62 protein-coding genes (2 of these 62 cut by a window edge) are annotated in these 57,671 nt (G+C 38.0%); 15 read left to right on the forward strand and 47 right to left on the reverse strand.

The annotated features are described in order from the left end of the window. The 7 genes in view from M3600_RS16380 to M3600_RS16410 are tightly spaced (at most 60 nt apart) and all read right to left on the reverse strand, a layout consistent with a single transcriptional unit that may run on beyond the window. Positions 1–305, reverse strand: partial view of a pectinesterase family protein gene (locus M3600_RS16380; RefSeq protein ID WP_251646736.1) — the beginning only. It extends 619 nt beyond the left edge of the window; 305 of the gene's 924 nt are visible here — the first part of the coding sequence; it begins with the start codon at positions 303–305; its stop codon lies off the left edge, out of view. After that, positions 275–1,174, reverse strand: coding sequence for a dienelactone hydrolase family protein (locus M3600_RS16385; protein ID WP_237943184.1), 900 nt, complete (start codon positions 1,172–1,174; stop codon positions 275–277). The genes M3600_RS16380 and M3600_RS16385 overlap by 31 nt, the downstream gene beginning before the upstream one ends. Next, positions 1,171–2,505, reverse strand: a complete 1,335-nt coding sequence (locus M3600_RS16390) for a glycoside hydrolase family 28 protein (protein ID WP_237943186.1) — start codon at positions 2,503–2,505, stop codon at positions 1,171–1,173. The genes M3600_RS16385 and M3600_RS16390 overlap by 4 nt, the downstream gene beginning before the upstream one ends. Before the next feature lie 2 nt (positions 2,506–2,507). Continuing rightward, a complete protein-coding gene (locus M3600_RS16395; RefSeq protein WP_233314874.1) occupies positions 2,508–3,629 on the reverse strand; it encodes a glycoside hydrolase family 88/105 protein in 1,122 nt (373 codons plus the stop codon). Positions 3,630–3,689: 60 nt separating this feature from the next. Continuing rightward, positions 3,690–5,216 (reverse strand): extracellular solute-binding protein, encoded by a 1,527-nt coding sequence (locus M3600_RS16400; RefSeq protein WP_233314873.1) that lies wholly within the window; start codon positions 5,214–5,216, stop codon positions 3,690–3,692. Further along, positions 5,167–5,829, reverse strand: a complete 663-nt coding sequence (locus M3600_RS16405) for a YesL family protein (RefSeq protein ID WP_233314872.1) — start codon at positions 5,827–5,829, stop codon at positions 5,167–5,169. The genes M3600_RS16400 and M3600_RS16405 overlap by 50 nt, the downstream gene beginning before the upstream one ends. A 24-nt stretch (positions 5,830–5,853) precedes the next feature. Then, positions 5,854–6,765 (reverse strand): ABC transporter permease, encoded by a 912-nt coding sequence (locus tag M3600_RS16410; RefSeq protein ID WP_282581473.1) that lies wholly within the window; start codon positions 6,763–6,765, stop codon positions 5,854–5,856. 367 nt (positions 6,766–7,132) lie between these two features. On the opposite strand from M3600_RS16410, the gene M3600_RS16415 reads away from it, so the two are divergent. Beyond that, positions 7,133–8,017, forward strand: a complete 885-nt coding sequence (locus M3600_RS16415; protein ID WP_233314870.1) for a carbohydrate ABC transporter permease — start codon at positions 7,133–7,135, stop codon at positions 8,015–8,017. Positions 8,018–8,073: 56 nt separating this feature from the next. Here the strand turns inward: M3600_RS16415 and M3600_RS16420 are convergent, their stop codons facing one another. Continuing rightward, entirely contained in the window at positions 8,074–10,305 is a 2,232-nt protein-coding gene (locus M3600_RS16420) for a helix-turn-helix transcriptional regulator (RefSeq protein ID WP_233314869.1), read from the reverse strand. 298 nt (positions 10,306–10,603) lie between these two features. Between M3600_RS16420 and M3600_RS16425 the strand changes: the two genes are divergently transcribed. After that, the gene (locus M3600_RS16425) at positions 10,604–11,335 is read left to right on the forward strand and encodes a rhamnogalacturonan acetylesterase (protein ID WP_251646739.1); all 732 of its coding nucleotides are present in this window, start codon (positions 10,604–10,606) and stop codon (positions 11,333–11,335) included. A 110-nt stretch (positions 11,336–11,445) separates the two neighbouring features. Next, positions 11,446–12,345 (forward strand): LysR family transcriptional regulator, encoded by a 900-nt coding sequence (locus tag M3600_RS16430; protein ID WP_251646741.1) that lies wholly within the window; start codon positions 11,446–11,448, stop codon positions 12,343–12,345. Positions 12,346–12,383: 38 nt separating this feature from the next. Here M3600_RS16430 and M3600_RS16435 read toward each other — a convergent pair whose 3' ends face one another. Both M3600_RS16435 and M3600_RS16440 read right to left on the reverse strand, forming a co-directional pair. Next, positions 12,384–13,283 (reverse strand): 3-hydroxyacyl-CoA dehydrogenase, encoded by a 900-nt coding sequence (locus M3600_RS16435; protein ID WP_233314866.1) that lies wholly within the window; start codon positions 13,281–13,283, stop codon positions 12,384–12,386. Between the two features lie 130 nt (positions 13,284–13,413). Then, positions 13,414–14,010 (reverse strand): TetR/AcrR family transcriptional regulator, encoded by a 597-nt coding sequence (locus M3600_RS16440; protein ID WP_251646743.1) that lies wholly within the window; start codon positions 14,008–14,010, stop codon positions 13,414–13,416. 156 nt (positions 14,011–14,166) lie between these two features. Here M3600_RS16440 and M3600_RS16445 point away from each other — a divergent pair, with 156 nt between their 5' ends. Both M3600_RS16445 and M3600_RS16450 read left to right on the forward strand, forming a co-directional pair. Beyond that, positions 14,167–14,844 carry an SDR family NAD(P)-dependent oxidoreductase gene (locus M3600_RS16445; RefSeq protein ID WP_251646745.1) on the forward strand — a complete coding sequence of 226 codons (678 nt, stop codon included), beginning with the start codon at positions 14,167–14,169 and terminating at the stop codon, positions 14,842–14,844. After that, the gene (locus M3600_RS16450; protein ID WP_251646747.1) at positions 14,768–14,938 is read left to right on the forward strand and encodes an SDR family oxidoreductase; all 171 of its coding nucleotides are present in this window, start codon (positions 14,768–14,770) and stop codon (positions 14,936–14,938) included. The genes M3600_RS16445 and M3600_RS16450 overlap by 77 nt, the downstream gene beginning before the upstream one ends. A 50-nt stretch (positions 14,939–14,988) precedes the next feature. On the opposite strand, the gene M3600_RS16455 is transcribed toward M3600_RS16450, so the two are convergent. The 6 genes from M3600_RS16455 to M3600_RS16480 form a co-directional block, all read right to left on the reverse strand. Next, entirely contained in the window at positions 14,989–16,848 is a 1,860-nt protein-coding gene (locus M3600_RS16455; protein ID WP_251646748.1) for an ABC transporter permease, read from the reverse strand. Beyond that, positions 16,823–17,587: an ABC transporter ATP-binding protein gene (locus M3600_RS16460; protein WP_233314862.1), complete on the reverse strand. Its 765-nt coding sequence runs from the start codon at positions 17,585–17,587 to the stop codon at positions 16,823–16,825. The genes M3600_RS16455 and M3600_RS16460 overlap by 26 nt, the downstream gene beginning before the upstream one ends. Before the next feature lie 86 nt (positions 17,588–17,673). Then, complete coding sequence (locus M3600_RS16465) at positions 17,674–18,675, reverse strand: sensor histidine kinase (RefSeq protein WP_237944185.1); 1,002 nt, start codon at positions 18,673–18,675, stop codon at positions 17,674–17,676. Continuing rightward, positions 18,672–19,376, reverse strand: a complete 705-nt coding sequence (locus tag M3600_RS16470) for a response regulator transcription factor (RefSeq protein ID WP_237943199.1) — start codon at positions 19,374–19,376, stop codon at positions 18,672–18,674. The genes M3600_RS16465 and M3600_RS16470 overlap by 4 nt, the downstream gene beginning before the upstream one ends. A gap of 324 nt (positions 19,377–19,700) precedes the next feature. Further along, positions 19,701–20,303 (reverse strand): NADPH-dependent FMN reductase, encoded by a 603-nt coding sequence (locus tag M3600_RS16475; RefSeq protein ID WP_233314859.1) that lies wholly within the window; start codon positions 20,301–20,303, stop codon positions 19,701–19,703. Positions 20,304–20,336: 33 nt separating this feature from the next. Next, entirely contained in the window at positions 20,337–21,203 is an 867-nt protein-coding gene (locus M3600_RS16480) for an SDR family oxidoreductase (protein ID WP_251646750.1), read from the reverse strand. Positions 21,204–21,407: 204 nt separating this feature from the next. On the opposite strand from M3600_RS16480, the gene M3600_RS16485 reads away from it, so the two are divergent. Further along, positions 21,408–21,854: an Rrf2 family transcriptional regulator gene (locus tag M3600_RS16485; protein ID WP_237943203.1), complete on the forward strand. Its 447-nt coding sequence runs from the start codon at positions 21,408–21,410 to the stop codon at positions 21,852–21,854. Between the two features lie 66 nt (positions 21,855–21,920). Here M3600_RS16485 and M3600_RS16490 read toward each other — a convergent pair whose 3' ends face one another. From M3600_RS16490 to M3600_RS16505, 4 genes are all read right to left on the reverse strand, one after another. Further along, the gene (locus M3600_RS16490) at positions 21,921–23,057 is read right to left on the reverse strand and encodes a zinc-dependent alcohol dehydrogenase (RefSeq protein WP_233314856.1); all 1,137 of its coding nucleotides are present in this window, start codon (positions 23,055–23,057) and stop codon (positions 21,921–21,923) included. Between the two features lie 15 nt (positions 23,058–23,072). Further along, on the reverse strand, positions 23,073–23,441 hold the full coding sequence (locus M3600_RS16495) for a spore coat protein (protein ID WP_233314855.1): 369 nt from the start codon (positions 23,439–23,441) through the stop codon (positions 23,073–23,075). Beyond that, positions 23,434–23,661 (reverse strand): spore coat protein, encoded by a 228-nt coding sequence (locus M3600_RS16500; RefSeq protein WP_233314854.1) that lies wholly within the window; start codon positions 23,659–23,661, stop codon positions 23,434–23,436. Before M3600_RS16500 ends, M3600_RS16495 begins: the two co-directional genes overlap by 8 nt. 100 nt (positions 23,662–23,761) lie before the next feature. Further along, entirely contained in the window at positions 23,762–23,908 is a 147-nt protein-coding gene (locus M3600_RS16505) for a hypothetical protein (RefSeq protein WP_251646752.1), read from the reverse strand. A gap of 171 nt (positions 23,909–24,079) precedes the next feature. Between M3600_RS16505 and M3600_RS16510 the strand changes: the two genes are divergently transcribed. Together M3600_RS16510 and M3600_RS16515 are read left to right on the forward strand one after the other, a co-directional pair. Continuing rightward, positions 24,080–24,289, forward strand: coding sequence for a hypothetical protein (locus M3600_RS16510; RefSeq protein ID WP_251646754.1), 210 nt, complete (start codon positions 24,080–24,082; stop codon positions 24,287–24,289). Then, positions 24,286–24,594: a spore coat protein gene (locus M3600_RS16515; protein ID WP_251646756.1), complete on the forward strand. Its 309-nt coding sequence runs from the start codon at positions 24,286–24,288 to the stop codon at positions 24,592–24,594. The genes M3600_RS16510 and M3600_RS16515 overlap by 4 nt, the downstream gene beginning before the upstream one ends. Before the next feature lie 61 nt (positions 24,595–24,655). Here the strand turns inward: M3600_RS16515 and M3600_RS16520 are convergent, their stop codons facing one another. Beyond that, positions 24,656–25,456 carry a carbonic anhydrase gene (locus M3600_RS16520; RefSeq protein WP_251646758.1) on the reverse strand — a complete coding sequence of 267 codons (801 nt, stop codon included), beginning with the start codon at positions 25,454–25,456 and terminating at the stop codon, positions 24,656–24,658. A gap of 969 nt (positions 25,457–26,425) precedes the next feature. Here M3600_RS16520 and M3600_RS16525 point away from each other — a divergent pair. Together M3600_RS16525 and M3600_RS16530 are read left to right on the forward strand one after the other, a co-directional pair. Beyond that, positions 26,426–28,132, forward strand: a complete 1,707-nt coding sequence (locus M3600_RS16525; protein ID WP_233314850.1) for a methyl-accepting chemotaxis protein — start codon at positions 26,426–26,428, stop codon at positions 28,130–28,132. 111 nt (positions 28,133–28,243) lie between these two features. Continuing rightward, positions 28,244–28,765, forward strand: a complete 522-nt coding sequence (locus tag M3600_RS16530; RefSeq protein ID WP_233314849.1) for a CBO0543 family protein — start codon at positions 28,244–28,246, stop codon at positions 28,763–28,765. Between the two features lie 47 nt (positions 28,766–28,812). On the opposite strand, the gene M3600_RS16535 is transcribed toward M3600_RS16530, so the two are convergent. From M3600_RS16535 to M3600_RS16590, 12 genes are all read right to left on the reverse strand, one after another. Beyond that, on the reverse strand, positions 28,813–29,457 hold the full coding sequence (locus tag M3600_RS16535; RefSeq protein WP_237944186.1) for a HupE/UreJ family protein: 645 nt from the start codon (positions 29,455–29,457) through the stop codon (positions 28,813–28,815). Between the two features lie 15 nt (positions 29,458–29,472). Further along, the gene (gene larC2, locus M3600_RS16540; protein WP_396953821.1) at positions 29,473–29,955 is read right to left on the reverse strand and encodes a nickel pincer cofactor biosynthesis protein LarC2; all 483 of its coding nucleotides are present in this window, start codon (positions 29,953–29,955) and stop codon (positions 29,473–29,475) included. After that, positions 29,952–30,857, reverse strand: a complete 906-nt coding sequence (gene larC, locus M3600_RS16545; protein WP_251646760.1) for a nickel pincer cofactor biosynthesis protein LarC — start codon at positions 30,855–30,857, stop codon at positions 29,952–29,954. The genes larC2 and larC overlap by 4 nt, the downstream gene beginning before the upstream one ends. After that, positions 30,838–31,617, reverse strand: coding sequence for a nickel pincer cofactor biosynthesis protein LarB (larB, locus tag M3600_RS16550; protein WP_237943209.1), 780 nt, complete (start codon positions 31,615–31,617; stop codon positions 30,838–30,840). Before larB ends, larC begins: the two co-directional genes overlap by 20 nt. Before the next feature lie 73 nt (positions 31,618–31,690). Continuing rightward, positions 31,691–32,518: an ATP-dependent sacrificial sulfur transferase LarE gene (larE, locus tag M3600_RS16555; protein ID WP_237943211.1), complete on the reverse strand. Its 828-nt coding sequence runs from the start codon at positions 32,516–32,518 to the stop codon at positions 31,691–31,693. Between the two features lie 57 nt (positions 32,519–32,575). Next, the gene (locus tag M3600_RS16560) at positions 32,576–33,346 is read right to left on the reverse strand and encodes an SDR family oxidoreductase (protein WP_233314845.1); all 771 of its coding nucleotides are present in this window, start codon (positions 33,344–33,346) and stop codon (positions 32,576–32,578) included. A gap of 19 nt (positions 33,347–33,365) precedes the next feature. Next, a complete protein-coding gene (locus tag M3600_RS16565) occupies positions 33,366–34,634 on the reverse strand; it encodes a nickel pincer cofactor-dependent isomerase, group 22 (RefSeq protein ID WP_251646762.1) in 1,269 nt (422 codons plus the stop codon). Between the two features lie 252 nt (positions 34,635–34,886). After that, positions 34,887–35,738, reverse strand: coding sequence for a sugar phosphate isomerase/epimerase family protein (locus M3600_RS16570; protein WP_237944187.1), 852 nt, complete (start codon positions 35,736–35,738; stop codon positions 34,887–34,889). Next, positions 35,738–36,748 (reverse strand): Gfo/Idh/MocA family protein, encoded by a 1,011-nt coding sequence (locus tag M3600_RS16575; RefSeq protein WP_237943215.1) that lies wholly within the window; start codon positions 36,746–36,748, stop codon positions 35,738–35,740. Before M3600_RS16575 ends, M3600_RS16570 begins: the two co-directional genes overlap by 1 nt. Positions 36,749–36,774: 26 nt before the next feature. Then, complete coding sequence (locus tag M3600_RS16580; RefSeq protein ID WP_237943217.1) at positions 36,775–37,938, reverse strand: Gfo/Idh/MocA family protein; 1,164 nt, start codon at positions 37,936–37,938, stop codon at positions 36,775–36,777. Further along, the gene (locus M3600_RS16585) at positions 37,938–38,825 is read right to left on the reverse strand and encodes a sugar phosphate isomerase/epimerase family protein (RefSeq protein ID WP_251646764.1); all 888 of its coding nucleotides are present in this window, start codon (positions 38,823–38,825) and stop codon (positions 37,938–37,940) included. Before M3600_RS16585 ends, M3600_RS16580 begins: the two co-directional genes overlap by 1 nt. Positions 38,826–38,844: 19 nt before the next feature. Further along, positions 38,845–39,621, reverse strand: a complete 777-nt coding sequence (locus tag M3600_RS16590) for a helix-turn-helix transcriptional regulator (RefSeq protein WP_251646783.1) — start codon at positions 39,619–39,621, stop codon at positions 38,845–38,847. Here M3600_RS16590 and M3600_RS29210 point away from each other — a divergent pair. Further along, positions 39,504–39,941: a hypothetical protein gene (locus tag M3600_RS29210; protein ID WP_251646792.1), complete on the forward strand. Its 438-nt coding sequence runs from the start codon at positions 39,504–39,506 to the stop codon at positions 39,939–39,941. The genes M3600_RS16590 and M3600_RS29210 overlap by 118 nt on opposite strands. On the opposite strand, the gene uxaC is transcribed toward M3600_RS29210, so the two are convergent. Further along, positions 39,892–41,295: a glucuronate isomerase gene (gene uxaC, locus M3600_RS16600; RefSeq protein WP_237943221.1), complete on the reverse strand. Its 1,404-nt coding sequence runs from the start codon at positions 41,293–41,295 to the stop codon at positions 39,892–39,894. The genes M3600_RS29210 and uxaC overlap by 50 nt on opposite strands. 229 nt (positions 41,296–41,524) lie before the next feature. Here uxaC and M3600_RS16605 point away from each other — a divergent pair, with 229 nt between their 5' ends. Next, a complete protein-coding gene (locus M3600_RS16605; protein ID WP_233314838.1) occupies positions 41,525–42,694 on the forward strand; it encodes an ROK family transcriptional regulator in 1,170 nt (389 codons plus the stop codon). An 85-nt stretch (positions 42,695–42,779) separates the two neighbouring features. On the opposite strand, the gene M3600_RS16610 is transcribed toward M3600_RS16605, so the two are convergent. The 6 genes from M3600_RS16610 to M3600_RS16635 all read right to left on the reverse strand — a co-directional run bounded on the left by M3600_RS16610 (position 42,780) and on the right by M3600_RS16635 (position 50,014). Continuing rightward, positions 42,780–44,186 carry an MFS transporter gene (locus M3600_RS16610; protein WP_396953822.1) on the reverse strand — a complete coding sequence of 469 codons (1,407 nt, stop codon included), beginning with the start codon at positions 44,184–44,186 and terminating at the stop codon, positions 42,780–42,782. A 341-nt stretch (positions 44,187–44,527) separates the two neighbouring features. Continuing rightward, positions 44,528–45,262, reverse strand: coding sequence for an alpha/beta hydrolase (locus tag M3600_RS16615; protein ID WP_233314837.1), 735 nt, complete (start codon positions 45,260–45,262; stop codon positions 44,528–44,530). A 9-nt stretch (positions 45,263–45,271) separates the two neighbouring features. Next, the gene (locus tag M3600_RS16620; RefSeq protein ID WP_251646787.1) at positions 45,272–46,267 is read right to left on the reverse strand and encodes a FecCD family ABC transporter permease; all 996 of its coding nucleotides are present in this window, start codon (positions 46,265–46,267) and stop codon (positions 45,272–45,274) included. 13 nt (positions 46,268–46,280) lie between these two features. After that, positions 46,281–47,291, reverse strand: coding sequence for a FecCD family ABC transporter permease (locus M3600_RS16625; protein WP_251646766.1), 1,011 nt, complete (start codon positions 47,289–47,291; stop codon positions 46,281–46,283). A gap of 60 nt (positions 47,292–47,351) precedes the next feature. Then, a complete protein-coding gene (locus M3600_RS16630; RefSeq protein ID WP_396953823.1) occupies positions 47,352–48,308 on the reverse strand; it encodes an iron-hydroxamate ABC transporter substrate-binding protein in 957 nt (318 codons plus the stop codon). Positions 48,309–48,397: 89 nt separating this feature from the next. Next, entirely contained in the window at positions 48,398–50,014 is a 1,617-nt protein-coding gene (locus tag M3600_RS16635) for an ABC transporter substrate-binding protein (RefSeq protein WP_251646768.1), read from the reverse strand. A 121-nt stretch (positions 50,015–50,135) separates the two neighbouring features. On the opposite strand from M3600_RS16635, the gene M3600_RS16640 reads away from it, so the two are divergent. Beyond that, positions 50,136–50,951 (forward strand): alpha/beta hydrolase, encoded by an 816-nt coding sequence (locus tag M3600_RS16640; RefSeq protein ID WP_251646769.1) that lies wholly within the window; start codon positions 50,136–50,138, stop codon positions 50,949–50,951. Between the two features lie 143 nt (positions 50,952–51,094). Here the strand turns inward: M3600_RS16640 and M3600_RS16645 are convergent, their stop codons facing one another. The 7 genes from M3600_RS16645 to M3600_RS16675 all read right to left on the reverse strand — a co-directional run bounded on the left by M3600_RS16645 (position 51,095) and on the right by M3600_RS16675 (position 56,252). Further along, positions 51,095–51,247 carry a hypothetical protein gene (locus M3600_RS16645; RefSeq protein ID WP_233314833.1) on the reverse strand — a complete coding sequence of 51 codons (153 nt, stop codon included), beginning with the start codon at positions 51,245–51,247 and terminating at the stop codon, positions 51,095–51,097. A 345-nt stretch (positions 51,248–51,592) separates the two neighbouring features. Next, positions 51,593–53,674, reverse strand: a complete 2,082-nt coding sequence (locus M3600_RS16650; protein ID WP_251646772.1) for a TerD family protein — start codon at positions 53,672–53,674, stop codon at positions 51,593–51,595. Positions 53,675–53,832: 158 nt separating this feature from the next. Then, a complete protein-coding gene (locus tag M3600_RS16655) occupies positions 53,833–54,753 on the reverse strand; it encodes a hypothetical protein (RefSeq protein ID WP_251646774.1) in 921 nt (306 codons plus the stop codon). 147 nt (positions 54,754–54,900) lie between these two features. Then, positions 54,901–55,140 (reverse strand): hypothetical protein, encoded by a 240-nt coding sequence (locus M3600_RS16660; RefSeq protein WP_233314830.1) that lies wholly within the window; start codon positions 55,138–55,140, stop codon positions 54,901–54,903. A 41-nt stretch (positions 55,141–55,181) separates the two neighbouring features. Next, complete coding sequence (locus M3600_RS16665) at positions 55,182–55,574, reverse strand: aspartate/glutamate racemase family protein (protein ID WP_233314829.1); 393 nt, start codon at positions 55,572–55,574, stop codon at positions 55,182–55,184. 25 nt (positions 55,575–55,599) lie between these two features. After that, entirely contained in the window at positions 55,600–56,064 is a 465-nt protein-coding gene (locus M3600_RS16670) for a substrate-binding domain-containing protein (protein ID WP_311315931.1), read from the reverse strand. A gap of 8 nt (positions 56,065–56,072) precedes the next feature. Continuing rightward, positions 56,073–56,252: an isocitrate/isopropylmalate family dehydrogenase gene (locus tag M3600_RS16675; protein ID WP_233314827.1), complete on the reverse strand. Its 180-nt coding sequence runs from the start codon at positions 56,250–56,252 to the stop codon at positions 56,073–56,075. Between the two features lie 253 nt (positions 56,253–56,505). On the opposite strand from M3600_RS16675, the gene M3600_RS16680 reads away from it, so the two are divergent. Then, a complete protein-coding gene (locus M3600_RS16680; RefSeq protein WP_233314826.1) occupies positions 56,506–57,129 on the forward strand; it encodes an RraA family protein in 624 nt (207 codons plus the stop codon). 53 nt (positions 57,130–57,182) lie between these two features. After that, a protein-coding gene (locus M3600_RS16685; RefSeq protein ID WP_251646776.1) for an MFS transporter crosses the window boundary here: on the forward strand, positions 57,183–57,671 show its 5' portion. Its footprint extends 543 nt past the window's final position; 489 of the gene's 1,032 nt are visible here — the first part of the coding sequence; its start codon is at positions 57,183–57,185; the stop codon falls past the right edge of the window.

Here is a 57,671-nt window from a genome sequence, read left to right on the forward strand (position 1 = left end):
GCTATATTAGATCCATTGATAAAAAAAGTGGCTGTTTGAAAGGTTCCTATTTCCTGCTGCTGCTCATTTTTTTGTAAGGCAAACCGATTGCCAATAATTCTTACCGTTCCAACACCAATTATGGAAATGTCTGATTGATACAGAAGGATGTTTTCATAATAGTCTCCACTCAAAACCGTTAGCTCAAATGGTCCTTGTTCATCCTGCCAATAATCTAATGCAGATTGAATACTGGAAAAATCACAAAATTCATTTCTGCCAACAATTAACCTCTTTAAAGATGTTTCTTTAAGAACTTTTTCCATAATGCCCTCATCTCCCTTGTTTCTTGATGCCCTCCTGTAAGCATAAAGCCTTCAAAGTTTTGAGGAACGTGTTGGTTTGTATATGTTTTCTGCAGTTGTTCGTTTAAATATTTGGCACCTTCTATTGGACACATTCTGTCATCCCTGCCTGCCAGGCTTAAGCGCGGCCTTGGCGCTATCAGCTCTTGAACTCCTAAAGTGGAAAAATACTTTAAAAACCGAGGCACATAATAGTAGAAACCGTGATGATCCAAACCGCGTTTTTGAATCAGTGTCTCGATATGAACCTGACCAGCTATGTCAACAGACACTTTAATACGGTCATCAAGTGCAGCTAACCACCAGCTCATCAAACCGCCCATAGACATACCGATGGTTGCTAGTCTGCTAGAATCTACATCCGGCCGGGTTTCTAAATAATCAAGCAGTGTCAAGTTATCGTATAAACGCATCCCCCACAATGTCTGGCCATTTAAGAGCATCTCTTTAACAAGTTCACTTTCCTGTCTCCCTTTTCGCTCATTAAATCCCCACATATCAATGCAGCAAACAGCAAAGCCAAGCCCTGTAATCTCTTCTACAAAGGAGGGATTTTGTAAATACGTACTGCTAGTTAGGAGTTCTTCTTTCCCTTGATCAAAATTCCCGCCATGGGAGTGATTAAAGATAATTGTTGGTAGTGCGCCGTCTGCGTTCTGCGGTTTGGCAAAATAGGCTGGCACCTTTTCGAAGCCATTTAATCCCAGCATTAAACTTTCCAATATATATCCGTTTCGTTCCTCCAGCCTAACTATCTCTGCAGATAAGGCTTCTGGTTTTGAGCGTTCTCCTAAAAGTTCAAATAATTTCCTTAGCTGTTTGTCTTTCACTTGACCTCCACTTCTTTAAGAAGTTCTTCTTCCGCTTTAGTATTCTTGGACTTACAATGAGTTACCTCAATATCCTCTGAATATTCAATATGGAAGGCTGGGCCTTCATGGTTCTCAACTGACACGCGATTAAACAAGACATCTTTGGCATAGCCAACATAAAAACCGCGATTATTCATATCCTCCATTCCAGCCATCATTGCCGGTTTCCCTGGAATAGCATTTTCAGCCATGGAGATATCGATATGATTAAAGCTGAGTTCTGACACATACTGTTCCGCTAACCCATAAATAAAGCCTGCTGCTGCATGGACATTGCGAGCTGTAATATGGGAGAAATGGATCCGTCTAAACATCGGAGTCTCCTCTGTTATTGGGTAAGGATTTTTATCCCATACATATTTATCTTTTCCGCGGGGACCACAGAAATAATACAAGTTTAATATAAATGGACACATTACTCTGTCCATCACAATATTATCAACGCGAATGTCCTCTACTACACCGCCGCGTCCCCGGCGTGATTTTAGGCGAATCCCTCGATCTGTATCTTGAAAAACACAGTTACTAATGGTCACATTACGGATATCACCGCTCATTTCACTGCCCAATACAACAGCTCCATGCCCATGAATCATCGTACAGTTTGAAATCGTGATATTCTCGCAAGGAACACGTTCTGCTGTATCTTCTGTTCCGGATTTAATGGCGATACAGTCATCTCCTACATCAATGTGGCAATTGCTGATTCTTACATTGGAGCAAGATTCCGGATCAATTCCATCTGTATTCGGTGAGTCTGATGGATTAAAGATCGACACATTATCAATGGTCACATTGTTGCAACGGATTGGATTAACCGTCCAGCTTGGTGAGTTAATTAGTGTCACATCTTTAATGGTGATATTTTCACATCCATCAAAACTAATTAGCTTGGGACGTGGATAGGCGAGCTTCTCCCGTTGATTTCGGAATATGTCCCACCACTCCATTCCATTTCCATCAATCGTTCCAAATCCAGTTACAGAAATGTTTTTTGCATTTTCAGCATACAAACAAGATGCATAAACCTCTCTTTTGACACCTTCCCAACGAGATGTTACCACAGGGTAATGATGCTGCTTGTTGGAAAATTTCAATACAGCACCTCTCGACAAGTTCAATTCAATATTGTCTTTTAAAAATAACGCTCCGGTTAAGTATTCACCTGCAGGAATATTTATCGTACCACCGCCATTTTCATAGGCTTCATCAATCGCTGTTTGGATAGATGTGGTACATAATTCACCATCCTTTAGTACTTCAATCCCTTTTATCGTATAAGTTGTCATGGCTACACCTCTTTTATTACTTCTTCAAATTCAGCTAAAGCCTGCAAAAAAGCTCCCAACCCTTTTTGGTCGTTACAAATAATCGGTTCACTAATATAATAGGCATACGAGCCATCCCTTTTATCAGCACCGCCTAGTCCTGCAACTTGGCAAGTTTTATTTAGATTCACCCAGCCTTCCTTCGTTAACAGAACAAATTCCTCTAATAAGCCTTGATGAGATTTCTTTAATTGTGCTTCCCATGCTTTTCGATTCAAAACTCCTAAACGGATACCTTTTGCTATCGCACACACATACATACTGCTGCATGACGCTTCTAAGTAATTTCCTTTTTCATTTCCTTTATCTGTTACCTGATACCAAACACCGCTCTTCTCATCTTGGTAGTTTACTAGTGCTTGCAGTGTGTTCTCTAAAATTCGGACAAGATAATCACGGCCTAACGTTTTTTCCGGAAGTATTTCCAGCGTATCGACTACTGCTAACAAATACCACCCTATCGAACGGCCCCAGAAATTTGCTGACAATCCTGTTCTTTGATCGGCCCATGGCTGCACTTTTTGTTCATCCCATGCATGATACAAAAGCCCTGTCTCTCGATCTAGTAAATGCTCATAGCTTAGCTTAAACTGCCGAATGATATCCTCTAAACCTTCCCCATTAGCGAAAGTTGTCTGATACTCTGCATAGAAAGGAGAGCCCATATACAATCCGTCCAGCCAAATTTGGTATGGATAAATTTGTTTATGCCAGAATACACCTTCAGATGTGCGCGGATGTTCTTCTAACTGTCTCCGCAATAGTTCACAAGCCTTTTTATACTTCTCTTCCCCGGTTTCCCTATATAGCACAAATAGAAGCTTTCCATTGTTAATGTGATCAATATTATATTCCTCTAAGTGATAGCCTCTTATGGAACCATCTTCCTGTACAAAATAATCTATATTGTCCTTAATAAAGTTGAAATACTTCTGTTCTCCCGTTTGCCTCCACACTTTTTCAAAGCCTTTTAATATAACTCCATAATCATAGGACCATTTTCCATTGTTGCCTCTGTCTTCATATAAGCGGGGCAGTCTTTCCATAATGGAGTTCGCTGTTTTAACAGACCAGTTCATTTTCATGTTCTACTCCTTTTCTTTCAGAAGTTAACTTTTTAATTCACCATTCAATGGAGAAAACCATTAATTTGTAGCTTTATATGCTTCCTTATATTCTTCTTTGATTGTTTTTCCTCCTTGTTCATTCCAATTCTTAACTGCTTGCTTAAAGTCAGCTAGGGAGATTTCACCTAAGATATATTGATAGGTAGCGTCCGTAATAATCTTTTGTAATTCAGAACCTTGAGTTGTAAAAGTTGGAGATTCTAATGGAACTGCAGGATTCATCAGGGCGTATTCTGCGTTTTCAGCTATTTTTTCATCAGCTTCGGCCTTGATTGGGTTAGGATCCTTCAAGTTGTAACCGGTTTCATTAGGTCGCGAAGATGCAAATGGCTGAACTTCCTGCTGCCATAAATCCTGATTAATAATTTCATAGGCACCATCATCGTTAAGCTTATAATGGGTACCTTCAATTCCATATGTCATTAATGTATAGTTATCTTCATCTATTAAATCATTAACAAATTTTAATAGCTTTTTCAATTCCTTTTCATCCTTAACTTCTGAACGTGGAAATGCTAATAATCCGCCAATCCCATTACCTCCAGACCAAATCGCTCTATCAGAATTAGACGCTGATGTCATATCGTTAACTAGAGCAAGTTCCATATTATCCTGGATTCCTGCTGCCATTGTTTCGAGATTTTTCGCGTCAAATAAGGCACCAACATAAATACCTCCTTTTCCTTGAGCAAAGTTTTGCTGCTGGTCAGTCTTCGCTGTTACAGCAAAATCTTTATTTATCCAGCCATTTTCATATAACTTTTTCATATAATCCATTGTTTCAATGTATCCGTCTGTTTCAAACTCTGCTACAAAGTCGCCTTTGGAGTCCACTTCCCAAGTGTTTGGTGTTCCAAAATAAGAACTTACTGTTTTGAATACGCCATACACTAAATCACTGCGGTCCATGAAACCAGTTGTATCATCTTTACCGTTGCCATCTGGGTCGTTCTCTGTAAATGCTTTTGCAACCTCCATTAATTCTTCTGTTGTTTTAGGAACCTCAAGACCTAAGTTATCTAACCAATCTTTACGAAGAACCACACCATTTCTTGCTAAGTCTTTTTGGAATGGTACACCATAAAGCTTCCCCTCTGTAGAAGCTGATTTTAGCATATCTTCGGGAATGGCTTTTAAGTTAGGGAATTCATCTAGATACTCTTCAATATTCCAGAACATACCAGATTTCAGTGCGTTTCTGACTGAAGAATTTTCTAAAATCGTTAACGTAACAATATCTGCCAAAGAGTCTGAAGCTAATGCAGTATTTATACGTTCCTCTTTTGAAGCATCGGGAATCCACGAGAATTTAATTTCTGTATCCGTTTTCTTTTCAAGTTCATTTAATATAGTATCTGTTGGAGGTGAAGCGGTATGGAGAATATTCAGCCAGGTGATCTCTGCTTTGCCATTATCCTTTTCACCATCTGCTGAATTATTGCTAGTTTTTGCCCCACTGCATCCTGCAAGCAGCAGCATGCTTGCAAGACTAACGCTAGCTAACTTTGATACCATTGGTTTTTTCATTACAATTCTCCTTTTCATTTATATTTGCTTCTTTAGCATCTTCGATTTCCATTCTGGTAAACACTTGATTGGCAGTCCAAGTAATTAGGAAGAAGAGGAAACTTACTCCAAAAAAGGTTAAAACGCCTGGAAAAAAAGTGATCGCTGCCCAATAAAGTACACCTGCCACTAGAAAAAAGATCAGCGAATATTGCAGACAGGCTATGCCAAATAGAAAGGACATCTTTATTTTCAAGAATATTCCATTCCAATTATAATGGGCCATAATTGGAAAGATATATACGAGAGATAACAAATAGATGCAGCCTACAATCAATAATGCCACTCTTAAGTACCAATTGGTCACGGTCAATAAGTCGACAACTAAAACAAAGCCAACAAAAAGATAAATCCAACTAATGATAACCGATTCCTTAAAGTTTTCTTTATAATACTGCCAATAGGTCTTAAAAACAGGGACGCTGTTTCCGCGAATCCATTGCCGGCATATACTAACTAAGGCGTAAGTAGAAGGGCCGATCCCAAACACACCTAATCCTAATAAAGTAAATAAAACCCACAATATATTTACATATACTAAATTTAGGATGCTGGTAAAAATGGAATTTATTTTTTCTACCGATTTGAGCATCGTAGTCCCCTCTTTCTGGAATTATTAGTACACGCCATCTTCTCCAAATTTTTTAGCTAGTTTGTTAGCTAAAATAACTAATATCAATCCAACAATACCTTTAAATAAACCTACTGCTGTACTAAAGCTTAGCTGCCCATTCTTCAGCCCAGCTGTATAAATATAGGTGTCGAATATTTCAGCAACACTTCTGTTTAATGAATTAAGTAAGAGATACATATGCTCAAAGCCTAAATCTAAGGTACTTCCGATTTTTAAGATTAGGAGCGTAATTATAACAGGACGAATCGCTGGTAGGGTAACATGCCAGGTTTTTCTTAAAACACCAGCACCGTCCATTTCAGCAGCTTCATATAATTGTGTATCAACAGCAGTAATAGCAGCTAGATAAATAATCGTTGACCAACCTAATTCCTTCCATATTATTTGACTAATATAAACCGTTCGTGTCCAATCGGGGGACGTTAAAAAGCTGATTTTCTCAAATCCCATAGTTGCTAATAATTCATTAATAACCCCACCATCTACATTTAAGAAAACATAAGTGATGGATACAATGATTACCCAAGACATAAAGTGCGGAATATAAATCAAGGTTTGGATTCCTGATTTGAAATATTTGTTTTTCACTTCATTTAGCATGAGTGACAGGATAATCGGTAATGGAAAGAAGATTACAATATTTAAGGCAAACAAAATTAACGTATTATTCAATAACATGAAGAAAGTAGGTTCCGTAAATAATCGGATAAAATGTTTAAGACCCACCCACGGACTTTCCAGAATTCCTAAGTATGGTTGATAATCCTGAAATGCGATGATAAGTCCCGCCATCGGTAAGTATTTAAATATTAAAAAATAAAGCACTCCAGGGAAAATCATCAAATATAGGAGCTTATTCGTTTTTATCCCTGCCAGGATCTTTTGCCTCCGCATTACTTTTTCCTGCTTAACAGACAAGGTTGGCAAAGTATGATTTGGGTTCACAGCACCTCCCATTTTACTCCTCCTTTAATTGTGAAATATCTTTCTGGTTTAAGCTTACTGAATCTAAATAATTACGTACATAATCATTTTATGATTACGCTTACAAACTTTGTTTTATCAACGTTTGTAACGATAATATTTGATTTTGATTATCCTTCTTTCCCTGAAATGATTATCCTGTTTTTTCTCTTCACGAACACACAGAAAGCGTTTTCTTCATTCTTTTTTATCAATGTAGGATAGTGATTATATACGTAATATTATTTTGAATGATAAGGTAGGCTTATCTTTAAACTGTAAATGAAGGAGGATTTATATGATGAAAACAAAAAAGAAAAAAATGACTAAAGGAGGCCGGGCTTTTTCCATAATTAATGGAACGATATTAATTATTATCGCACTCATTTGTTTCCTCCCATTTGTCAATGTGATCGCCAGTTCGTTTGCATCCACACAGGAAGTGGTAGCGAGAAAGTTTATCTTATTTCCTCGTACCTTCTCTCTCGATGCTTATCGGTATATTTTATCAACTCCAACTCTATTTAAATCTTTAGCCGTTTCGATTGGGGTTACTGGTATTGGAACCTTGGTGAGTATGGTTCTTACTGCTTTAATGGCATATGGTCTATCCCGGAAATATTTATTCGGAAGAAATTTCGTTAATTTCATTGTTGTGTTCTCGATGCTGTTCAGCGGAGGAATGATACCAACCTTCTTAGTTGTTAAATCAGTCGGATTGATTGATTCTTATTGGTCTTTAATTCTGCCAGTCGCCATTAATGCTTTTAACCTTATTATAATGAGGAATTTCTTCCAAGCCCTGCCCGATAGTTTGGAAGAATCTGCGAAAATGGATGGCTGCACCGATTTTGGTGTATTCTTAAAAATCATGCTGCCTCTTGCCTTGCCATCCATTGCAACTATTTCCCTCTTTTATGCAGTGACCTATTGGAATACGTATATGACAGCAATCTTATACATCAATGATTCCTCTAAATGGCCGATTCAAGTATTATTACGCCAGATAGTTATTGTATCTAGCGGTATGCAAGCCGAGGGTTCCTCTGTAGATGTGGTTCCTCCTGCTCAAACGATTAAAATGGCTGTCATTGTAATTGCAACGGTTCCAATGCTTATTGCTTATCCATTTGTACAGAAGTACTTAGTAAAAGGTGCCTTGGTTGGATCTGTCAAAGGGTAATGTCTAACAAGAAAAAGCTTCTGGAAGCGCAGCAGAAGCTTTTTCTATTGTATTCTTTAGGAATGCCGATATTCTTTTCGGTAGTCCCCTGGCGTTATGCCCAATTTCTTTTTAAAAAAGCGGATAAAATTTTGCGGGTTCCGATATTTCAAACGCTCTGCGATATCTTTTATCGCTAAATCTGTGTCTTTTAACCAGGTTTGAGCCATTTGTAAACGATAATTCATTAAATAATCCACGAAGGTCTGCCCATATTCTTTTTTAAAGACATTGCTTAAATAGTTAGGATTATAATGCAAGCGGTCAGCAATTATATCAAGAGATATTTCCTCATCAAATTCCGTTTGGATAATATAGACCATTTTTTCTGACAGAGATTTAAAGCCACGCTCTGTTTTATCTTGCGTGCTAATGATTACTGGCTTTATTAAATCAATGATTAGCATTTGCTTAATTTTTTCCGGATGATAGACTGTTATCGCTGCTTGATACATCTTTTTTATATTTTCAAAGATTTTTGATTCTGCACCTAACAGCTGGCCTAACTGGACTAACTCATTTATGACTCTTATTAAGGTAACTCCTAAGCTTATCGGGTTTTTATTTAAGCGAAAAATTTCGTCCACTAATACTCCAACCATCGCAATGACAACTTCTTCGTCCCCCGACCGGATAGCATTCATTAACTCATTCTGTAACTCGACAGGAAATTTTGAAATGGACGCATCATTTAGAATCGAAGCGATATCATAATAGAATATAATCGATTCTGAACCAACATTCACGCGATAATGAAGTGATTCTTTAGCTAAGTCCACTGCCTTTTTACTTTCTATTAAAGTATCATAAACAGGGCTTATACCTGCGCTTATCACAATATTCAAGTATTTTTTTACAGCTATTTGAATTTCTTCATAATACTTCATAATCCGCCGCTCAGCTTCTTGGTCCTCTTTATCCAGGACAAAGATGACTGCTTGCATCTCATCATTTAAAACAATCGGAATTAATCGTTCCGTCTTCGGAATCATTTCTTCCACAATATTATTAATAGCCAATAAAAATATGTTTCTATCGTCCATTAGCTGTTCATCTATGCTGTCTATTTGAATTAACCCAGTATAAAATACCTTATTTTCATCGAAATGGTAACCAAACTGCTCCAGACGGTGAATGACCTCGTTTTCTGTTATGCGTTTTCTAAATAAACTCAAAACAAATAAGGTTTCTAACTGTGGTTTTTGCATGGTAAGACTTGCTGTCAGAACCTCTTTTTGTCCAACTACTCTTTCTACAGATTCTGCTAACAAGGAAAGTTCATTTTGCTTAAGATTTACCCTTTGAATGTCTAGCTTGTCTTGGATTCTTTTTATCGGACGTGAAAAGGACTCAGCTAACAGAAAAGAAATGAAGCCAACAAGCAGAACTAAAATTGCTGATGCAATCAAAAGCCCTATTCGCGTATTATGGATGATACTTCCTATTTCCCCCTCATTAATCTCTACTATGTAAAGCCAATGATTATAATCTGAGCGGGTAAAAACGTATTTTTTGCCGTCTTCAGTATCTATTACACTCGAACTTTGTCCATTTTCCATTGCAGCTGCTGTTAGTTTTTTAGAGCTTTCCTCCGACAACTTCCTATCATTTCCTGTACGTGAATAAATCAACTCTTCCTTTTGATTATATATTTGCACCAGTTGTTTATTATCACCAACGATCTTATCAATGCTTAACTTGGGAATATTGGCTATTCCTAACGCAAATTTTTCACTTTGATAAATAGGTAAAGTCATAACCATTTGAATACCATTCTTGATTGGTTTCCAAAAAAGACTTCTGCTCGAATCAGATACATAATCTTTTTGATAAGTTGTTACTTCATCCTTCGGCAGAGTTTTTAAAGAACCTTCGATAATTCCCCAATGCTCTGTTAAGCTAATCAAACTATAGTGACTTCCTTCAATCCCCATCATTTCGATATAGCTCATTTCTTTTTTAATATCGCGATAAACAGAGAAATCTTTTCCGGATAATGGATTATTAAAAATATTTTCAAAATTGGAAGTGGAACTGTATGCCGTAAATCCATATTCGATTGTTCTTACCTTCTGTTCCACGTTCTGAAGGATTTGGTTTGTATAATTTTTCTTATCTGTTAAAAAACTTTCCTCAACAGATTCGTAGGTAGAGTTATAAATAAAAATACTAAACCCTGCAACAAGTCCGACTCCTACTAAGAAAAACGGAATAAAAAGACTGTAAAACACTCGCGTTTTTTTAAACAATACCATCACTCCTTCATTAAAATTCCTCGCAACTTGTAAGCGTTATCATTTTATAATACCTTAATTTCCATCATATTAGGAGGTCTAATTAGCTTTCTTCATATGCCACTAGTCTATAGTAATCCAGTTTTCTAATTGTAATTGACATTTAAACCTTTAAATTATAATATGTAAGCGTTAACTCATAATTCATAATTATCAAAAACAATCGTACTAATATGATTATACATAATAGTGTTAACGTGTGCATATACCTAATTTGAAAAAATTGGATAAATAATAAGAAGAGGTGGTATAAATGCGAAAAAAAGCAACTATTTTCATAGCTGGAGATTCTACAGCTGCGATTAAAGTACCGGAAAAGCGACCAGAAACAGGCTGGGGTGAAGCCTTCCAAGCTTATGTTAAGGAGAATGTCAGACTTGATAATCGTGCGATTAATGGCAAAAGTACGAAATCATTCATTAAGGAAGGTCATTTAGAAGCAATTGAAAAGAGCATTAAATCAGGAGATCACCTGATTATTCAATTTGGCCATAATGATCAAAAACTTGAAGATCCTGAAAGAGGTACACATCCTTATGAAGATTATCAACAAAACCTACTTAAATATGTTCAGGTTGCACAAAGTGTAAATGCCCATCCCTTATTATTGACATCTGTTACTAGACGCAATTTTGTTGGAAATAAGATTGCCGAGAACTCAGTTGGCGATTATCCAAAGGCAATGATTGAATTTGCCAAACAAAACAAGTTGCCAGTACTGGATATTCATAAAATAACTCGCGAGTTTTTGAATGCTGCCGGTGAAGAAAAATCAAAGGATTATTTTTTACATCTACCTCCTGGCCAATCTGAAAACTATCCAGAAGGTATTATAGACAATACCCACTTTAATGAAGCAGGAGCTGCAATGACAGCTCAATTAATTGTCGCTGCAATGCAGGAAAGTAATCTACCGATAAAAGAATTATTAAACGGCTTAGATACTTCGGACAATGAAAAGCTCAGCGGTTTTCTCCACAACTAGGAACTTACTTTAAGTTTTTCACCTATCATTTTACCCCTCTTCTCAAAATATTTGATAAAATATCTTTAAGGAACAAAAGCTAATCTTAAAAAATATTTAAGGTGACAAACATGAATATAACCCAGCTTCAATATTTAGTGGACGTCGGAGAACTAGGCTCCTTTACTGAAGCCGCTAAAAAGAATTTAATGACAGTCCCAGCAATCAGCCTCTCGATTACGCAATTAGAGGCAGAATTAGACGTATTGCTGTTTACACGTTCACGAAAAGGTGTAACCCCAACAGCGGAAGGCAAAAAAGTTATCCAGCATGCTGTTACCGTTTTGAAAACAATCGACAGGCTCAAATATGATATTGCTGTTTCAAAAAACAATCAGTACGGAAATATTGTTATTGCCACGATTCCCGGGCTAGTCTCACAAATCATTAATAATACCCTCGAATTCCGTGAAAACTATCCTTATATTAATGTCCAGGTGATGGAGGAAGATACAGCTGCAGTGCTCGAACAGGTTAAAAACGGCCATGCAGATATGGGATTTGTTTCACTTGGATCAAACAATCATGATGTGGCTTTAGATTGGGAACCGATTAAAAGGGTCGAAGTGGTGCTTGCCGTGAATAAAAGCTCTATCTTGAGATTCAACAATAAAATCTCTCTTGACCAAATCATTAACGAAATGAATGAATCAATTGTCCTGTACAATGATCCTTATTTGAAGAAAATTGCCGACGATTTGTTTCCAGATAACTTGAGGAACAGGATTGCATTGACAACAAATAATGGGGACGTGCTTTTACAAATGGTGCTGCAACGGAATGCGATCACGATTACAAATGACTATATTATTCGAGCATTGCCGCCACATCTAAAAGATGAGGTGGTGACGATTTCTATCAATGAGTATCTTACCCTTTCTAATTATTTATGGCGTGTGACACGAAAAAATGAAAAATGCCCAGAAATGATTGATCAGTTTACAGAGCATCTGTTGCAGGATTTAATATAGCAAAAAAGCCTTCCGAATTCGGAAGGCTTTCTATTATATTAATTTCCCAAGAAATCAGGGTCCATAAAGCGAGGATTTGGGTACTTATAGAAGCCTTCTCCTGTTGCAACCCCAAGTTTACCTTTGTCAACATACTCTGTTTTCAAGAGCTCTGCCAACTTTTTGAATTCTGGATTTCCTGTTGCTTCTGCTTTGGCTTTCACAATATTGTAAGATGTAGTGATGCCGACAACGTCAAGGATTGCAAAAGGTCCTTTTGGAGCGCCAGTAGCAATCATCCATGTTTTATCGATAGTTTCAACGTCAGCAACCTCTCTTGACAAAAGCAGCTCAGCAGCGTCTAAAAGTGGCACAAGCAAGGAATTCAAAATATATCCTGGCTGCTCCTTATGTAGAGGCAGCGCCACCATTCCAATTGCTTTAGCAAAGTCGACTACTTGATCAAACACTTTCATGTCTGTTCCTGGATGCTTCATAATCTCCGCTGTATTGTTAATCCAAATCTCATTAGCAAAGTGAAGTGCCAAAAACTTCTCTGGACGCCCAGTTGCTTCAGCAAACTGGCTCGGCAATAATGTCGATGAGTTTGTGGCAAAAACAGTTTTTTCTGGTGCTACTTTGCTAAGATTTTGATAAAACTCTGTTTTTATTGGCACAATTTCTGGTATTGCTTCAATTAGTAAATCTGCATCAGCAGCTGCTTTTGCCAAGTCACTGTAATAAGAAATACGGCCAAAGGCTGCATCTACCTGCTCTTGGCTGGCATTTAGATCCTTCTGATAACGACCTTTTAATATGTTGATTTTTTCCTTCGCTGATTGCAGTGCTTCATCATTAATATCATAAATTGTTACATTGAAACCGTGGAAAGCTGATTGGAAAGCGATTTGGCTTCCTAAAACCCCGCTGCCTGCAACTGTGATTTGTTTGAATTCCATGATTTATACCATCCCTTTGTACAATTAATAAACTATTTAGTACTACAATACTATTTTAAAATAGATTATATATTAAATAAAGTTAATAAAACTTAATTTACTTTAAGTTTTATTTAAGATAAGTGCTGTCTTATTTCTTTACGGACACTGTTGGTGTAGAAAACCTTAATATATGTATAAGCTGTTTTCCCATATAATCGGACTGTTCCTGAAAATCACTGTCGATCCACTGCAGCAGAATGCCGATTATCCCATGAATTCTATAAGTAGAAAAAAGGTTGATATCAATATCAGAATCTACATCATCTGTGAAGAACTCAAATTCGGACCTGAAAAGCTGATCTAGCCTGTTAATCATTTTTTCCTTAAAGGAATAATTTGTTTCAGGAGACAGCATCAGCTTGTAAAACTCCTTATGCTCCAAAAAATGATCAAATAATACAATAGCGTTGGCAGACAGCTTGTGAAAATCAATGATAGATAAATGCTCATATGGCTTTTTATATGCTTTATCCATCAACTCAAACATGTCCTCTATAATCTCATCTAATAGCTCTTCTTTACATTTATAGTGTGCATAAAAGGTGCCTCTATTATAATCTGCAGCATGAACAATTTCAGTGATGGTAATATCTTGAAAACGCTTCTTTTTCATTAATTCCAACAACGCTGCCTTGAAATTTTCAACTGTTCTTTTAACCCGTTTATCTGGATAAATAGTAGACAATGGAAGGACTCCTTTAATAATTTTACTAGACAAATGATTATCATTTGTATGTTTTCGTACATATTCATTATTATTGCATATTGAAGCCCTTTCATAAATAATCTAAGCTTTAATTGCAGATAAATATAATCTAAAACTCGAAAGGATTGATATAGTATGACATTTCCTGTACTAGACGGAAAAGTTGCCATAGTAACTGGTGCTGCAATGGGCATGGGTCTTGCAACGGCAAAACTATTTGCAGAAGCAAAGGCAAAGGTGGTAGTAGCTGATTTTAATGAAGAAAAAGGACAAGCAGCAGTAGCTGAAATCGAAGCTGCTGGCGGTACAGCTTACTTTGTAAAGGTTGATATTTCTAAATCAGAGCAAGTCCAAAACCTTGTTGCAAAGACAGTAGAAAAATTCGGCCGTCTTGATGTTGCAGTAAATAACGCAGCATTAACTCCAGACAATGCTCCAGCGGCTGAATTTGATGAGGCATATTGGGACAGATTAATCTCTGTTGATTTGACTGGAACAGCTCTTTGCATGAAATATGAATTACAGCAAATGATTAAACAAGGTGAAGGCGGCAGCATCATCAACATTTCTTCTGTGAGCGGTTTCCGTCCTCAGCCGAACAATATTGCATACGTGGCTGCAAAGCATGGCGTTGTTGGAATGACAAAGGTTGCTGCATTAGAAAATGGCGACAAAAATATCCGTGTCAACACAGTTGCATCCAGGTGCAATCGATACACCAATGCTGCGCGGCTCCTTGGAAGAAACAGGGCAGACAGAAGAAGAATTCGCTCCTCAGCTCAGCTTGTTAGGAAGATTTGGCCAACCGGCTGAAATCGCACAAGCAAGCCTATGGTTAGCTTCCGACCAATCATCTTATGTAACAGGAACAACTATCCATGCTGATGCTGGTTATACAAGCAGATAATCATACGAAAGCAGCAGCTCCATCATCGAGCTGCTGCTTTTTTTCCTTCATCAAAGGACATTTTTAACCTGCTTTGTGTAAAAAAAGCGGACAATCGCAAAGTAAATTATTTGGATTAATGTAAATACACCTAGTACTGCTGTGGATATTTTTGTTAAATCATAATAAAATAAATGTGATAACGCTGTTAGTGCAACTGCCCCATGAATCAGTGCCACCAAAATCGGCGTAAAGAATAGAATTGCCGTTTGTCTTGTAAGAACGTTCTTCAATTCTTTCTCTGTTAATCCCATTTTGGCAATAGACCGAAACTTCTGTTTGTCTTCCTCTAAATCTGCGTACAGTCGGAAATATAGAAAGCTTCCCGCTGAAACAAAAAAGACTATTCCAATAAACAAGCCTACAAATAATACTAAGCCATATTGCTTGTTGAGCTGATAGATACTATAATCCTTAGCAGAAAATTCATAAGGAGGAACTACTTCTTCTATCTTTTTGGAAGCTGCTATAATATTGTCTTGCCCTTCTGTGACTTGCCATGCATGATAGCTCTCCTCACTTAAAGGAGCTGGCAGTTCCTCAAAGTCCTGGTCAGAAACTACATAATAAGAATCCGTTGCTGGAAGGGCTCTGGAATAAATCACTTCTTTTGGAACCAAGGATGTACCTGAATTCAATTTTAACGGTTGTTTAAGTAATTCTTCCGTTTGGCCAAATTCATTGCCCGTAAATTCAACTACCTTAACCTCACCTTTGCCAATATTAATTGTGTTTTCTCCCAATAAAACAGCAAATCGATTAAATTCTGTTTCACTAGTTATAACGATATGATCTTGTCCTACCTCATAATAGCGGAGCTGGGTTTGCTCATGATTTGCTTCCATCTTTTCTTCCTTGATTGTTTCATTTATAAAAGCAACATCTTCCTTGTCTTGATCTACCGTTATATAGTCAAACGTATAAGGATTGTTATTTTTCAGCCCTGCCGTTAGGAAGGTTTGAAACCCAAACAATGTTCCGATTGCACTAAAGGCTACTGTAGATATAATGGCAACCATAAAAAAAGTACGGGCATTATCCTTCATCCGGAAGGATAAATCAGAAAAAAGAATCATATTTGTTTTTCGCCAGAATATGTTGTTGTTATGTTTCAATCTGCGGATGATATATACACTCAGCTGTGTAAACAACAGATAAGTACCGATAATTACGACTATTACTACTGGCAGCATCGCGACAATCACGACAGCACCTTCTACTATTAGAGCAGCTGCATAGCCAACTCCAATCAGCAATACTGCAGAAATCGTTAAAAAGATATTAGCTTTTGGTTCACCTTTTGACTTCTTATTTCCTTTGATTAAATCGATGAGCTTGCGACTGCGTAGTATATAGGAAACAAATAACGAAATAAACAAAAACAACAATATAAACGAAAGAAATGTGATGATAATGGCTTGTGTAGGAAAATAAAAGTTTAGCGCGTCATCCAAAACAAGCACATTTTCTGCGATTAATAATATCACTTTAGAAAAAATCAATCCTAATAAAATACCGCCTAAGGTTGCAAAAAAACCGATTACCATGTTCTCCATGAATATCATGAGACGAACTTGCCTAACGGACATCCCTTGCATCATCAATAACCCTAACTCTTTCTTCCGGGTGCTCAAGAAGGAACTCATAGAATATAGTATGAAGAAGAAGGAAAAGACATAGATGATTCCTCCTGCAATATTCATCCCTTGTTGTACGGAGGAATTCATGTCACTTCCAGATATAACGTGATGGTAGGCGAAAATCGCAAATGTGAAGAATACCATCACCGTAAACATACTGCTTAGGAAGTAGGCTGCATACAGTCGTTTGTTGCGGATAACATTATTAAACGCGAATCTGCGAAAGGTCATGCCCATCTCCTCCTAGTAAAGAAAGTGTATCAATTATTCTTTGGAAGAAGGCTTGGCGATTATCGCCGCGATGAATTTCCGAATAAAAATTGCCGTCCCGAATAAAAATTACCCGATTACAGTAACTGGCTGCTTGCGGATCATGAGTCACAAGTAGCATCGTTGTGCGCTCCTGTTTATTTATCGTTTCCAGCATTTCCATGACATCTTTGGACGACTTCGAATCTAAATTTCCGGTTGGTTCATCAGCAAGCAGCAATTTAGGGACATGAATCATCGCCCTTGCCACTGCTGCCCTTTGCGCCTGACCTCCAGAAATCTCATAGGTGCGCTTATTCATAATAGCGGTAATCCCCAATTTTCCCGCGATTTCCTGTGCCTTTTGTTTCATCTCTTTTACTTTTTTGCCATCGAGTGTCAACGGAAGAACAATATTTTCTTCTACCGTTAAGGTATGCAGCAAATTAAAATCCTGAAATACAAAGCCCAGCTCCCGTCTGCGGAATTTTGCCAGCTCCTCTCTTTTGAGCTGATGCGGATTATTACCATTGATCAATATCTCGCCAGTCGTTGGCTCATCAATTGTTGCTATCATATTTAAAAGAGTCGTTTTCCCACTGCCAGAGGGTCCCATAATTCCTACAAATTCGCCGTTTTCAACAGATAAATTTATATTGTTTAATGCTTTATAAGCAATTTTGCCTTCATATATTTTACTGACCTGGTTCACTTCTAACATCACAAGATCTCCTTTTCTGCTTTTGACCTGTGATTAGTATACCTTGCAAAAGTAGTGCTTAACTATCGATTCTTCTTACACTTTCCTTACAAGCTTGTAAGGTTTTGCGTGTCCGAGAAAACGATGCGAAAAGTTGTACCTTTACCTGATGCTGACTCCATTTCAATCTGGTGACCGAGATATTTCAGCGTCTCCTTCGTTAAATACAGTCCCATCCCTGTTGATTCCCGAAACTTTCTGCCATTTTCTCCGGTAAAAAAGGGATCGAAAATCCGCTTTTTATCGCTTTCTGGTATGCCAATTCCAAAATCCTTTACTTCCAGAATGGCTTGTTTCTCTCTTTCATAAATGGAAATAACAATCCGATTACTAATCCCAGAAGAATATTTAACTGCATTACTAATAAGCTGGGTGAGAATAAAAAACAGCCACTTCTCATCAGTCTCGACTGTCATTCCTGGCTTTTGCACCTCTAGCTTAGGATAAACCTTGTTCCTGATATAAAAGCGTTTATTCTCACCGTTCACTTCATCTATCAATTTTGCTAGATTTACCGGCTTGATATGAAAATCCTGCTCTATTGTTTTTAACCTGGCTATATACAAAACTGTGTTCAGACCAGTCTTCATTACTTCCGTCTCTTCGCGGATGCTGGATGACTCAGGTTCATCTAAATTTTGGGCAGTGAGTTCAATTACTGATAATGGGGTTTTCATCTGATGCACCCATTGGTCCATAAACTTACGATGCTCTTCCTGCTCTTTTTCAACTAGTTTCAATTGATTTTGAAAAAGTTTGTATTGAGTTCGCATCAACTCATCGAAGGCTTTAGAAATCGGGGCATCATCTGTTTTTTGATAGCTGTCATCAAGCGTTTCCAGCGGCTGATTTAAACGCTTGTACATTTTCTGCCGTGATAAATAATAATATAGGAAATAACTAACAAGGATGAAAAAGCTGAGAAAAACAGCGTAAGCAAACAGCTTAATATCTCGATAGCCATCAAACCAAAAAATCGAAAGAAAAAGGAGCATTTGCACAGCCTGCACAAAAATCAACAACGTATGCTCTTTTAAGAATAATCTCATTTCTTTTCCGCCGACCATGATACATGTAACCGATATCCTGCTCCTCTTACAGTTTCCACTGCATCGTGTAAGCCAATTTCCTGAAACTTTTTACGGACTCTTGTAATATTAACATTCAATGTATTTTCATCTACATAGCTTTGGTCATCCCACAGCTTTTCCAGTAAATCCTCTCGTCCAGCCACACGAGGATATCGTTCCATCAAGCTTTCAATAATATCTGCTTCTTTCTTTGATAAAGAAATACTCTTGCTTCTATAGGTAAGCTCGAGTCTCTCTGGAAAGAATCTTAGACCAGCGTTTTCTAATATTCGGCTTTCTGGAATGCTGGCATACTCCCCGTAAGCACGGCGCAGCTGGCTGCGGATTTTTGCGATTACAATTTCTGCACTAAACGGCTTTGTTATATAGTCATCTCCGCCATTCTCTAATGCCATCACTTGATCCATCTCCCCTATCCTTGCAGAAAGAAAAATCACAGGACAAACCGATTCCTTGCGAATTTGCCTGCACCAATAATAACCATCAAAACTTGGCAAATTAATATCTAACAGCACTAGATTTGGATTTATTTCATAAAATGTATTCATTACATGTTCAAAATCAATGACACACGTCACATCATAACCATATTTTTCAATATGCGTCTTTAAATGGGTTGCAATTTTAGGGTCATCCTCAACAATCATTATTTTTTGCATGTTTGATCACTCCTTATTTCAGTTTCCATTATGGCATAGAATGGGAGCAGCGACAAAAAATTCATTAAATCGTAAAACGCTCTCTGCACAAGCAGCATCTTTAAAGGCGATGTATACATCTATAATGGGTACTTATAATTGATAAAACGGATTAGGCGCTTGCGGTAATTTAGGGCATTTAAAAATTATAATAATAGAGTTAAACGTATGCGATAGCCATATTTCCAATTTCCGGAGCGAGAAAATCAACACTTTTTTAGCTGAAACGTATGAAGCAAAAAACCGGCCATCCTTTCGGATGCCCGGTTTATCTATAATAAATCTTTACTTTCTTATTGTTTTTAAAGCGCCGCTCCAAGCATTTACTTGGTCAAGCATTGCATTTACATTTGTAAGATGCAGATCAGCTGGCTTAAATACAGAGCCATTTTCGAAATCTGTGAATAAGGATAAAGTTGGATGAACACGCACGTCGGCAATCAATAGTTCCCCTAAAATCCCTCTTAAATGTTCTGCAGCTCGAGCTCCGCCTGTTGAACCATAGCTTACTATCCCAGCTGCTTTATTGTTCCAGGCTTCGCGAGCTGAATCAAGGGCATTTTTTAATGCTCCTGTGATACTGTGGTTGTATTCTTGAACGATAAAGACAAATCCATCTAGGCTGTTGAGCTTTTGATTCCATGCCGTTATACTTGGCTCACTGCCATCTGTAGTGCCAAGAAACGGCAGATTAAATTCAGCAATATCAACGACTTCGTAATTAGCATCACCGCGTTTGTCAGCAATTTCTTTCACCCATGCCCCTACTTGCGGACTTACTCTACCTTCTCTAGTGCTTCCTAAAATAATCCCGATATTTAGCTTTTCAACTGCCATTGTCTCATCCTCCTCTGTTTGTTTCCCAAAAATCTTTTTGAAAAAACTCATTTTATCAACCACCTGTCACAAGAGAAAGATCTCTTATTTAGTGTTTTCTTTGACTATTTGCTCTAATCCTTTACGAATAGATGTTACTGGACGTCCAAGCACCTTTTCAAAGTCATTGCTTTCAATTTCTAATGTTCCTTCACGGATGTCTTTTTGAATATTAACAAGCATTGGCAGGAGAAACTCTGGAACACCTGCGCCCTTCATAATCTCTGTGTAAGCAGCATCATCCACATGCTGTACAGCAACATTTGCCCCAATAACAGCACCAAGCTCTGCGGCAATTTCATCCGTTGTTAGCAATGGGCCAGAAAGTTCATAAATTGTATTTTCGTGACCAGTTCCAGAAAGCACTATCGCTGCTGCCTCTGCATAATCCTGCTGTAATGCCCAGCCGACTTTGCCGTTTCCTGCTGATGTTATCCATGGTGCTCCTGCTAGAACTCCTTGGATGCTGGAGCTTTCATTTTCTAAGTACCAGTTGTTGCGCAAGAAAGAATATGGTAAACCAGACTCTTGAATTCTTGTTTCTGTTGCTTTATGTGTTGGAGCAAGGAAATTGCTGCTTGCCTGTGCATTGCCGATACTTGTGTATGCGATGAATTTCACTCCAGCACGCTCGGCTTCGGCTACTGCATCTGTATGCTGGCGGATTCTTGTTTCGTTATCTCCATCTGCTGAAATGATAAGCAAACGGTCAATCCCTGCAAAAGCTGCAGCCAAAGTTTCAGGCTGATTAAAATCGCCTTGGCGAACTTCCACTCCAAGCGCAGAAATCCATTCTGCTTTCTCTGGATTGCGGACACTCACTGCCAGTTGTTCTGCAGGCACTTTTTTAAGTAATTCCTTCACCACCTTGCTTCCTAATTTGCCAGTTGCTCCAGTTACTAATAGTTTCATTGCAATTCCTCCAAGTAAATTTATTCATGTAATGATGTTATCATGCATAATAACGCTGTAATTATTTTGAATACCTGTATCCATAATAGATACCTCTATAACTTTTGTCAACGAGAATGTTTTTTTATTTTTTGGGGAATATCATGTATAATACTTTTTATTCTTATTCTAAGATCTTCATAATCGTATAAGCAGGTGAGTTTTGTGCAAATAAGCAGCAGATTTACTGTTGGTGTTCATATATTAGCTCTATTGGAAATTAATAAAAAAGGAGTCAGCTCTTCTGAATTTTTGGCAGGAAGTGTTAATACAAACCCCACTTTGATCAGAAAAATTATGGGAATGCTGAAAAAAAACGGGCTGATTGAAGTTCAGCCAGGAATTGCTGGGGCTAAGCTTGCTAAGCCTCCCTCCGCTATCCGCTTAATAGATGTATATAAAGCTGTTGCTGTTGTAAAAGAGCAGGAATTATTCAGTGTACATGAAAATCCGCTGCGTGACTGCCCTGTCGGCAGAAACATTCAGGATTCGATTACGCCTGTTTTATCATCAGCCCAAACAGCCTTAGAAAAAGAGCTGGAAAATGTGACAATTGAGGATATTATTAAAGATATTGAGCAAAAAGAGAAAGATATGACAAGTAGCTCATAAATAAAAAAACTAACCCACTAGCCTTGCATAGCTGCAAGGAATGTTTGTGGGTTAGTTTTTATTAATTCAAGGTTTAAGGACAACTTTAATACAGTTGTCTGTTCGTGTATCAAAATATTCATAGCCCTTTTCTGCCTCACTAAGGGGCATGACATGTGTGATTACATCACCGAAATCCATCTTGCCTTGTGATACAAGATTATATAGGTAAGGCATATAATGGATGACAGGAGCTTGTCCTGAACGGATATTAACATTTCTTTGAAAGATGTCGCCTAAAGGAAAAGCGTTATATCTTCCGCCATATACGCCGGTTACTTGAATGGTGCCGCCTTTGCGAACAGCCTGACTGGCAATAACTAATGCACTCAATGTTCCGCCATGGAGCTTTAAGCCAGTAGCGAGATATTCCATCGGTGTCATTTTCCCGTCCATACCAACTGCATCGATGACAACATCCGCTCCGCCCTTTGTTATCTCCTTTAAGTATTCACCTGTATTGGGATGGTGCTCAAAATTAACTGTCTCGACTTTATTTGTTTTTTTTGCATGCTGCAGGCGATATTCGAGATTATCCACAGCGATAACTCTTTTTGCGCCTTTAAACCATGCAAACTTTTGGGCCAGCAAACCTACCGGACCGCAGCCGAGGATTACCACTGTGTCTCCATCCTTTACACCTGCATTATCAACGGACCAAAAAGCAGTAGAAGCTGCGTCTGACAGCAGTACCAATTGTTCATCCTCAACTTCACAATTTTCGGGTATTTTGAATGGGGTAAAATTGGCATATGGCACACGCAAATATTCAGCCTGACCGCCAGGATAGCCTCCCGTTAAATCGGAGTAACCAAAAAAACCACCAATTTCACCATTGTCATTAGAATTATCACATTGGCTTTCTAGATTATTTTTGCAAAAGAAGCATTCCCCGCAGGCCACGTTAAACGGAATGATAACTCTGTCCCCTTTTTGGAGATTTTTCACGTCAGGTCCCACTTCTTCGACAATCCCCATTGGCTCATGTCCGATAATATAATCTTCTGGAAAGTTCGGAATCATTCCATGTATTAAGTGAAGATCAGATCCGCATATTGCTGAAGTGGTGACTTTTATAACAATATCATCACTCTTTTCAATCTTTGGACTCGGCACTTCTTTAACCTTTACATCTTTAATGCCTTGGAAAGTAACAGCCTTCATTCTTTACATCCTTTCTTATTCATCGTCATCTATTTGCGCCATCATGCCAAGGCGGGAAGTATCTCCAGGAAATAAATCCATCTTTCCAATCATTAAAGCACCTTCAATAGACTTTAAATCCATCTTGTATTGATCTTCTAAATTATATGGATGCAGCCACCCTTTTTTCATCATGAAGCTCGACACTTCTTCATGTAAAGCCAACCCTGCCTCAAGCTGAATCCGAAAAGCTTCCCGTAAATCTGGTGTTACCGTTTCAGACAAGGCAGTCGCAGCATTTCGAACACCAGTCTTAATGCTCAGCAAAAACTCCAGCGCTAATGCAGAATCAGCCATTTCCGGCATGCCTTCCGCATTTTCCACCTCTAAGTAATCTTTAATCATTGTAGTTCTCCTCCGAAACTGGGTTAGGCATTTTATAAAAGTTTTGCAAATATTCCAGTGCCTGAATGGATTGCTCCACATCCTTCTCCATTAACGCCTTTAATTCCTGATCAAAGACGACACCGGACATCATCTTGGATTTAATTACACAAGTTGTTTTGAAATTCAGCATTTCATGCAGCTCTAATGTCTCATGGTTTGCTAAGCCATTAGTCTCCATACACTCACCTCCATAGGTTTACTAAAGTATTTTTCGTTTACAATCTTTCCTTTATGCGGATTGCAAAAATTCCAGATTAATACAAAATACTTCAACAAGACTATTCCTGTTGAAGTATTTCTATTTTATTTATTTTTTTTGGTTTTGACTGTTCGAACTTTTCTTTACTCGGTCTTTCTTGCACTTTTCGGTTAGAATCAAATGATTCTATATTTGCAAACCCATGTGTACCTCTGCCATTTGGCATATTTCCACCTCATCTCTCCTGTTTATTTTGTATAAATCAGCCGAGAAAATGAACGGAATTGGAAGGAAAATTCAGGAACTCAGTATGAGTGTAAGACAGTGCATAAACTCTTTTATTAGTGAAATTATAACAAGGACTATGTATGCAAGTGTTACGAAGGAGGATTAACATATGCCAAGAAATTTAGGGTTGCATGAAAGCTTAGAACTTCATGAACTTCTTACATTTAAAAATACATGCTTGACTAAATCAACAACGATGGGTACTTTAGCAAAAGATGCCGCACTTCAAGATATTCTTAATCTAGATGCGGCACAATCTCGTGAGGCTGTCGAAGCACTTAGGAGCTTGCTGGCTCAGCAAGGAGGCACTGTATTATGAATGGAATTATGCAAAACCTTATCGGCTTAGGAGACATTACGGATCAGGTTATTGCCACAGATTTATTAATTTCCGCCAAATCTGGCATAAGAAACTATGCTTTTGCGATTACGGAGGCTGCTACCCCAGAGGTCCGTTGCGTGTTGAACAGACAATTGCATGATGCGATAGACTTACATGGCAAAATCAGTGATTATATGGTAGCACACGGCTACTATCATCCCAGCAATGTGAATGAACAGCTTAATGTAGACTTGCAAACAACAGACACAGCCTTAAGCCTTCCAAATAAGCAGGATAAGTAACACTGTTATAGAAACAACAAAAGCTAAATTGTTTAGCTTTTGTTGTTCAGATTTGCCTTCCTTAGCTCTTTATGATGATTCGTTCATTTAAAGATTGAACGGGACGATGGTCGTCAGGGAAAATTCGTCGAAATGTCTCAATTTGTTCTTTCGACATTTCAATTGGTGTTTCAAACACAGTCCAGTTTACTTGTTCAGTACACGGTGGTGTTGTTAAAGACCCTTCATAATGAAAGGCAATATCCTCTTTTGGAAGCAATGCCTGCAAATCAACTGGTTTAGTTAAAGAGATATCTGTCTCTGTTTCTTCTTGTGGCAGTTGATTCCATAAGTCGGCTAAGGTTTTATTTTCATCCCCTTCTTGAATCATGACACCAATTACGGCAATCTTCCCGTCTTCATCTTTATGAACTAAATGAAGCTCCATCTCATAATTTTTTCCGTTAAATTGATGTTCGCTCGGGGTATGGAAATGAAACTGTGCAAGGTTGTATTCCTTCCCGTTAATTACAGCCGTATTGCTTTTGTCTACTGCATTTGCTTGAATTGTATGCCCATTGTTTTGAAGAGTAAAGAACGAAGACTTATACTTAATTTCCGTCTCCCCTTCAGATGTCTCTGCTTCTACTTGAGAGAAATCAATATTAATTGGTGACTGTTCCGTTCCATCAACACAAGCTAAGTTTGCTTGACCTAATTCTCCCCAGTGAACAGGACTAGTGTCTCCTTCATAAGACCAATGCGCAGCATCGATTTCTCTTTCTTTTTCTGCTTTTAATCCTGCACCAGTTTCTGTCGAACAGGCTCCCATCCCAAATACACTGACAACAGCTAACAATGGATATACAAGTATCTTTTTCATCGTTAATGTCTCCCCATTCTTTTATTAAAACTTATATTAATAAGATACTAAATTTCCATAATAATACATACATAGTTATTTTTTGTTAATCGCTTACATATGAAAAATAGATTTATTTTACCATTTTTAACTTTATTCGAAAAACTAGACTCTCTTAACTATTCATGAATATAGATGTATGATTAATAACAAACCTATAAAAATACAGATATTGAGTACTTTGGAGTTTGCAACAAGGAGTGCTCACCCAATTTTACACAAGCATTCTAAGCAGGATGTCTATTAACCTCTTTCATATATGAAAGTATATTGCGTTAAACAAAGTAAATATTTGTAATAAAAGTGATAATTAATATAAAGTCGAATGACTAAATTAAATATCTGAAACATTATTAATCTATTGTGCTATGTCATACTTGTTATTTTGTTTATTCGAGTTATTGATAACGATAAAAGGATTATTGCTTTAGGTATTATCATTTTTTCACTCCGAGCTATATATGACATTGTAAAATATCGTAAAAGCAAAACTAAAGAGTCTTCATAAGCCTTCTTTTCTATTATGATTGCAACTCTAAAATTGTTACTTACCAATTCCAGCTGGAATTAATATAGTAAAGGAGATTTATATAGTGGCGAATAAAATTAACTTTATCTTCACTGTCCTTTTCATTGTTGTTCCGTTCGTATTTCTAATTAGTTTTTTTATTTGGAGATTATTAATGAATACAGGTGGTTTAATAGTTATAGCCGCCGATTGTTTACCTATTCTAGGTATTTATTATTTTCTTACTAGTATTGTGTTCTTCATTATGTATATAAAAAAAATTGATTTAAAAAATTTGTAATCGCTCACAACCTTTCCCTCTTGCTAAACTCCACATCATCTTCCGAAAAACCTCTTCAAATTCACTCAAACGGACCGATATAACATCTAGAAATATATGTTAAGATGAGTGAGGTTGGAGAATGAAAATTAAAACACAATTAATTATCATACTGACTGTTTTGCTTTTTTCTTTAGTTGGTATTGGTATTTACAGCAATAACAGCCTTCATAATGCAGAGGATTATTCTAAAAAATTAAATGAAGCAAAAGAGATGCAGCGTCTCGTTACACATGTTCAGTATCGTCTTGCAGGAATGTCCAATGATGAGAGAGGGTTCTTACTGACAGGTGACAGCCAGTATACAGATGGAATTAAAGAAAAGGCTGTAAACATTGAAGATACGCTAACTTCTATGGAGAAGTTATCAATTTATCAAACGTATAAAGACAGTATTGAGCAACTAGAAACCAGCTTCCAATCTTATACGTCTATGAGTGACAAAGTTGTCAACACATTCAATAATAGTCCTTCTGATTCGGAGGCATTGCATTTTGGTGACTTAAGAAATGTAAGAAAAGAAGTCCTTGATCCTGCTGTTGACAAGCTGGTAGAACAAATAAATGAGAATGTTAGTCAAATTGAAGCAGATAATGAAAAAAACAGTGATATGGCAAAAACTACATTAATTACTATCATTATATTAGCAGCAGGTTTAAGTATTGGATTAGGTTTTATACTGCTGCGTTCGATTTTACGCCCATTAAACATCATGAATAAGCAAATGGTTGAAATTGCATCAGGTGACGGAGACTTGACTAAAAGTGTGAAGGTAAGTGGTAAGAATGAATTTGCTCATTTGGCAACTTCCTTCAATGAATTTGTTGCTTCTCTAAGATCCATGATCTCACAAGTTGGACAAACTTCTAAGTCTGTTGCCCAATCCTCAGATGAGCTTGCTGCAAGCATGGAGCAATCACGAGTAACAGCAGAGCAAGTCGCTGACTCGATACAGATGATTTCGGAAAACAGTAATGAGCAAAACAATTCTGCACAGCAAAGTCTGAACAGAGTTAATAATTCCTTACAAAATGTCTTAAATGTATCAACTAAAGCGAACCATGTAGCAAAAGAATCAGACCGTATTAAAGGAAAAGCAAACGATGGTGAACAGGCAATGGCCGAAATGCAAGGACAGATGGGCACTATCCACCATTCGGTTGGATTAGCAGAAAATGGCCTGCACTCCTTAGTCTCAAGCATCAATGAAATAAAAGATACTTTGAACAATATTCAGGAAATTTCCGGACAAACGAACTTGCTTGCCCTAAATGCGGCTATCGAGGCGGCAAGAGCTGGTGAACATGGTAAAGGCTTTGCCATCGTTGCTGATGAAGTGAGAAAATTGGCAGATATGACAAGTACTTCTGCCAACCATATTGATACATTAATCAACACTATTCAGAATCATTCATTAGAAACAGTGGAGAATATGACCCTTGTAAAGGAAAATGTGAATTCTGGAATGGAACTGGCGGATCGAACTAATTCACATATTAAAGAAATACTGAACAGCATCGAGGTTGTTGCTGGTCATATTAAAGAAGTTGCTTCTACAACAGACCAAATTACAACAGAGGTGCAAGGCGTTCAGCAGTCAATGGAAGAAATCGCACACAGCTCTAACAAAACATTAGCAAACACAGAAGAAGTCGCTGCTGCAACAGAAGAGCAAACTGCTTCCTTCCAGGAAGTGTCTGCATCAGCGACCGCTTTATCTAAGCTGTCTGAAGAACTGGAAAAATTAGTTCACCGCTTTAAGATTGCAGATGGAGAAATAAATGATTGAATCAAACTGCTCAAGGTAAATGAACCTTGGGCATTTTTTATGATTTTCTGGAGAGAAATTACATAAGATTAACCTTTTTGGCAACATTATTCAGTATATGAGGTGAGCTGAATGAAGTATAAAAAGGAAAAAATCATCGAAGGTTTTGTATTGGCCTTAAGCTTAATCATTCTCTTCAAACTTATCCCAAAGAAAAAGTCACGAACAGCAGTCTTGGCTTTCTTATTCAAACTAGTGATTACCTGGCTTTTTGGTTTATTAGTGGTAGAGAAGGATGCCATCAACTATCCTGTACGGCTTTTTTTCAAAAAAACATATAAGGGCAGCTTTACCTTTGAATATATTGGATACCCAGCACTATGCGCCTTATTTAATTCCTATTATCCTGAAAAAAAAGGACCCTTAGTTAAAATAGGATACTACTTTCTCCATACCGGTTTTATCATTATTGGTGAATTATTAGCACTTAAATACACGAAGCTGATTCAATATGAAAACTGGAAATGGTATTGGAGCTTTACGACTGTTTGGCTTACTTATTACTGCTCGCGTCTGTTCCATGTCTGGTTCTTTGGAAAAAGTCACTGGAAAAAGAAGTCATTGGGGAATGTTTTTAGAAATTTGTGGATGTAGAAAAAGATAGCAGCAACTTAGGCAGCTATCTTTTTCTATATACGAATTTATTTTATCCAGAGACTAAACAATCCATCTGTTATCCCGATTGAGTACATATAATAAAGACCAAATGCAAAGCTTATCGACCCAGCACATCTTACTAGCAGCTTATTTGTCCGAACACTTTTCGTGCTATACACAAATGGTATACCAATAATTGTAGTAAAGACGAGCATTCCAATAATTGTTCCTATTCCAAAAACGAGTATGTACAAGGCACACTGCCAAACAGAAGAGACGGTTGACATCGTTAATATTACCATAGCTGCACTTCCTGCAAGACCGTGAATAATTCCTATAAAAGTAACTTTAATAAGTGAAGTCCGTTCAGCTTGCTTATTAATATTCTTGATTTTATCAAAAAAAATATTTTTGCTGCCTAAATATACGAGCATTATACCAACTATAAATTCGAGGGTCATTACCCATTTATCAGCAAGTTCCCCTTTTAGCAATACAATCAATATTCCAAAAACAAATAATGTTGCTGTATGGCCAACTCCCCAAAAGGCGCCTGCTAAAGTTGATCTGGAGAGTCGTTTACCCTTACTGACAATAGTAGATACAGCTATAATATGATCTGGTTCTAATGAATGCTTTATGCCAAGTATTAATCCTAAAAATAACACAGATATGAATTGAAAAATCATCACAGGCTCCCCCCTTTATTCCCTGACTTCCCCATTTCGCCACACTTGTTCATATACTCTTTTCAGTGGAACTTGATGGTGCACTGCTATTTTTTTACACTCTTCATACTCTGGCGCCCGCTGCACAATCTGTCCTTGCAAGATGCCCTCTTTTACTTTTACTGTCCCCCACTCTGTCTCGACATATCTAAATCTTCTTTCAAGCCGATGGACAGTAACTGGATAATAACGTACACCGAGTGTGGTGGTTTCTATAAAAAGAACCTTTTCTATTTCTGCTAGTTTTTCCAGTGAACACAACAATTGCAGCAGTATTCCCGGTCTATTTTTCTTCATGTAAATAGGAGTATAAAAAACATCGTTGGCTCCAGCATCGAACAATAAATCCATTACATAACCGAGCACTTCCCCAGAAATATCATCTAAGTTCACTTCCACTTTAATCATATTTCTATCGATATGCTCCTCATTAGAAGGATGAACTAGATTATCCATCATTGCTCCCCAATAATTACACGCAGAACATTTGGATGTTCAGCAAAATTTTTTGTGCCAGCACCATAACCGATAGATTGCACCATTATAGATGGAAATGCACAAAATTCGTCTGCCAATGCGGCAGCAATAGCGGCACCTGTCGGAGTAGTCAGCTCGCCCCGAATTTTAGTATGTTCAATTGGAATTTCTTTCAGAATTTCCAGGGTTGCAGGAGCAGGTACAGGATATATCCCGTGATCAATCTTAATTCTGCCAGTGCCAACAGGGAGAGCGGAAGCCTTAATGACAGAAACCTCCAGATGATGAATTAAGATAGCAGTCCCAACAATATCAATAATGGAATCTACTGCACCAACCTCATGAAAATGCACTTGTTCTAAGGGCATACCATGTATATGTCCTTCAGCTCGGCCAATTTTCTCAAATATTTTCAATGCTGTATTTTTAATATCATCAGAAAAGTCAGCGCTCTGTATAAGCTCCACAATGTCCTTATAAGAGCGGTGTTGATGACTATGATTATGATTGTGATGATGTGAATGCTCATGGCTATGATCATCGTCGTGGCTGTGTGAATGCTCCTGGTTATGATTATCGTCGTGGCTGTGTGAATGCTCCTGGTTATGATCATCGTCGTGGCTGTGTGTGTGTTTATGGCTATGGTCCCCACTGTCGCCAGCAATACTATGTTCTGTTAAATTATCCACCAAAATTACGTCGAATTTCGTGCTGCTGATTCCATTTTTGACAACCTTCTTCCATACAAGCTTGTATTCATCTTCCATCTTAAGTTTTGACAGTTCTTGAACTAAGAATTCTGGGTCAGCTCCCGCATCGATTAATGCGCCAATTACCATATCACCGCTTATTCCAGAAAAACAATCAAAGTAGAGCGTTTTCATTTTTTCTTACTCCTTTCTGTGCGAGTTTATTGATTAGGACAGCGTTATAGCCGCCGCCAAAGCCATTATCTATATTTACTACACTTATTCCTGATGCACAGGAATTCAACATTGTTAATAATGCGGATAAGCCGTTGAAATTGGCACCATAGCCTACGCTTGTCGGCACAGCGATTACCGGGTGTGACACAAGACCGCCAACAACACTTGGCAGTGCTCCTTCCATTCCAGCTATAACTACAGAAACAGTTGCATTCTGGATTTCCTCCAGATGATTGAACAGGCGATGTATTCCTGCAACTCCTACATCATAAATGCGACGCACCTCACTTCCGAGCACTTCTGCTGTGACTGCCGCTTCTTCTGCCACTTTTAAATCCGATGTGCCCGCACAAATGACTGCAATATAGCCATTATCGGTAGCTTTAGCTTCCCTCTCAATCGGTTCTTTCCAATAGAGAACACGAGCTGTTTTATTATAGATAAACTCTGGACATACGCTTTGAATCGTTTCTGCTTTTTCTTTAGAAACTCTCGTCACGAGAACCTGATTGTTCCGCTTTTTTAAGGATTGGATGATGGAAATAATATGCTTTGCTTCCTTCCCTTCCCCGTAGACGATTTCTGCGAAGCCTTGACGTTTATTGCGGTGATGGTCTACTTTCGCAAATCCTAAGTTCTCAAATGTTGCTAACTTCTTTTTAGCTTCATTTATGCTTAACATACCACTTTGAACTTGAGACAAAATTTCCTCCAGCATGTTGGTCCCCCTCAGAGATGGTTTTTCGATTTAAATTAGAGATGCATACCTTACACATATTGTGCTATCTTTTCTAAATAGAAAAGTTTGAGTTATCCTTTACTGCTAGTGTCTTGTTCATGCTGCCACTCTGGTAGCCTATTAAATCTAAAGTAATATATTTGTAGCCGAATTCCTGCAATGCACTCACGATAAACTTGTTTTTTTCCAGTACGTTCCTCATATCATCTGGCTCTACCTCAATTCTGGCGATATCCTGATGGGTGCGGACTCGCACTTGACGGATTTGAAGTGTTTTTAGAAATGCTTCTGCTTTTTCTACCTTTGTAAGATTTTCCTTTGTGATCCTATCGCCATAGGCAATTCTTGAGGAAAGACATGCAAAGGATGGTTTATTCCAAGTCGGCAGTCCTTGCTCATACGAAAGCTCGCGGATTTCCGCTTTAAACAAATTTGCTTCTTGAAGCGGTCCCCGAATCCCTTTTTCTTTTGCTGCCTTCATGCCTGGTCTAAATTCATTCCTATCATCAGCGATGACCCCATAGATGACATTGTTAAATCCTGCCTCTTCCATAACTGGAATAAGATGATCAAACAAACTGCTTTTACAAAAATAACATCTGTTTTTTGTATTTTCCGAGTAACCGGGAATCGCTAATTCAGAGGTTTCTATAATGATATGTTTAACACCAATATGTACCGCAAGTGACTTCGCCTCTTCCAACTCGCTTGTCGGGTATGTTTCGGAGTCTGCGGTTACTGCAAGAACATTTTCTGTTCCTAGAGCATCTACCGCTGCTTTTAATAGAAAGGTACTGTCCACACCTCCTGAAAATGCAACAACAACCGTTTTCATTTCCTGAAGTATAGACATTAGAAGTTCATATTTTTTTGCAGGCATGTCTTTAGCACCCTTCCTAATCTAGATTTTTTACAAAAGCATTGATACGCTCTTTCATTAGATTGTCATACTTCCAAATCCGCCATCTACCCTAATCAAAGCGCCTGTCACAAAACTGGACGCCTTATCAGAGGCAAGCCAAACCGCTGTACCTTGAAGCTCTTCTGCTTCCCCGAATCGTTTCATCGGCGTATGCTTCATTATGTCTTCTATCCTTTCTTGATCAAGAATCTTTTTGTTTTGCTCTGCCGGGAAAAAACCTGGAATAATAGCATTGACACGAATTTCATACGGAGCAAATTCACGAGCTAAAAATTGGGTGACACTATTGAGCCCTGCCTTTGAAACCGAGTATGTGAATACTCTTGAGAGGGGTGTTGTGGAAGAAACAGAAGAGATATTGATAATGCTGCCCTTTTTGCCATGTTTTATCATCTTCTCAGCAAAAATCTGACAAGTTAACACAATCCCTTTTAGGTTAACATCCATGATTCGATCCCATTCATCCATGTCAATCTCAAAAAAAGGTGTTGCACTATTAGTGCCAGGTGCATTAAGAAGAATATCCCAACAGCCAGCCCATTGTTCTATTTCGTCTGCTGCTTTTAAGAGTGAGTCCTTTGTTAAAACATCTGCAAAAAATGCTTTTGCCTCGCCGCCGTTTTGGATTATTTCGTGGACTATTTCTTCTGCTTTAGCTAAATTGCGGCCAACAATCGCTACCTTTGCACCATGTTCTGCCAAGCCCTTTGCCATCGAGGATCCTAACACACCGTTTCCTCCTACTGCAACCGCCACTTTACCGCTTAAATCAAATAGTGTTGACATCAATTTCTCTCCTCATCGTCTAAAATAAATTGCCTTGCTCATTAAAAGGAACTTCATAAAGGCCAGTAATTTGCTCCATATTAGGATGATTGTTCACATATTCAAGTAAGCTTTCAGATACTTCAATCTCACTTAATACTAAGGTGTTTTTAATGCGAACAAGTTTAACATCGTGAAAGTTTAAGATATTGCATGTTTTCACTGCTGCTTGAAGAGCCATTTTATCGTTTGGCAATGTTGTGGCAATTTTTGTTGGTGCTACAACAGTGGAGGTCAGGCCATTAGCATACGTCCCTTCTCTGTCCATCTTGTTGAGCAAACGTTGTGTGGTGAAATCTGCCGTTCCAACACCATTCGCGTTTCCTTCTGATTGTGGAGTGACATCTAGCACAACCATCTTGTTTACATCTGGGCCGCCTGATGCATATGGCGTAGGATAGCGGCCAGTAATATTGGGATCCATTCCGTCACCGCTAATATTCTTGCCGATTTCATCAATCACAAGGACATCAAGCTGGTCAAAAAAAAGTTTAGGCAATAATGACTTTGCTTTTATCTGCAAGGCAGGCTCCGTTTCAATCACTTCTTCTGGTGTCAGCACTTCCACCGTGGCTATTTTATCGAATGCATTTTCCACTGTCGCTACACCGAACAGAAAGGGGGTTTTCTTCATAATGACCTTTGCCATGGCAGGAACGTTTTCTGCCATATATTTAAATCCCATTTGATGACAGGCCTCAGCACCTTTTTGTTTGCCCAGACCAATGCTTATCATCTTCATAATGCCGCTCTCAACAGGTCCACGAAAGGCTGTGTGTGGCTTGATGCGGTTAATCACCACGATGCCGTCTGCTTGCAAGGCATATTTATCTACATATACTGGTAAACTATTTGCTAATTTGCCGACCTGCTCTACTTCCATGGAGGAACGAATCTCTGCTCCTACTGATTCTTTCGAAATACCAAGATGCTCGAGAACGGCTCTCTGGCCCTCTGCCGTTGCTCCACCATGGCTGCCCATGCTTGGGACTATAAAAGGTTTTGCACCTAAACCTTTGAGAAATTTCACTGTTACAGCAGTAAGCTCGGTGATTCGATCTAGCCCCCTGCTTCCGACAGCAACGGCTATTTCCATGCCTGGCTTAATATTTTTTACTATTTGCTCACTTTGTAACTTCTTCATTAAGACGGAACCGAGATCATCTATTTTGCTATCATCAAATGAAACCTTCACTTTTGCCATTTTTGGGACTGGTATGTCTTTTAATAATTCTTCAAGAATACCCATCTACATCACTCCTTAGCCCACTGCGTTGTAAACCCTTCCATTTCTACTTAAAAATATATTAACTTTAGAATCTATTGGTACGTAAATATTAATTTGTTTAGCAAACTAATTAATTAAATGTATATTATCATTATCGGAAATTTGCGTCAATCATTTATTAGATGCTAAATCCGATGTCTAACTAAAACCAAGAAGAAAGAAGTCCCAAGATTTAGGACCTCTAACTATTAATTAAGCATGAGGTTCCGATTATCAGAACAAATCTGCATACCCTAATTGTCTTAAATAGTCTCCTGAATCTTTAAGGCAATCAAATGGATCTCTGCCATAAGTGTCGTCTTGTTCAATCAAAAAATATTGAACTCCTGCTTTCATTCCAGCTTCCATAATCCCTTTAATGTCCAGATTGCCTGTGCCAAGCTCAGCAAATTCAATATTACCTGTAAATTTGCTCATGAAATCGGACATATCCCTTAAATCTCCTAAATCAATTGGTCCGATGCGATAATCCTTTAAATGAATGAGTGAGACACGCCCGGCAAAACGATTGATGACATCTATCGGGTTTGCTCCTCCTCTTTGGGCCCAGTGAACATCGAGTTCAAAGCCGAGATTGGACGTTTGCTCTCTCATAATATCCAGCAGGCACTTCCCGTCATATTTCTCAAACTCAATATGATGGTTATGGTAATACAGCTCTATTCCATGCTGTTTGAGCCGTTCGGCCATCTTTTCAGCTTCGGTAATATACTCCATCGCCTTGATTTTATCTCCCATTAAATTAACAGGCATCATACCAATTCTAATAAAATTACAATCTAATGTTATACAATCACTGACAATCTTATCAAAATCTGCTGTTAAAGATTCACCTTGGCTCCCTGGCATTGAATCAAGGGGAGCGCTGATCGCTGCGACTTTGATATTAAAGTCTAAGCTTGCTCTTCTCAATTCAGACACATTTTCCTCTGTCATTTGAACTTGTGTGACTTCTACATAGCGGTAGCCCAGCTCATGAATTTTTTTCATTGTTTCATAGACGCCCAATTCTTCTATTTTATTTTTTAAATTGAACATTTGAACACCTATTTTTCCGCTTTTCATCAATTTAGCTCCTCCATTCTGACACGTCTTTTTTCTTCTGATGATTGCCTGATTGCATCAATCATTTTCATGGACATAAAGGCGTCCTTCACATGGGTATACTTGTCGCTGTCTGATGCAATACATTGATAGAACCGATTAATCAGCTTAGCGTGGCTCGCTCCATAATAGAACTTCGTCCCAGTAAGTCTGTCATCTGTTGCTAATTCTATCTTTTTATTCTCTTCATCAGCTCTTGTTAAAATACTGTCCTTTATCGTAAATTTTTCTTCCTTAAATGTGACTTGCAGCTCTACACTGGAGTTTCGTTCATTTGAAATCGTCGCAAAGAACAACCCTGTGGCACCGTTGGCAAATTGAATATGAGCACTTGCTGTATCCTCCACCTCTATTTCATAATCAAGTAATTGATCGATTGATCCTCTGATTGAATCTATGTCTCCCCCGAGGAGCTGCATTAAATCTAAAGTATGAATCGATTGGTTAATCATCACGCCACCGCCGGCATACTTCATCTTGCCTCGCCATGGTTTTACGTCATAATAAGCCTTTGGCCTATTCCATGTAACCAGCCCCTTTATTCCCAGAACTGGACCATAATGGCCGCTTTCAACCATTTCATTCAGCACTTCAACTGTTTTATTGTACCGATTCTGTAAGCACACACAGATTTTCACATGCTTATGTTTTTTTTCTAGTTCCACTAAGGAATAACCCTCTTTATGAGTCAATGCGATAGGCTTTTCGAGAAAGACATTAATGCCCGCTTCCACACAAGCTACTGTTGCAGGATAGTGAAGATAGTGCGGCAAGCAAATATGTACACAGTCCAGCACTTCCTCTGCCAGCATTGCTTCATAATCTTCGTAAAAATTCACATGAGGCACTATTGCTTTACACTTCGGGTCTACATCACATACTGCCGTTAATTCCACATCTGGGTTTGCCTGTATGGCGGCAAGATGAATTTTTGAGATATCACCAAGTCCAATTACCGCTGCTTTCAGCATTCCAATCTCCCCTCCTGCAACCCATGTCAGCTTTTAATTGGGTTTAGTTTTTCCGCTTCTATCTTTTTGTTTAACTCAGCTAGATATACCTCTTCATCAATTGGCAGCTCTACTTCTTTGTCTAACCAGCTCGACAGATGAATGGCATTTGCCAGTGCAACCCCATTGATTCCATCAGAGCCAGGGGCAAGGAGCGGCGTGCCGTCTATAATATTAGCTGCAAAGTTTTCCAAAACAGCGATATGCTGCTCTCCCCAAACACTCTCGAATTCTAGCACCTCTTCTGAATAGAGCTCTTGTGTATTGCCGCCCATAAATATTTTTGTCACCTCATGCATGCTCATAGTAGCACTCATTTCTGACTCTGGTTTAACAAGGCGTTTAATCGTTATTTTCTGACTGTCATCAACAACGATTTTCCCCTTGTCTCCCAATATTTCAAAACGGTCCGTCCCTATTACATCATGTGTACAAGTAATGAACACACCTGTCGCACCATTTCCGTAATCAAGCAATGCAGTTACTTCATCTTCCACAGCAATATTGCGCTGAAATCCATATTTCACATTAGAATAAACTTTCTTTGGCATCCCGCAAATCCATTGCAGCAAATCAATTTGATGGGGCGCCTGATTGACAAGGACACCGCCGCCTTCACCATTCCAAGTGGCTCTCCATGCTCCTTGGTCATAATATCCTTGCGGCCTCCACCATGTTGTTATCATCCAGTTTGTGCGGCGGATGTTGCCAATTTCCCCTGTATCTATTAAACTCTTTAAAGTTTGGTAAAGTGGATTTGTCCGTTGATTAAACATAATCCCAAAGGTTAATTCCGGTTTTGTTGCTGCAAAATCATTCATTTCTTTGACTTGTTTTGTATAAACACCTGCTGGTTTTTCAACAAGTGCATGAATATCTCTTTTTAATGCTTCAATCGCCATTTCAGGATGAAGATAATGAGGAACGCATGTGACGATTGCGTCTATCTCACTTCCTTTAAGCATGTCAATATAGTTATCATAAAAAGGAATACCAGGAAACTTCTCAGCTGCTGCTGTCTTTTTCGCTGGATCAATATCACAAATCGCCCCTAGCACCATATTTGCGACTCGCCCCTCTGCCAAAAAGTCAGCATATGCTCCTCCTTGAGCTCCTAACCCAATAACACCTAATCTCACTTTGCTGCCCATTATACTTCCTCCTTACTTGTAATTTGGTTAAGAATGTCTAGCAATGACTCATATTGCAGCTTGTAGGCACTCGCTCCTGTAAGTGCTTCATTGTTTTCGATAAAGTGAAGCGATTCTTCCAGCTCCAAGTCCTTTAGCGAATCAAATAACACAAGATGCGGTTCCAGTGTCAAAAATCCCTGATAGCCTTCGTCCATTGCCAGTTCCAATATTTCTGGAATTCTGCCTTGCCCAGTACCGCATACTACATTCTGTCCAGTTTCTGATACTGCATCTTTTATATGAATATAGACGATGTCATCCTTCAAAAGGTCATAGCATTCTTTTGGTTCCTCACCACACTGTACAAAATTAGCAAAATCAAAAATTGCTTTAAAAGAAGCTGAGCCTACTTCATGCAAAATCTCTTTACAGCGCCGGCCAATATCCCCATAAATATCCTTCTCATTTTCATGGAGCAAAATAATATCATATGATTTAGCAATTGCAGCAAATTCCTTTAATTTACTAATAACATTCTCTCGATATTTGTCTGCTTCTTCCCCTTTCGGAATATAGAAGCTGAAAATTCGGATATACTTACAATCAAGCAAGCTGCAAATCTTGCATATTGTGTGGAGCATTTGCTTTTGCTCTTCAAAGCCGCTGTCGTCATCAATTAGGATCTTGCCTATTGGAGATCCTATAGACGAAACACCGATTTCTGCTTTTTGCAAACGGGGTAAAACATCATCCCTTATTTCGTCTACCGAAAAATCACCAATATTTCTTCCGTCAATTCCACGCAAGGATATATAATGCATGCCAAGCTTTTTAACTACCTCAAGCTGTGTATTAAAGTCAGCTGAAATCTCATCTGAAAACCCTGAAATCAATAGGTTATTCATCTTTATAAAGCCTCCTTAACTATTTTTGGCCAGTCTTTAGTGCTCGATAATTTCTTGCCGTGTTTCCTACCTTTTCTTTGAAGTACCTGCTAAAATGAGAAATACTTTCAAAGCCTGATTTCTGCGCAATTTGAGATAATGGAAGATGTGGCTCCACTTCTAATAAATATTTGGCATGATTAAGACGACAGCCCATTAAGTACTCCATCACCGTAAACCCCGTAATTTCCTTGAAGACATGAGATGTATAATATTTGCTTAAATTTCGTTCTTTAGCTAATCTGTCTAAACTGACTTTTTCCGTAAAATGCTCATCAATCCACGATGCTATCATCTCGGCATGAATTTCCTTTTCTGGTCTTTTTGCCGGAAACATCTGTAAATCTTTTTTGCTCATTTTGTAAATCTCTACAAGCAGCTGTACAAGTTCTAATTTCACTTCTGCCTCTAATATGTCTGGTTGATTATTTTCCTGTTTATGATGGATTGCAAATAGGCTACTGATTTGACTCATTTTCTCTTCCACCAGCTTTGCTGACTTATCATAGCCTGTTCGAAGGAGGCAGTTGTTCAGTTTTCGAAAGGGGTCCAGCAAAGCTTCCATTCCAAGCACATGCAAAATTTCCTGTAAATAAGCTGGTGAAAAATGAATGACACTTCTAATATAGGGGGTTTCTAATGATGGATTCGGTTTATGCAATGTTAATCCGTCCATCAATAAAATATCTCCCGGCTGCAGTTCATAAATCCGGTTATTTATTAGATATTTGCAGTCTCCCGAGTGAAAAAAATATATCTCGTATTCGTGATGTGAATGAAACTCAAAGCCTGCCGTCTCCATTCCTCGCATCCTGTAATAGGCCATTATCCATTGCTCCAGCTAAAACCACCCCGTTTGGTAAGCGTTATCATTTTTTTATTAAAGTAAGAACCTGTTTCTATTGTATTGCTTTCTGGAAAATAATACATTCTCTAAAAATGCTGAAATCTGCTGTTTTTTTTACTGAAATTGCTTTTTTAAAAGCAGCTTCAGTAAAATTTCTAGAAACACCCTGCATGCTAACAATTACCTTACTAAAAAGTATCGCTCTGCGTTTTGAAATCCAATGTTTCTAATTGTTTCCTCAAGCAGGTCCATATCGTACGGTACCAAACCGGATTCTGCCCAATTACCGAAAAGATTACATACAATCCTGCGAAAATAATCATGGCGGGCATATGAGAGAAAACTCCGTGAGTCTGTCAGCATTCCAATAAAATGGCTCAACATCCCTACATTCGCAAGATCCTTCATTTGCCTTTCCATACCATCGATATGATCATTGAACCACCAGCCTGAACCAAATTGAATTTTTCCTGACACACCCTTTTCTGAATAATTTCCAACCATGCCGGCAAGTACGGGATTGTCTTTTGGATTAAGATTGTATAAAACGGTTCTCGGCAAAGCATCCTCCTGGTCAAGTTCATCAAGAAATGCAGCCAGCGCTTGCGCATGATTAGCTTCTCCGACTGAATCAAAACCAGTATCTGGTCCAATAAGCTTCTTCATTTTTGTGTTATTGTTGCGCATCGCCCCTATATGTAATTGCATGACCCATTGTTTTTCCGCATACATTTTCCCTAGCTCTTTTAACAAAAAGGAACGATAGCATCCTGTTTCCTCTTCTGTCAGCTCGATACCTTTCATACCTTTTTGAAAGATGCTGTCAATTTCTTCCTTTTTCGCATCTATATATTCCATCTTAGGGATATCATGATCAGATGCACAGCAGCGATTTTGATGAAAAAAATCAACTCTCTCTTTCAATGCAGCTAATAAGCCGTCTAAATTATCAATCTGAATTCCAGAAGCGTCTGCTAATTTTTTTAACCATTCACTAAATGCTGGTCTTTCTATAAATAGTGCCCCATCAGGCCGGAAAGTAGGAGCAATGATCGTTTTAAATGTCTCATCATTATTCAATAATTGATGGTATGTTAACGGGGAAATGGGGTCATCTGTTGTTCCGATAAATGTAACATTTGATCTTCTTATCAATGCTCTTGCAGTGAATTGCGATGTCTTAAGCAATTGGCTGCACTGTTCATATATCTCAGAGGCTGTTTGTGGACTAAGCAGTTGATCAATACCAAAATACATTTTTAGTTCCATATGTGTCCAGTGATATAAAGGATTGCCAATCAGGTATGGCACTGTTTCAGCCCAAGCCTTAAACTTCTCCCAATCACTGGCATCTCCAGTAATAAAATGTTCATCCACACCATGAATACGCATGACTCTCCATTTATAATGGTCTCCACTAAGCCATAGCTCTGTCAGATTCTCGTATGTTTTATCTTCCCAAACCTCTTGCGGATTTAAATGGCAATGAAAATCAAAAATTGGTAAACTGGTAGCCGCATTTTTATATAACTGTTTTGCCGTATTCGTATCTAATAAGAAATCATTATCTAGAAATTTCTTCATATGCTCCCCTCTCCCATTCATATGTTTTCTCAAGTTATTGTAAGCATTTACATTTTATTTTATATTAATTTGTTCACTAAACAAATTAATTCCACACATAATGTAACATGTTTAAATTTGTTAGTCAATGCAGATTACAGATTTAACAGAGGTTTTGTTAAATGTTGCTGGTATAATAAGGGTAGTCTAATATTAAATATATCAATATATAAAACCAATGGAGGATCACATGATTACTGGTGATGCAGCATACATAAAAAGAATTAATCGCTCCTCAATTATAAGAAATATTATTAAAGAAGGTATGATCTCACGAGCAGATTTGTCTAAGGTTACAGATTTAACGAGAGCGACCATTTCTGTTCAAGTGGCTGATCTTTTAGAGGAAGGTTTAATTGTCGAGACACAGCTTGAGCATAATTCAGTTGGCCGAAAACCAATTATGCTTTCCTTAAATGGAAGTGCAGGTTTTGCTCTTGGTATTGATTTGGATAGCGGCAAAATCTCCTTCATTCTTTCAGACCTTCTCGGCCAGCCAGTTTCCACTAAATCTGTTGAATTGAAAACCAATGATTACGCTAAGATTTTACATATCCTCATAGAGGAGATAAAGAATTTCCAAGAAAATACGCCTGTAAGCGAATATGGAATTGTCGGTATTGTGATTGCTATTCACGGATTAGTATCAAAGGATGAAATTATACATTTCGTCCCTCGGCTTAACTGGAGCAACATCCATCTGAAAGAAGATTTAAAAAAGGAAATAGACATTCCTTTATATATAGAGAACAATGCTAATCTCTGTTCTTTTGCAGAAAGGGTCTATCAGCACCATGAAACTGACTATTTATTGTGTACAACTCTATACTCTGGTATTGGCATCGGTATGATGATGAATGATGAGTTTTTCCGTGGGTATGATGGCTTCGCTGGGGAAGCCGGCCATATGATTATCGTTCCTGGCGGAAAGCCCTGTAATTGTGGAAACAAGGGCTGCTGGGAGAAGTATGCTTCTGAAGCAAGTATATTTGAACAGCTTTCTTCAGCCAGAAATCTGGAGGATTTAACGTATGACCAAATCCAAGCTTGGATTGAAAGCGGCGACCAAGAGGTAATTGACTTAATGGAACAGCTTCTTTACTACCTTTCCATCGGTCTGAATAATTTAATTAACATGTACAATCCTGATACACTTGTGCTGGAAAGTGAATTGCTGCATATCTATCCTGATTCGCTCGAAAAAATTAAAGCGAATCTGACCTCTTCCACCAGCCATTATCAAGGGCTGTTAATCTCCCCATTGGGTAAAGGTGCTGTAGTTTTAGGTGCGTGTGCATTAGCAATTAAAAACTTTCTCGATGTGCCAATGCTCAATTTTTCTCTTGAAAGCAATGCTTAAGACTAAACGAAGCCTCACCTAAGTTGGGGCTTCGTTTGCTTTTGGCAAAAAAAAGATAGCTGCAATCCAGCTATCCTTCCCATATTTATTTAGCAGCATTCCTTCTATCAGCAAGATCTTGTGCAAGCTGTAGCGTTTTCTTTTTGCTGAGCGGGTATAAGAATACAAGCAGCAAGAAAACTAGAAATAAAGAGCTTGCTGTCAACAATGTCGCAAGGGTATGAATGCCTTGCAACGTGCTTTCTGATTGCACGTCTAATGACGCACTATAACCAACTGCAGCAAGTGCCGTTCCACCTAATCCACCTGCAACTGCTTGCCCTACCTTTCGAGCAAATGAATAAATAGAGTAAATCGTCCCATCTTCCTTCATGCCTGTTATGAATTCATGATAATCAATTACATCTGTGACAAATGCCCAAACAACAATCCCAAAGAACGAAAAACCAAACATTCCAACTGCAGAGATTGCAAGGAATTGACTAGCGCTAATATCTGATAAGAAATAGAGCAGCAAATAATCTATTACGGAAAGCAGCAAGCCTGCTGCTGCCACTTCTTTTTTCCCAAATCTTGCAACTAGCGGTTTTGCAATTACTATCGCAATAAACATGGCAGCTGTCGCAATAAGCCCTGAAATACTTAATGCTTTTGCATTATCAAAATAATTTTTGAACAAATATACATCAACAGCTCCCTTTAACATAGAGCTCATAATAAAAACGAGTGAAGCAATAAGGATAATCAGAAGCGGCTTGTTTTTCCCTACCCCTTGTAATGTCCGTTTCAGCGAGGTTTTGCCTTCCTTTCTTGTCTCTGTAATACGTTCCGTTGACATCTTGTAACATGCCATATAACAGGATAGTGAAAGAACTGCAAAAATGATGGCGGCCATAAAAAAACGGCTAGGATCTGCTTTATTATCGACAAATACAATTAACGGTCCTATCACGTTTACAATTAACCCAGCTAAAGTTGCCCCCATTGTTCGGAAACTTGACAGAGACGTACGCTCGACAGGATCACTTGTAATGACAGAAGCCATTGATCCGTAAGAAATGTTTACCGTACTATACAATGTTCCCCATAAAATATATGTCACAAAGGCATATGCTTCATAGAAGCCTGTTGACATGCCGGGAATATGTATAAACATCAACACTCCTGAAAACACGAGAGGAAAAGACATTCTGAAAATCCATGGTTTGAACTTTCCATTTTTACTTGGCTTTCTCGTGTCAATAAAACGGCCCCATGTTACGTCTGCAACTGCATCCCAAAGACGAGCAATAAGGAAAATCGTTCCTACCATTGCAGGACTTAGACCAAAGACATCTGTGTAATACACCATTAAAAACGAACCTACTAGTATAAAAAAGAAATCATTGCCAAAATCACCAAATAAATAACCTAACTGATCTTTAACTCCAAATTTTTGTACTTTCCTGTCTACATCTGGTATTACTAGCTCTCTGTTTGTTTGAGCCATCATTATCCCTCCAACAGAATTGTAATTATAAGACGGAAATTTCAAATAAATCAGTCGGTGCTTATGCAATTATCTTTAGATGTGCTGTAAGCTATGAACATTCAATCCGTTGTTAGCATAGAAAAACATTATTCCTCCCCTCTGCTTCACAATTTGTAACCCCTCACATTTCATAAAACACACTAGACCAAACTAACTGATGATGCCATAATTAATTTGTTTAATGAACTAATTAATTGGTCGTTATTAGATTAACACCCTCTAACTCGTTCGTCAAACACTTTTTGAAAGCGCTTTTTTAAATTTTTATACAAAAAAGAACGATGCTTTTAAAAAGCATCGTTTCATTTCTTATATAGCCAGCGCAATGCCACCATAAATTGCTCAATAAAGTATTCCCGCTGGTGATTAGCAGCTTGCCTTACTTCAAAAAGCAGCTGCTGCTGAGAAAATCCCTTTCGTTCAAGGATGCCATTCGCATTTTGCACAGACTGAACCATTTCCTGCTGTATATTCGTTTTTCCTTTTCCTTCTTCACTGCCAACATATAAATACAGCTTCTTTTTCTCAGGAGAGCACTCTTCATTCTCTAAAAATTCGAGCATATTTGGAAACCATAAGGATGGGGATAGTAGACCGTACTTCCCGATTACCTCACTGGTAGAAAACAAGGCAAACAGCGTAATTAGTCCTCCTAAAGAAGCTCCGAGCATACCCGTTTCCTTCATATCAGGTATTGTGCGGAATTGACTATCTATATATGCTTTAATAGACTCTTCCCAAGTATGCAAATATTCTTTTCCTTCCCCCTTAAAATCAGGGAAGGCTGGTACTAAACTCTCCGCAGGCCATGGAGTATATTCATGAAGTCTATCAACAGGCTCCATTCCAATAAGAATCACTTCTTTGATTTCATTTACTTGATAAGACTCTTTTAACTTAGCCAAATTACTGGAGAATAAATAGTGTCCATCATGCACATACACGGCAGGATAATGCTGATCTGTTTGATAGTAGCTTGGAGGCAAGCAGATGTACAGCTTCCTGCCGCCAACTGTTTTTTCAATTAACTCTTCCATTCTTGCCTCCTAAACTTTTGCTTTTACTAATAAAAAGATGAAATATGGTGCTCCGATAATGCTTAGTATAATACCTACAGATATTTCTGCCGGTGCGACAACGCTTCTGCCGATATAATCAGCTACTGTCAAAAGCAGCATGCCGACAAGCCCGCAAACTAGCAAGGAATGACGGTTCTTCAATCCAACTAGAAGCCTAGCGATATGAGGACAGATTAGTCCAATAAATCCAATGCTACCGGAAACTGCCACACATGAACTTACTAATATAACGGCACCTGCCATCAACAGCCACTTCTCCTTCTCCACTTGTATGCCAAGTCCTTTCATGACATTTTCTTGGAGGCGGAATAAATCGAGCTTGTAAGCTTTAAAGAGGATGAAGGGTACGACAAGTAAAAACCATGGAAGTATGGAAATGACATATGTCCATGTAGCATTATAGATGGTCCCATTAAGCCAAACAGTTGCCATTTCAAAGTCCTGTGCTTTCATCTTTAGAGACAGAAACATGGACAGTGATCCAAACCCTGTGCTGATTGCAATTCCTGTTAAGAGCAGCCGCTGGGAATCAAGGCCGCTAATTCTGTTCCATGCTAACAGGAATATAATCGTAGCAGCAAACAGTCCGCCGATTAAACCAATCAGCGGCATTAACAGCTTCATCAGGAGCTGATCGCCAGAGAAGGTTCCTTGAAAGAGGAGCATATATGCAACAATAAAAGCTCCGGCTCCACTGTTTATACCAAGAATGGCCGGATCTGCAAGTCCATTTTTTGTAATGCCTTGAAGGACTACACCGCCAACACCAAGGCCAAAGCCAATCAGCAAGGCAAGCACCAGTCTTGGCAGCCTTAATTCAAATAGTACTAAATCAATATCCTCCTGCGGACGTATGCGGAACAAACTTTCATAAAACTGCGAGAAGGTGATAGGATACACACCATTTGTGATGCTGTAATAACCGGCTGCTAGGATAAGGACAAGCAGAACAAACACGATTATGTAAAATCTTTTGTTAAACACGCTGATCGCCTCCTCCCTTTCGCTTAATTAAATAGAGAAAGAAAGGAACACCTATAAAGGATGTAATGATGCCAATCGGTGTTTCAAATGGATAATTGACAAACCTGCTGATCACATCACAGAAAACTAAAAATACTCCGCCTAATATGCCGGCACACGGGATAACGGCCCGATAGTCACTTCCGACAAGATATCTTGTGATATGGGGAATAATCAGTCCGATAAAGCCAATTTTCCCGACTAACGCCACTGATATTCCTGTCATTAAGCCGACAGCTGCCATAGATAACAGCTGAATCCATCTTGTCTTTTGTCCCAATCCTGTCGCGAGATCCTTGCCTAAAGACAGGATTGTCACTGATTTCGATAAAAACATCGATATAATAATTCCAACTAAGGCAAATGGAATAACAAACGTTAATAAAGGTGAATCGATTTGATGAAGCCTCGCATTATACCAAAAGCTCATTGTTTGGGAAACTTGGAAATAGGAGGCGAGACTGGAGGATACACCGCTTAAAAATGTTCCGATAATCGTCCCGATTATCGCAAGCTTGACTGGCGAATAGCCGTTTTTCACGAATGCTGCCAAGCCCATTACAAGTGCCACGCCAAACAGTGATCCAAAAAATGAAAGACATAATAGCTGAAAAGAAGATAAATTAGGCAAAAAGATAAATGAAATGGTAATAAAAAAAGCAGAGCCATCTGTCACTCCCATTATGGATGGAGATGCTAAATAATTTCTTGTGATGCCTTGCATTAATGCTCCCGAAACAGCTAATATTATCCCAATCAGTAAGGCACCAACTGCTCTTGGTATTCTTGAACTCCTCACGATTGTCTGCTGCATATTATCTGGATCATAATGGAAAACAGCTGCAAAAATATCCTTAAAGGATGTGTCTGTTGCACCATATCGGATGGAAAGAAGCGTAACGAGCGCAAACAAGATTGGAGATAATATAATAATTAAATAGGTTGCCAGTTTTTTTTGATACATACATATTCACCTTATATACAATTAGTACTTGTCCAGGAGTTCTGGACAAGTACTGTTATTTTACAGCCCTAATTCTTTCTTAAAAGCTGCTAGGAAGTTTGTTTTACTCCAAGCAGTACCGCCTGCTGCCATTGGGTCAATTGCATTTACATATACATGTCCGTCTTTAACTGCATTCAAGTTTGTCCAAATAGCATTGCTTTCGAAATCCTTCAAAGCGTCTTTATTCTCTTGATTTTCAGATTCCTCAAATTGCACAAACAAGTAATCAGGATTCATTTCAGCCAGCTTTTCCAATGAGATTTGTTCTTGGGCTTTAGCTGCTTTTACTTCTTCTGGTACTGTAAGTCCTAAATCAGTGTAAAGTACTGGATTGAAATACACACTCTCTGGGTATACAAAAATGCTACCGCTGCGAATTCTGACCATTACAACTTCTTTATCAGCAATTTTTTCCGCAACTGCTGTCTTTGTTTCCTTTACACTTGCTTCGTAATCAGAAATGTACTTTTCAGCTTCCGCTGTTTTACCCGTAATCTCTGCCAAAACAAGCAGATTATCCTTCCAATGAGTAGAAATATGGGAAATCGGAATCATTGGTGCGACTTTATTTAAGCTTTCCACGACATCTGCTTGAAACTTGCTTGTTCCAAGAATGACATCCGGTTTTAATTGCAAGAGCTTCTCTGTGCTCGGCTGGAATTTGTCACCAATTTCTTGAGCCTCAGACATGGAATCTCCTAAAAATGCAGGAAACTCGCCACCAGTTGCTACTGCTCCTACTGGTTTAACTCCTAACACAGCTGCATCTTCCATTGCTTCCTGACTTGCTGTAACAATTTTAGTACTATTGCTTGGAATTTCATATTCTTTATCTAAAAATGTAATGGTTTTTGTCGTATCAGCACTTGCTTCCTCTGCAGGTTTTTCACTGCTACCTGCAGACTCTTCTTTTCCGCAGGCAGCTGCAATTACAAGCAGGATACCTAACATTATAATAAATGCATATTTTTTCACGAAGATCTTCCCCTTTTATATAGTCTAATTGATATTGATAACCACTTTCAATTAGGATTATACAAAACTATCTTTTATTGGAACATGGATTATTTCCTCTCATTTACTTGTACTTTTTCCGTAATCAATTCTAATAGATTATGAATAACACGAAGATGAGAGCTTGCAGAGCATTCATTCCAAGGATCTGATTGGATGTAATAAACTTGCTGGCGTTTCACAGCTTCAATATTGTTCCAATGCACCGATGTCCTGACAGTCTCCCAATGTTTTAGCGTTTCCTCATCCTGGCGTATATTCATTAAAAGGAAATCTGGCTGCATTTCCATAACAGTATCTATTGATATTTGTTCATTATGCTTCCATTTGTCTTTCTCTTGTGCAGAGCCTATCTGCAGCTCTTCATAGATTACTTCTATAATGGTTCTAGAGCGGTTTAAATAGTAATTATCCTTGAAAAGACTGATGACTAGTCCTTTTTTTCCGCTTAAATATGGAGCTAGCTGCGCAGATGCACTTAATGCCTGATTTTCATAGAAATCCATCCAATCCTTTGCTTCTTTTGTGCAGTTCAAATATTCTGCTATCTGAAAAAACTGATCTTTCCAATTGTCCTGCTCTGAATAATAAAAGACAGGAGCAATTTTAGCTAATTCTGCTTTTTCGTCTGCAGTTATTTCCTGTTTCGCTATAATTAGATGGGGCTTTGCCCTCTTTAGCTTCACAATGTTTTTGCGCCATTCTGTATGCTTTCGATAAGACTCGAGATGGAAGATAATATCATCTTTGTACTGCTCATAATAATCAAGCGTCCATTTCGGATGAATGGGGGCTGCATATGGAAGTATTTGCAACGCCAGCAGATGTCCTGTTGTTGCGAAATCATAGGAAGCTATTTTTCTATGTCTTTTCTCCCGATATGCCGATGGAGAAATGCCGACAGCTTGTTTAAACTTTCTGCTTAAGTAGAATTCATCCGCATAGCCGACAGAACTGGCAATAGAACGAATGCTGTCTTTTGTCATCAGCAATAGTTGTTTAGCTTTATTTACACGTAATCTCGTAATATAATCGCTTATCGTAATACCGTATTGTTTTTTAAACATTTCTGAGTAATATTTAGGACTAAGCTCTGCCTGCTGTGCCAGCATATCAATCTTTAAGCGTTCATGAAAATGAGCTTCCATATACCTTTTTGTTTCCTCGATTGCTAAGAGAGTATCATTAGGTGTGTCGTGCTTTTTATAGGACAATAAATGAAAGAATACCTCATCAAGCCTAGCTCTCTGCAGAAAATGGAGGTAAGGGGTGTCCTCCCCTTCAAGGCGATACATTTCCTCTATTAGTACTGCCGCCTCTTGATGATAAGGTATTACCTGCTGCTGCATACATGCCAAGCTGTCTAAGTAGGGCTGAATCTCTTCCTCCCTGTCTTTCAGAAAAACTTGAAAGGAAATAAGATAATAATCTACATCACTAGCAAATGTAAGTTTATATGTACTGCTTGGCGGGATGACGAGGAGCTGGTGGCTGGCAAATTGCTTCACTTCTTTATTGATCGTAATGGTTCCTCTGCCAGTCAGAATATATATTAAATCGAAATAAGACGTAATTTTATTTTCCTTGCTTTGCTTGTGAATGCGCTTGATGCTCTTCAAGTCTAAATAGAAATTTTTCCAAATATTATTATTTTTTATGATTGCCACTTGTTTTCCTCACCAGTTCCCTTTAAAATATTTGATGATATTGATAATCATTTTCATTAATAATACCAAAATTTAACCAATTAATAAAGATAGCCTGCACTTAAATGAAACGGAGGAAAGTATGAAGACAGAACCATATACCTTGCCGCATACAGAATGCTGGTCTATCTTGTCACAAGGAAATCAGCAATTATATAAAATATTCGTATCTGTTCCTGATTCACCTGCGCCTGAAGATGGTTTTCCACTTATATATGTACTAGATGGAAACTCTATCTTTGCCAGTTTCACAGAAAGTATGAATCTGCAGACTAGACGGGGAGAGATTACAGGAAAAAAACCGCATATTATTGTGGGCATCGGTTATGAAACAACAGAACCATTTAATGACAGTAGATATTTTGACTATACCTTCTCACCTGAGATAGATTTCTTATCCTACCATCCCATAGACAGGGACTTTCCACCAGGGGGCGGCGGAAGCTTGTTTCTTTCTTTTATTGAAAAACAACTTAAGCCCCAAATTAAACAAAAATATGAGGTTAATACCGAAAAACAGACGATTGTCGGTCATTCTCTTGGCGGTTTATTCGTACTTTCTGCATTATTTACTTCGTCTTCTTCCTTTCAGTATTATGTGGCAAGCAGCCCCTCCATCCATTGGAATGAAGACTTTTTAAATACTGCAAAGCAAAAGTTTATGGAAACTGAGCCGAAAGCGAAGCTCCTTATCACAAGCGGAGAATTGGAAAGAGATCATTTTTCACAAATGAATGAAAAAGCGAAGAAACTTAATGATGAACTTCAAACACATGTTTCTGCTAAGTTTGATAGTGAATTTCTCGAATTTCCAGGAGAGGATCACACGACAGTTCTCCTGCCGCTCATTAACAAAACGATTTTGTTCATGAATGATATTAAACAGCAAATTAAATAAACTATACTGTTTTGCTTGAATTAATAGTAGCTTGGGTATAATATGTAACTATAAGCATAAACTAGAAAAAGCCAAGGAGCGGGTAACTCCTTGGCCCTGAACTACTGCCATATCGGGCGGTGCGGTCAGGCTAATATATTAGATTAGCGAGAAGAACCACCCTTACGTTTGTGGCGCGGGGTGGTTTTTCTTTGCTCTTTTTTCCTTTTGCCCGCTAAGCGCTGTGCGTAAGCTGCAGCAAAAGCAGTGAAAAATACTGTGACAGTATTCTCCAGCAGAGTCTTTAGAAAATCCATTGGCGTGTTCACCTCCTTCACCATAAGGGAAAGAGTGACCAGCACCACCCGCATCAAATATATGTAGTTCACTTCTATTATACACTTTTTTAGTAGGTTTTTCTTTACATTCCAAATAGTTTCATAAATTAGGATAAATCACCTAACAACAATAAATAAAGCCAGGCTTATTATAAAGCCTGACTTTATAAAGGAAACTGCCATACCTAAGTTCGATAAAACTTAAGAGTTTAAGAAGGAAGGTATAACATAGCCTTTATATTAATTGGGAAAGCAATCCATCTAACGATTTACAAGATATAAGAGTTAGAAGGAAGATAGATAATAGCCCAATATGTATTCATACTATAGATATTCTGAAACAATGAGATCAAGATTAAAAGGAGTAATCCCTTTATCAACAGAGAAAATTAAATCTGCTTCCTCTATTGTAGCACAAAACTCTCCTCGTGCCTCAATATGAAGTTTAAATAAATCATATAAATTCGGTTTGACAAGTGAAGTTAATGCCTTTCCCATCAACACCATTCCCATTTGATTTTCTTCTACATTATTAGCAAAATATGGATCCGTTCGAAGTGCAACATCTGTCCAAATAATTTTATTATCCTGTAAATCAAGTATCATTGGAATACATATCTTAGAATCAGATGTAATATCCATTCTATTCTCGACTGTTTTTGGCTCATATATTTCCCCGGAATTAGGATTTTCTCTGCTCATCCAGCCCATAAAGCATTCTGGAAGCTCATTAAATGCCTCACCGCTAAAAGAATGGATAGAAAAGACAATATACCTTCCGCCGAAATTACGGACCGACTGTATATCCAAATCAATGAACTCACTAGCGCCTGCTGGTGCTGAAGTAATATCACCACTATGACTCGATTTATACTTAGCTGATCTTAAGTTCGTATACGAAACATGTTCCAAATATCCCCAGGCTTCATCATACATAACGGCGGATAAATCGATATCTGTGCCCCAATCTTTCGAGCCGTCTTTCCAATAAAGAAAAGTTCTAATTGTCTTCATGGACTCTGCCACATCTAGCTTTGATCCTCTCACAACAGCTTTAACCGACTTATTAGCGGAGCGCTGGGAAAATGGCACAAGATAATTTTTTAGTGCTTCGTCCAAATAAACCTTTCCAATCGGACCCTTTTGCTTATAAATACTGATTAAACTGTTGTCACAAATGCACACAATTTCCTCACAAACTTCCTCTGCAATGTCAGGGAGATTATTGTCTATTACAAACATCTTCGCTACATTTCCTTTAGGAAAAAATGATCTTTTTTCATTTCCTGCATTCCTGTTTTTAAAATGTTCTCTTACTTGCAACAGCACCGTCGTTTCTACTTTTTCAGCAATTGCCTTAAAATTCTCGATCACAATCTCAGGCTGGTGATGAAGTCTTAATAGGTGATCAAGCTTGCGCGCAAATTCACCTGGTCTTTCAGACAAAAAAGTCATAGCATCATCCATTCGCTTTGTACACAGTGCCTCTGCAACAAGACCATTAAATGTAGGAATATGCTCATTATTTCTCAGCTTGAAAAAAGCTTCGTTCGCCTTTTTAAATTGCTTATATTCTCCTGGATGGAGCCGCTCTCCTAACCTAATCCATCTGTTCTTATACCTTTTCATATCCTCTTCGATATTGCCGCAGTTTTCAAGAAGCGTTAGAAGTAAACGTCTCTCCTTTCTTTTAAAGCTCTTAAATCGTGTACTTGCAGCTAAGCTGACATCCCCATCCGAAAGAGACACAGCAATCCGCAGGACATCTGTAGCTGTTTTAACATATTGAAACAGAATCTTATGATCTAAGTTGTTCTCCAATAATAACTTTCCAAGTAAAGCAATACTCTCCTTCAAAGGCACTTCTCGCGGTATAAGCTGCCAGGCCATTTCAGGAAAGCTTGAGAAGGCATACTCCAAGTCTGCCTTGTCAGTTGCTGAAAGGGACGTTTTTGAAGAAAGCAAGTTTCGGAAAATCATCAAAAAATCGTCAGTCGAACCAAGGGCTATCACTTTTTGCTCTGTTCTGTCATACAACGGCAGTCTTGTCTGTTGCTCATATTCAGGCAATATTGTCCCCTCTGACAAATAATGTATAAGCGCGTTTACAAATAGTTCTGCATCGCTCGCTTCCATCACCTGCTGCGGAAAGTTCGGATACATTGGCTTATAGGTCTTATTTGCACCCAATAATTCTTTCAAATTATCGATGGTGGATAAATAGAATTCATTAAGCTGGTTTGCGGAATATGTATATAGTGTATCAATGATAGATTTAGAAAATGTGTAGCCTAGTGATTCAAAATTGGCTAAGATGGTGGCTATGTAATGGAGATTAGGCGTATGGTCATTGCCTTTGGTTAGGATGAGTTTATTTTTTCTTCGTAAGTAGATTTGATTAATCATTATTCACCTCTTATAAATAAATACCTTTCTAGTTATATCATCATTTAGTAAAAAAATAAAATAATAACTTACATAATTAATATAATATGGAAACTCAGTTTAATAATAAAGAGAGGCAAACCTTTGAAAGGTTTGCCTTTGTATATGGTAATCTACTACTAAAATTCTTCTTCTTCCTCAACAGCAGTTATATCAAAGTGATAATCAGTTGTTGCTGTACCTTCCCATCCCTCTTGAGTAATATTACCTTGCTCATCTGTCTCTTCACTCATTTTTTTCAGAGCATATGTTGAGATAGAAAAACCTTCAACTGGTAACTGCTTTTCATCTAATTTCTTTATTTCTCCATTTGAAATAACATGAGGTTCATTTTCAGCAAAACCATATTGCGTTCTTTCGCCAAAGCTGTGTATCGCAAAAGTAGACAAACTTCCTTTAGCATTTGTAATGTCTGCAATATTAAGCGCGTTCATATTTACAAAGAAATACTTGGCATCTACTAAAGAAATAAGATTATCCCAGGCTTCAAAATGACTTTTAGAAATTTCATACCTATTCTTATCCACTACATAATTAATACTATAATATACTATGTCAAAGTGATCTTGCTGAATTAAATCCCAGCTTAATTCTGTCGGCTTGCCTGATTTAGTATATTGCAAGTTAAAATTTGTGAGCTTAATTTCACCATCTTTAAGTTTTAATTTCTTCATAACCAAATCGTTCTCTTTATCAAAATTAAGCTTATATACCGAACCAATTTCATGTTCAAGATTTATCGTGCGGCTCTCCCATTTATCTACAGCAATTGGTGTGATCCATTGTACGATTATAAATATAATGAAACCAAAGATGGCTGCTTGACGTTTAATAGGCGTATTTAACTTAGGTCGGAAAAACAGTAAATAAATGATAAAGCCAAGCGGTAAGGCAATTCCATTAAATTTAAATGCAAATACACCTAATATATAATAGCCAATTATTTTTAAAGAAAAATAGGCTTCTGAATCACTCTTTTTCTTGATTAAATACAATAATCCCCCAACTACTAACACTATGTAAACAATAGATGAAATCATCAAGTCCCCCTGTCTGGAATGCTGTCTCACTCCAGATATATGTATTATAATTCCAATACAAGTATAACATGGCAATTATAATTCATTTATAGAAAGTTATTTTGCTAATGAAAAAAGACCTTCATTCTAATGAAGGTCTCACTTATTTTAGCGGTAAAATGCTTCGATTTCACTAACAATCTTATTAGAACTAATTTCTGGACTAGTTAAAATCGGAATGGCAACATGCTTTAGAGCAGTCTTTGCTCTTGCCATTGAAAGTTGAGCCAGTATGATTAGATCTACTTGATTATTGAGAAGCTTTTCTACACTGCTTGCAATAAGGCTGTCATGCAATTCAAATTCTTTGTTATTTAGAGCAGCAAATGCTTCTGTATTAACTTCCACTAAAACCTCTACCTCTTTTCCCAAGATATCAGCCTTGTCTTTTACTGCTTTTTCCGTAGTCGGACAGCAGTAGCTACTGTTGCAACGACACCTATTTTACTCCCCAGCTTAACGGCTTGTTCAATCATGGCATCATCTACATTTTCAATTGGAAGCTGCGGAAACCTTTTGCGCATTTCGGTAATTGTCGGACTGTAAGCAGAGCAGGATAGAAGGATTCCATCTACTTCTGTATCCACCGCTCGTTCTAGCAAACTCGCAAAGCGTTCTACTAATGCTGCTGTAATTTCTCCTTCTTTATCTAGCGCTCTGAGCAGTCCCTCATCCATGAAATTAATCGTTTCTATATCAGGAAAATTCTTCGCAAAAGCTTCCAGTATTGGGTTAACAGAATTTAGTGTAGCATGGATTAAACCGACTTTATATTTGTTCATGTTCTACACTCCATCACTTTAAAATTTAATTTTGTTTAGATATCATATCTTGGAAGTTTATTTCGTCCATAAACTCAATGAAGGTTCTTACTAATTTCAAATTATAGTCATCTTGATTGTAGAACATCCAAGTGTGTCTAGTTATTGGATTATTATCTTTATCATTTAAGGGCAGCTGATATAAATTCTCTGTGTTTTTAATAACTAAGCTGGGCATTATCGCATACCCTAAATCATGTGCTACCATTTCCCTGCAAGTGTCTGTTTTATCTACTTTAATTCCAACTTTCGGGGGAACGGAAAAGTTCTCTGACCACCATGTATCTATCATATCTTGAAGTTTAACATCACATATATAATCAATTCGGGGTAATGTTGGAAGTTCTGCCAAATCGATTTTACTATAAGATACTAATGATAAGTTCTCTTCTAGTAATAATCTTTTTCCTCCAATCCACTTGTAATCTCCTCTTACAAATCCAATATGAATTTATGCTTTTACAATTTCAGGACCAATTCCATCTTTTCAATTCCTTCCCACCCCATTGGAAGCTCTATCCAATCAAACTTTACATCTAACTCTTGTGCAGCTGCTTTAAAAACCTTTACTGTAGCGCTTACAATTTCTGGCCCAATGCCATCACCTTGTAATACTCCTAACTTATATGCCTTCATCATCTCATCTCCCTATTTCGTTTGTGCTTATAGATTTTCAATATTGAATTTCTACTATCACTGTAATATAAAGCTAACAATAAATGAAATATCGCTTTTTTATGTTTATCCATAACTATTTTTTATTTTCCTATCCACCGGTGTGATCATATTAACCATTACTTTTTTTTATCGATAACAATAACTTATATTGATTTCTATAATATAGTGGTTTTTTTGTATAATGGTAGAAAATATAATAACAAGGGAGAGGCTTATGGAGAACATAATAGAGCAATTTAAAGGCATTCCTACTACATCGATTTCCGATTCTATGAATGGATTAAATAATCTGGACCCTTCTATAAAGCCAATTAAGGATGAATATTCTTTTGCTGGCAGAGCACTTACTGTTAAAATTCCAGTTGGTGATAATTTGGCCGTTCTAAAAGCCATCAGAGAGTCAAAACCTAATGATGTTATTATTGTCGATGCTAAGGGAGATACATACAGAGCTGCTGCCGGGGACTTTGTAATTGGTATGGCAAAAACGCTTGGGGCTGGTGCATTTGTTGTAGATGGTGCAATCCGAGATATAAATGGCATTAGAGATCTCGATTTCCCTGTTTTTTGTAAAGGGACAACTGTAGCAGCTGGAGGAAAAGCTGGCATGGGAGAGATTAATATCCCGATTTCTTGCGGAGGTGTTACGGTAAAACCAGGTGATATCATTGTCGGCGATATTGACGGTGTTGTCGTAATTCCACAGGAACAGGAAGAAGAAATATTGGCAAACTCACTTGATAGAGTGGAAAAAGATAAAGCAAGAGAAGAACAAATCTCAGGCAATAAAGAAGAAATTATTATATATCTTGATCAAATGATTCATTCTGCAAAATAAGTATTCATGAAAGGAAGACATCTGCTCTTCCTTTTTATTATGGGGAGATAAATATGATGTTGAGAATAATAATATTTTCTGTTTTTGCTTTTCAATTAATTATTAATATTACTCGTCCAATTATTACGTTATATGCATCTGACTTAGGATCAAATACATTTGAAATAGGTATATTAACCGCTGCGTTCTCCTTCTTCCCACTTCTTTTTGCTTTACATGCTGGCAGAATAGCTGATAAGTATGGAGATCGTTATCCGGTTATTTTTGGGATGATTGGATTAGCTGTAGGTATGTTTTTCCCATACTTTTCCACCTCTATTTCGGCTTTGTATATTAGTCAGTTAATTGTAGGGATATCGAATATTTTTATCGCTGTTTCTCTGCAAAATGTTATAGGTACTATAGCTACCGAATCGAATCGAGATCAATATTTCAGTATGTTTGGCATGGCAGTTGCTGCTGCTTCTGTATTAGGTCCGATGCTTGGGGGATATATCTCTGAACACTATAATTATAATAGTGTGTTTCTCATTTCCCTGCTA

The sequence above is a fragment of the Niallia sp. MER 6 genome (genome assembly GCF_023714395.1).
In the GTDB taxonomy this organism is placed as follows: Bacteria; Bacillota; Bacilli; order Bacillales; family Cytobacillaceae; genus Niallia.

Coding starts and splice junctions, on each gene's coding strand:
- M3600_RS16390 (WP_237943186.1), bottom strand. CDS start 2,505: ATGACAACTTATACGATAAAAGGGATTGAAGTACTAAAGGATGGTGAA.
- M3600_RS16395 (WP_233314874.1), bottom strand. CDS start 3,629: ATGAAAATGAACTGGTCTGTTAAAACAGCGAACTCCATTATGGAAAGA.
- M3600_RS16400 (WP_233314873.1), bottom strand. CDS start 5,216: ATGAAAAGGAGAATTGTAATGAAAAAACCAATGGTATCAAAGTTAGCT.
- M3600_RS16405 (WP_233314872.1), bottom strand. CDS start 5,829: ATGCTCAAATCGGTAGAAAAAATAAATTCCATTTTTACCAGCATCCTA.
- M3600_RS16410 (WP_282581473.1), bottom strand. CDS start 6,765: ATGCGGAGGCAAAAGATCCTGGCAGGGATAAAAACGAATAAGCTCCTA.
- M3600_RS16415 (WP_233314870.1), top strand. CDS start 7,133: ATGATGAAAACAAAAAAGAAAAAAATGACTAAAGGAGGCCGGGCTTTT.
- M3600_RS16425 (WP_251646739.1), top strand. CDS start 10,604: ATGCGAAAAAAAGCAACTATTTTCATAGCTGGAGATTCTACAGCTGCG.
- M3600_RS16430 (WP_251646741.1), top strand. CDS start 11,446: ATGAATATAACCCAGCTTCAATATTTAGTGGACGTCGGAGAACTAGGC.
- M3600_RS16435 (WP_233314866.1), bottom strand. CDS start 13,283: ATGGAATTCAAACAAATCACAGTTGCAGGCAGCGGGGTTTTAGGAAGC.
- M3600_RS16445 (WP_251646745.1), top strand. CDS start 14,167: ATGACATTTCCTGTACTAGACGGAAAAGTTGCCATAGTAACTGGTGCT.
- M3600_RS16455 (WP_251646748.1), bottom strand. CDS start 16,848: ATGACCTTTCGCAGATTCGCGTTTAATAATGTTATCCGCAACAAACGA.
- M3600_RS16460 (WP_233314862.1), bottom strand. CDS start 17,587: ATGTTAGAAGTGAACCAGGTCAGTAAAATATATGAAGGCAAAATTGCT.
- M3600_RS16465 (WP_237944185.1), bottom strand. CDS start 18,675: ATGAGATTATTCTTAAAAGAGCATACGTTGTTGATTTTTGTGCAGGCT.
- M3600_RS16470 (WP_237943199.1), bottom strand. CDS start 19,376: ATGCAAAAAATAATGATTGTTGAGGATGACCCTAAAATTGCAACCCAT.
- M3600_RS16475 (WP_233314859.1), bottom strand. CDS start 20,303: ATGAGTTTTTTCAAAAAGATTTTTGGGAAACAAACAGAGGAGGATGAG.
- M3600_RS16480 (WP_251646750.1), bottom strand. CDS start 21,203: ATGAAACTATTAGTAACTGGAGCAACTGGCAAATTAGGAAGCAAGGTG.
- M3600_RS16490 (WP_233314856.1), bottom strand. CDS start 23,057: ATGAAGGCTGTTACTTTCCAAGGCATTAAAGATGTAAAGGTTAAAGAA.
- M3600_RS16495 (WP_233314855.1), bottom strand. CDS start 23,441: ATGATTAAAGATTACTTAGAGGTGGAAAATGCGGAAGGCATGCCGGAA.
- M3600_RS16500 (WP_233314854.1), bottom strand. CDS start 23,661: ATGGAGACTAATGGCTTAGCAAACCATGAGACATTAGAGCTGCATGAA.
- M3600_RS16505 (WP_251646752.1), bottom strand. CDS start 23,908: ATGCCAAATGGCAGAGGTACACATGGGTTTGCAAATATAGAATCATTT.
- M3600_RS16510 (WP_251646754.1), top strand. CDS start 24,080: ATGCCAAGAAATTTAGGGTTGCATGAAAGCTTAGAACTTCATGAACTT.
- M3600_RS16515 (WP_251646756.1), top strand. CDS start 24,286: ATGAATGGAATTATGCAAAACCTTATCGGCTTAGGAGACATTACGGAT.
- M3600_RS16520 (WP_251646758.1), bottom strand. CDS start 25,456: ATGAAAAAGATACTTGTATATCCATTGTTAGCTGTTGTCAGTGTATTT.
- M3600_RS16525 (WP_233314850.1), top strand. CDS start 26,426: ATGAAAATTAAAACACAATTAATTATCATACTGACTGTTTTGCTTTTT.
- M3600_RS16530 (WP_233314849.1), top strand. CDS start 28,244: ATGAAGTATAAAAAGGAAAAAATCATCGAAGGTTTTGTATTGGCCTTA.
- M3600_RS16535 (WP_237944186.1), bottom strand. CDS start 29,457: ATGATTTTTCAATTCATATCTGTGTTATTTTTAGGATTAATACTTGGC.
- larC2 (WP_396953821.1), bottom strand. CDS start 29,955: ATGATGGATAATCTAGTTCATCCTTCTAATGAGGAGCATATCGATAGA.
- larC (WP_251646760.1), bottom strand. CDS start 30,857: ATGAAAACGCTCTACTTTGATTGTTTTTCTGGAATAAGCGGTGATATG.
- larB (WP_237943209.1), bottom strand. CDS start 31,617: ATGCTGGAGGAAATTTTGTCTCAAGTTCAAAGTGGTATGTTAAGCATA.
- larE (WP_237943211.1), bottom strand. CDS start 32,518: ATGCCTGCAAAAAAATATGAACTTCTAATGTCTATACTTCAGGAAATG.
- M3600_RS16560 (WP_233314845.1), bottom strand. CDS start 33,346: ATGTCAACACTATTTGATTTAAGCGGTAAAGTGGCGGTTGCAGTAGGA.
- M3600_RS16565 (WP_251646762.1), bottom strand. CDS start 34,634: ATGGGTATTCTTGAAGAATTATTAAAAGACATACCAGTCCCAAAAATG.
- M3600_RS16570 (WP_237944187.1), bottom strand. CDS start 35,738: ATGAAAAGCGGAAAAATAGGTGTTCAAATGTTCAATTTAAAAAATAAA.
- M3600_RS16575 (WP_237943215.1), bottom strand. CDS start 36,748: ATGCTGAAAGCAGCGGTAATTGGACTTGGTGATATCTCAAAAATTCAT.
- M3600_RS16580 (WP_237943217.1), bottom strand. CDS start 37,938: ATGGGCAGCAAAGTGAGATTAGGTGTTATTGGGTTAGGAGCTCAAGGA.
- M3600_RS16585 (WP_251646764.1), bottom strand. CDS start 38,825: ATGAATAACCTATTGATTTCAGGGTTTTCAGATGAGATTTCAGCTGAC.
- M3600_RS29210 (WP_251646792.1), top strand. CDS start 39,504: ATGATGGATTCGGTTTATGCAATGTTAATCCGTCCATCAATAAAATAT.
- uxaC (WP_237943221.1), bottom strand. CDS start 41,295: ATGAAGAAATTTCTAGATAATGATTTCTTATTAGATACGAATACGGCA.
- M3600_RS16605 (WP_233314838.1), top strand. CDS start 41,525: ATGATTACTGGTGATGCAGCATACATAAAAAGAATTAATCGCTCCTCA.
- M3600_RS16610 (WP_396953822.1), bottom strand. CDS start 44,186: ATGATGGCTCAAACAAACAGAGAGCTAGTAATACCAGATGTAGACAGG.
- M3600_RS16615 (WP_233314837.1), bottom strand. CDS start 45,262: ATGGAAGAGTTAATTGAAAAAACAGTTGGCGGCAGGAAGCTGTACATC.
- M3600_RS16625 (WP_251646766.1), bottom strand. CDS start 47,291: ATGTATCAAAAAAAACTGGCAACCTATTTAATTATTATATTATCTCCA.
- M3600_RS16640 (WP_251646769.1), top strand. CDS start 50,136: ATGAAGACAGAACCATATACCTTGCCGCATACAGAATGCTGGTCTATC.
- M3600_RS16645 (WP_233314833.1), bottom strand. CDS start 51,247: ATGGATTTTCTAAAGACTCTGCTGGAGAATACTGTCACAGTATTTTTC.
- M3600_RS16650 (WP_251646772.1), bottom strand. CDS start 53,674: ATGATTAATCAAATCTACTTACGAAGAAAAAATAAACTCATCCTAACC.
- M3600_RS16655 (WP_251646774.1), bottom strand. CDS start 54,753: ATGATTTCATCTATTGTTTACATAGTGTTAGTAGTTGGGGGATTATTG.
- M3600_RS16665 (WP_233314829.1), bottom strand. CDS start 55,574: ATGAACAAATATAAAGTCGGTTTAATCCATGCTACACTAAATTCTGTT.
- M3600_RS16675 (WP_233314827.1), bottom strand. CDS start 56,252: ATGATGAAGGCATATAAGTTAGGAGTATTACAAGGTGATGGCATTGGG.
- M3600_RS16680 (WP_233314826.1), top strand. CDS start 56,506: ATGGAGAACATAATAGAGCAATTTAAAGGCATTCCTACTACATCGATT.